The sequence below is a fragment of the Gammaproteobacteria bacterium genome (genome assembly GCA_017999615.1).
GTDB lineage: Bacteria > Pseudomonadota > Gammaproteobacteria > JAABTG01 > JAABTG01 > JAGNLM01.
This window is the reverse complement of record JAGNLM010000002.1, coordinates 109,289-166,959: the sequence shown is the minus strand read 5'-3', so window position 1 is coordinate 166,959 and position 57,671 is coordinate 109,289. Positions and strand designations below refer to the sequence as shown.

Below are 57,671 nucleotides of genomic sequence, written 5' to 3'. Positions count from 1 at the left end.
GTGGGGGGGGACCCCGAGCTCATGCTGGAGGACGGCATCCACCCTCGCGCCGAGGCCCAGCCGCGCCTGCTGGAGAACGTCTGGCCCCGGCTGGTGCCCGTGCTCGAGAGGTCCGGGATGCCGGTGGCGCCCCTCTCCGCGCAGCCGGCCACCGCCCCCTGACGGGTGACCCCGCGCGGGCGGCGGTCGGGGTCCCGTCAGCCTCTCGCCGCCCCGGCGTCCGTCGTCCGGGCCGGCCCGGGACTGGCGAGGAGCAGGCGGACCAGGTCCACCTGGCGCCGGGTGCCGGTCTTGCGGAACAGCCCCTGGAGGTGGATGCGCGCGGTCTTCTCGGCGATGCCGAGGGCCCGGGCGGCATCGGCCACGGTGGTGCCGCCCGCGAGCAGGACCGCGAGCCTGACCTCCCGCGGGGTCAGGTGGTAGAGCTGGCGGATGTGGGGGCCGTTGACCTCGCAGAGCGTCATCGGGTCGGAGATGAACACGGTAGCGACGGCCTCGTCGCGGCGCAGGACGGCCGGCCGCAGGTGTACGGGCACGGCGACCACCGAATAGGGCGTCTTGCCCGACGGGCGGGGCACGGAGATGACCCCCCCGCTCGCGCGCTGGGGGCCCGGGGCCGGCCCGATGGCGCTGCGGAGGAGGGCCTGGAGCGCTTCGTCGTCGGAATCGCGCAGGGCTCGCAGGCGCGAGCCGTTGCGCAAGAGGCCGTCCCCCTGGGTCAGGATCTCCCGTGCGGCGCCGTTCGTGTACACGATCTGGCCACGCGCCTCGAGCAGCACCACGCCCGTGGTCCCGTGCTCCACCGCGCGCAGGAGCATCGCGTTGCGGCGCTCGCCGCTCTCCAGCCGGTAGGCGACGAGGAAGGCCCGGCGCAGGAACGGCAGGACCGCCTCCAGGCTCTGCTCCTCGCCGCCCCGGAACGTCCCGTCGGTCCGCCGGCGAAGGGCGAGGAAGGCCTGCCGGTCGTCGTACTGCCACAGCTCGGTGACCGACAGGCGGGGATCGGGGGACGCCGAGCCGAGCGCCACGGAGACCCCGATGGGGCAGGCGTTCGGCTCGAGAAGGGGAGGCGGCAGGGGGACGTCCGTCCCGGTCGCCGGCACGGTCTCGACCTGCGTCCAGACCGGCTCCTCACCGGGCTCGGGGTCGCACTGGCCGATCCAGCCGCGCTCCAGGTCGCAGACGATGCAGCTGGTGTAGCGGTTCGCGAGCGGGTCGACGACGAAGAGGTCGGCCTCGACGCTGCCGGTGCTCCGGCACAGCGCCTCGAGGAACCGTCCCCAGATGACGTCGTCCAGCGCCGCGTCGCACAGGCACTGCAGAAGCAGCAAGACCTCGTCGCGCCCCTGAGGCACGTTTCCCCCCATCCGGTTCTTATTTTCTTCCCCCTGCGCCCTTGTGCCGGCTGCAGGGGCCGCCCGTCCGGCGATACGAATGTTGCGTAAGCCTAGCGCAGAGAAACCCCTGCGCCAATGGTGGGTAATACAAGATATTTACTGAAAACAATAAATTAAGCAGTTTGACCTAGGTGGGGTGTCTGCGAAGGGGCCACCGAGGCCGGGAACGGGCCCGTTTCCTCACACCAGAACCTCCACCGCCGCCGGGTGGCCGAGAAACGCCTGGGGACTCGCGCTGAGGCCGTAGGCGCCGGACTGGAAGACGACGACGAGGTCGCCGACCTCCGCCCGGGCCATCTCCGTCTTCTCGGCCAGGACGTCCAGCGGGGTGCAGAGGGGGCCGACGACGGTCGCGACCTCGCGCTCGCCGCCGTGCATCCGGGTGCCCACGGCGACGGGGTAGTTCTTGCGGATCACCTGGCCGAAGTTGCCGGAGGCGGCCAGGTGGTGGTGCAACCCGCCGTTGGTGACCAGGTAGAGCTGACCCCGGGAGACCTTGCGGTCCAGGACCTCGCACACGTACACGCCGGCCTCGCCCACGAGGTAGCGCCCGAGCTCGATCACCACCTCCGCGTGGGGCAGGCGCGAGAGCACCTCCGGCAGGCGCGCCCGCAGGTTCTCGGCCACCGGGCCCAGGTCGAGCGGGCGGTCGCCGGGGAAGTAGGGGATGCCGAAGCCGCCGCCGATGTTGAGCAGGCGCACCGGGCCCGGCGCGTGCGCCGCGAGGCGCAGGACGAGCTCGAAGGTGCGGGTCTGGGCCTCGACGATGGCCTCGGGGCGCAGGTTCTGGGAGCCGGAGAAGACGTGGAAGCCCTGGAAGTCCACCGCGAGCGACCGCATCCGGTCCAGCATCGCGGGCACCCGCTCCGCGTCCACCCCGAAGGCCTTCGGGCCGCCGCCCATCTTCATCCCCGAGGACTTCAGCTCGAAGTCCGGGTTGACGCGCACCGCCACCCGGGGGCGCACCCCGAAGCCGGCGCCGATGCGGGCGGCGCGCTCCATCTCGCCCTCGCTCTCGAGATTGATGGTGATCCCCGAGGCGACGGCCGCGGCGAGCTCCTGGTCGCTCTTGCCGGGACCGGCGAAGCTGATGTCCTCGGGGCTCATCCCGGTGTCCAGCGCGGTGCGCAGCTCGCCGAGCGAGGCCACGTCCAGCCCGTCCACGGCGCGGGCCAGGTGCTGGACCACCGCCGGCATGGGGTTCGCCTTGACCGCGTAGTGCAGGCTCACCTCCCCGGGCAGCAGGTCGCGCAGCAGGCGCACGCGCGCGCTCAGCAGCCGGCGGTCATAGGCGTAGAAGGGAGTCTGGCCGACGCGCCGGGCGAGGAGCGGCAGCGGCACGCCGCCGATCACCAGGCAGTCGTCGACCACCGGAAAGTGCCCGAGGGGGGCGTGGGTGGGGCGCTCGCTCATCTCTCCTCCCACAGGCTGCGCAGGCCCTCCACGAGGGCCCGACGGTCCACCTTGCCGTTGGGGTTGCGGGGCAGGGTGTCCAGGGTCACGACCTGCAGCGGGACCATGAAGTTCGGCAGCTCGCGCTTGCAGGCCGCGAGCAGGGCCTCCGGGTCGAAGGCGGGGTCGCGCGGCTTGACCACGGCGACGATCCCCTGGCCGAGCGTCGGGTGCGGCAGGCCGAGCGCCGCCGCCTCGGCGACGAGTCCGCTCCCGTAGAGGACCTCCTCGACCTCGGTGGGGCTCACGCGATAGCCGGAGGTCTTGATCATCTCGTCCCGCCGCCCGACGAAATAGAGGAAGCCGTCCTCGTCCGTTCGCACCGTGTCGCCCGACCAGACCGCCATCTCGGTGAGTGGCACCTCGGGGGGCCGGCCCGGTGCGGGCTTGAAGCGCTCGGCGGTGCGCTCGGGGTCGTTCCAGTACCCCATGGCCACCAGCGAGCCGCGGTGCACCAGCTCGCCCGGCTCCCCGGGGGCGCAGGGGGAGCCGTCCTCGCGCACCACGAGGATCTCGGCGTTGGGGATGGCGCGCCCCATGGACTCGGGGCGCCGGTCGAGCTCCTCGGGGGGGAGGTAGGTGGAGCGGAAGGCCTCGGTCAGACCGTACATCAGGAACACCCGCGTGCGGGGCAGGGACCGGCGCAGGCGCGCGGTGACCTGGGTCGGCATCGCGCCGCCCGAGTTGGTGAGGTAGCGCAGGCTCTCCACCGCCTCGGCGGGCCAGTCGAGCGGGGCGAGCTGCACCCAGAGGGGCGGCACCGCTGCGAGCCCGGTGATGCGGTCGCGCGCCACCGCCTTCACCACGTCGCGCGGGAGCAGGTAGTCCATGAGGGACACGCTCGCGCCTACGGAAAAGGCAGTGGTGAGCTGGCTGAAGCCGTAGTCGAAGCTGAAGGGGAGCACGGCGAGCAGCCGGTCCTCGGGGACGTTCTCCAGGTACTCGGCGACGCTGCGGGCCCCGGCGACCATGTTGCGGTGGGAGAGCACCACGCCCTTCGGGCGCCCGGTGCTGCCGGAGGTGTAGAGGATCGACACCATGTCCATGTCGATCCGCCGGTGGGGCCGCGTGCCCGGCTCGCCCCGCGCGAGGCCCTCCCAGGGGAGGACTTGCAGGTGCGCGAGGGGCCCCGCGGGAGCGCCGTCCACGAGCGCGACCGTGTGCAGATCGTGGCACTCGCGCAGGTCGTCGGCGAGGAGGGTCAGGCGGTCGCCGGAGGTGACCAGCACCCGGACGTTGCAGTCCTTCAGGATGTAGGCGACCTGGGCCGGTTTGAGCAGCGGGTTGACGGGCACCAGGACGCCGCCGGCCGCCGCGGCGCCGAAGAGCGCCACCACCGTCTCGGCGCGCTTGGGGAGGTAGACCGCCACGCGCTCGGACGGGCCGAGGCCGCGGGCGAGCAGGCCGGCGGCGAAGGCCTCGACCCTCGTCTGCAGTTCCCCGTAGGAGATCGTCTCCTGCCTCTGGCGCAGGGCGGCGGCCTCGGGGCGCCGCGTGGCCTGGTCCCGGATGAAGTGGTGCAGCAGCACGGTCAGCGGTCTCCCGTCAGGGTCGGCAGGCGGGCAGGGCTCACCGCGGCCAGGGGCGGCGCGGTGGCGTCCTTCGCCGAGAGCGTGGGGTGCTCGAGCGGCCAGGCGATGCCGATCGCGGGGTCGTTCCAGAAGATGGAGCCCTCGTGCTCGGGGGCGTAGAGCTCCGTGCACTTGTAGCAGAAGAGGGCGGTCTCGCCGGTGACGCAGAAGCCGTGGGCGAAGCCCGGGGGGATCCAGAGCTGGCGCCGGTTCTGCGCCGATAGCGCCGCCCCGACCCAGCGCCCGAAGGTGGGCGAGCCCACGCGCACGTCGACCGCCACATCGAACACCTCGCCCTCGAGGACGTGGACGAGCTTGCCCTGGGCGCGGGGGTGCTGATAGTGCAGGCCGCGCAGCACCCCGTGCCGGGAGTACGACACGTTGTCCTGCACGAAATCCCCGGGCAGGCCCGCCTCGGCGTAGCGGCTGCGGTTCCAGGTCTCCATGAAGAAGCCGCGCGCGTCACCGAAGACCTTCGGCTCCAGGATCAGCACGCCGGGCAGCGCGGTGTGTTCGACCTTCATCCTACAGACCCCCGCGGCGCAGCGTCTCCAGAAGGTAGTCGCCGTAGCCGCTCTTCGCGAGCGGGGCGGCGAGGGCCTCGAGCTGTGCGTCGTCGATGTAGCCCATGCGCCAGGCGATCTCCTCGGGGCAGGCGACCTTCAGGCCCTGGCGCTCCTCCAGCAGCTGCACGAACTGGCCTGCCTTGAGCAGCGACTCGTGGGTGCCGGTGTCGAGCCAGGCCGTGCCGCGGCCGAGCATCTCCACCCGCAGGCGGCCGCGGGACAGGTAGTGGGCGTTGACGTCGGTGATCTCGAGCTCGCCCCGGGGCGAGGGCGCGAGACCGCGCGCGATCTCCACGACCTCGTTGTCGTAGAAGTAGAGGCCGGTGACCGCGATGTTGGACGGCGCCACGCGCGGTTTCTCCACGATCTGACTCGGGCGCCCGCTCGCGTCGAAGGCGACGACGCCGTAGCGCTCGGGGTCCCGGACGTAGTAGCCGAACACGGTCGCCCCCCCGGGGTCCGCGGCTGCCTGCTGCAGGAGGGTCGCCATGCGGTGGCCGTAGAAGATGTTGTCGCCCAGCACCAGCGAGACGGTGTCCCGACCGATGAAGGGCGCGCCGATGAGGAAGGCCTCGGCGAGGCCCCCGGGGCGGGGCTGCTCGGCGTAGGTGAGGTCGAGCCCCCACCGGGCGCCGCTGCCCAGCAGCTCCCGGAAGCGCGGCAGGTCCTGGGGCGTCGAGATGACGAGGATCTCCCGGATCCCCGCCAGCATCAGCGTGGACAGGGGGTAGTAGACCATCGGCTTGTCGTAGACCGGGAGCAGCTGCTTGCTGACGACCTGGGTCAGGGGATAGAGCCGCGTGCCGCTGCCGCCGGCGAGGATGATGCCCTTCATCGTGTGCCCTCGGTTTCGATTGCCGCTACAGGAGGCCGAGCCGCTCGCGCTGATAGCTTCCGTCCTGCACGCGCCGCCACCACCGCGGGTTCTCCAGGTACCACCGCACGGTCTTGCGCAGGCCGGACTCGAACGATTCCGCAGGCGTCCAGCCCAGCTCGCGCGCGATCTTCGACGCGTCGATGGCATAGCGCTGGTCGTGCCCCGGCCGGTCGGTGACGAACGTGACCAGCCGCTCGTGGGGGCGGTGGGGGGAGTCGGGCAGGAGCTCGTCGAGGACCGCGCAGATCTGCCGCACGACCTCCAGGTTGGTCCGCTCGTTGTTGCCGCCCACGTTGTAGGTCTCGCCCGGGGTGCCGGCCGTCAGGACGCTGCGCAGGGCGCGCGCGTGGTCGCCCACGTAGAGCCAGTCGCGCACGTTGTCGCCCTTGCCGTAGACGGGCAGGGGCTTGCCCTCCAGCGCGTTCAGCGTGACCAGTGGGATCAGCTTCTCGGGGAACTGGAACGGGCCGTAGTTGTTGGAGCAGTTGCTGGTGACCACCGGCAGCCCGTAGGTGTGGAACCACGCCCGCACCAGGTGGTCCGACGACGCCTTGCTCGCGGAGTAGGGGGAATTGGGGGCGTAGGGGGTCTCCTCGGTGAACCGGCCGGTCGGCCCGAGCGAGCCGTAGACCTCGTCGGTGGAGACGTGGTGGAAGCGGAAGGCGGCGCGCCGCTCCGCCGGGAGCGTCCGCCAGTGGCGCAGGGCCTCCTGCAGCAGGGTGTAGGTGCCCCACACGTTGGTCTGCACGAACTCCGCCGGGCCGTCGATCGACCGGTCCACGTGGCTCTCGGCCGCGAGGTGCATCACCGCGCCCGGGCGATGGCGCTCGAAGAGTCCGCGCACCGCGGGCGCCTCGCAGATGTCCACCTGCTCGAACCGGTAGCGCGGGTGGCCCGCGACGACCTCGAGCGACTCCAGGTTGCCGGCGTAGGTGAGCTTGTCGACGTTGACCACCGTCCAGTCGGTCTCGGCGAGGAGCTGGCGCACGACCTCGGAGCCGATGAAACCGGCGCCGCCGGTGACGAGCAGGGTGAAGCCCTCGGGTGTCATATCCACTCCTTGCGGGACGGGGTCGCGGCCGGCCGCCGCTCCGGCCGGCGTGTCCTCCCCACCACACTACCGGCGCGCCGGCTCGTGTACAATGCGGTCGCTTTGCGCCTCGCCGCCGATAGCGGCCCCCCCGAAGACCCGCTTTAGAAGCGGCCGGACCCGCCGCTGTCCTGGCCAGAGCCCCGCCAGCCCCGGGGCCGGGGACACCACTCCCGAGTGCAGCCCATGTCCACCCTCAAGATCATCAACGTCGTCGGCGCGCGTCCGAACTTCATGAAGGTCGCGCCGCTCTGGGACGCCATGCGCGCCCAGCCGGGCATCGAGCCCCTGGTGCTGCACACCGGGCAGCACTACGACCACAAGATGTCCCAGCTCTTCTTCGACCACCTGGGTCTGCCGAAGCCGGACGTCTACCTCGGCGTCGGGTCCGGGGGCCACGGCGAGCAGACCGGCAAGGTCATGATCGCCTTCGAGCGGGAGATGCAGACGATCAAGCCCGACCTGGTGCTGGTGGTCGGTGACGTCAACTCGACCATCGCCTGCGGCCTCGTCGCGGTGAAGATGAACGTGAAGCTCGTGCACGTCGAGGCGGGGCTGCGCTCCTACGACCGGACCATGCCCGAGGAGGTCAACCGGGTCCTGACCGACCAGATCGCGGACTACCTCTTCACCACCGAGCGCTCGGCGCTGGAGAACCTGCGCCGCGAGGGGATCCCGGAGGAGCGGGTCTTCTTCGTCGGGAACGTGATGATCGACTCGCTCCTGAAGCACCGGGAGAAGGCGAGCCGCAGTCAGGTCCTCGAGGAGCTCGGCCTCAGCCCGCGGAACTACGTGTTGGTGACGCTGCACCGCCCCTCGAACGTGGACGACCGGGACACCCTTGCCGGGCTGCTCGAGGTCCTGGGGGCGCTCTCGGCGCGCATGCCGGTGGTGTTCCCCATCCATCCCCGCACCCGGGCGAAGCTCGCGGAGTTCCGGCTGGACCGGACGCTGCGGGGTTTCCGGGACCTGAAGCTAGTGGATCCGCTGGGTTACCTGGACTTTCTAAAGTGCATGGACAATGCTCGTGTGGTGGTGACCGACTCGGGCGGGATCCAGGAGGAGACCACCGCGCTCGGCGTGCCCTGCGTCACCGCCCGGGAGAACACCGAGCGTCCCATCACGGTGACCGAGGGCACCAACGTCCTCGCGGGTCAGAACCCGGAGCGGATCCTGGCCGAGGCCAACCGGGTGATCGACGGACAGGGCAGGGCGGGGCGGCGTCCGGAGCTGTGGGACGGCCGCGCCGCGGAACGGATCGTGAAGGTCCTCTGGGAGCTTGAGGGCCGGGCCGCCCCCGGGGCGTCCGGGGGCCGGGAGGCGAAGGGATCGCAGCGCCCGCCGGCGGGCGGGCAGCTCGGGCGCAAGCCCTGAGCTCGAAGTGGGTTGGGGGTCGCAATGCCGTACATCACTGCACGTATTCCGGACGAGCTGATCGCGGAACTCGACCGCACGGCGAACGAGCTGGGGCGGGCCCGCTCCGACCTCGTCCGCGAGGCTGTCGAGCGTTACCTGGAGTCGTTGAAGGAGATCCAGCTCGCCCTCGAGCGCCCCGAGCGCCTGGACGACCGGGTGGTGGACATCGACGTCATCAAGCGCCACCTGGCGGGGTGAGCGGCGCTAGCGGGCGACCGGGCGGGGCCGCCGGCCGCACGCCGCGGGCCCTCGTACCGGTCCTCTTCCTCCTCGTCCTGGCCCTGCCGGCGTGGGCGGGGCTTCCGGAGACCGTCGCCCGGGTCAAGCCGAGCATCCTCGGGATCGGGACGGTCCAGCTGACCCGCCGGCCCGCAGGTCAGTTCAACGGCACCGGCTTCGTGGTGGGGAACGGGCGCTACGCCGTGACCAACGCCCACGTCATCCCGCCTTCCATCGACCGGGAGCGCAAGGAGTTTCTCGCGGTGCTGACCGGCGCCGGCGAGCGCGAGGGGGTGCGGGAGGCGACCGTCATCGCGACCGACCCCGAGCACGACCTGGCGCTGCTCTCCTTCAAGGGCACGGCGCTGCCCACCCTGCGGCTCGGCGACTCCGATCGCGTGCGCGAGGGCGAGCGCTACGCCTTCACCGGCTTCCCCCTCGGCATCGTGCTGGGGATGCGCCCGGTGACGCACCAGGGCATCGTCTCGGCGGTCACGCCGATCGCCACCCCGCAGCTCAGCGCCCGGACGCTGGACCCCAAGATGGTCCAGCGCCTCACCGCGCCCTACGAGGTCTTTCAGCTCGACGCCACCGCCTACCCCGGCAACAGTGGCAGCCCCCTCTACCACCCCGACACCGGCGTCGTCATCGGCGTCATCAACAAGGTGTTCGTGAAGGAGAGCAAGGAGAACCTGCTGAAGGAGCCGAGTGGCATCACCTACGCCATCCCGGCGAAGTTCGCCGCCGCGCTGCTGCAAAAGGCCGGGCTGGGCGGCGAGTAGCCCGGGGAGGCGTCCCCGCTGTCCCCGCTACCGGGCGTCGGTCACCGCCCGGTAGGCCGCGAGGGCCTCCTCGCGGCTCTCCCGGAGGTCCACGGCGGGGAGGGGGTAGTCCTCGCCCAGACGCACGCCCGCCCCGGTCCGCACTGCGGGCGGGGCCTCCCAGGGTTGGTGCAGCCAGCGGTCCGGCAGCCGCGCGAGCTCGGGCAGCCAGCGCCGGACGTAGGCCCCCGAGGGGTCGAAGCGCTCGCCCTGGAGCACGGGGTTGAAGACGCGGAAGTAGGGTGCGGCGTCGGCCCCGCTCCCCGAGGCCCACTGCCAGCCGAGGGTGTTGTTGGCGAGATCCGCGTCGACCAGCGTGTCCCAGAACCAGCGGGCCCCCTCGAGCCAGGGGATGCGCAGGTTCTTCGCGAGGAACGAGGCGACCACCATGCGCACGCGGTTGTGCATCCAGCCGGTGGTCCAGAGCTCCCGCATCCCCGCGTCGATGAGTGGGACCCCGGTCTGCCCCCGCTGCCAGGCTGCGAGGAGGCGGTCGTAGCCGCGCCGCCACGGAAAGGTCTCGAAGCGGCGGTCGAGGGGGGCGTCGGTGGTGTGGGGAAAGTGGTAGAGGACGTGGTGCGCGAACTCCCGCCAGCCGAGCTGGCGCAGGAACGCCTCGGCGCCGGTCTCGCTGCCGGACCAGGGGCCGGGTGTCTCCCTGCCGAGCCCGGCCGGGGCCGGGGGCGGCTCGCCCCCTGTGCGCAGGGCCCAGGCGACCTGGCGGGGGCTCACCTCCCCGAAGTGCAGGTGCGGCGAGAGGCGGGAGGTGGCCGGCTCGGGCGGGTAGTCACGCCTGTCCTTGTAGCGGGTGACGGGGCCTTCGAGGAAGGCCTCCAGGCGGGCGAGGGCGCCGGCCTCGCCGGGCCGCCAGGCGGCGGCGAGCCCCGCGTCCCAGGGCTCGCGCGGCAGCAGCTCGAGGGCCGGGACCCCGTCCGAGACGACGGTCCCGGAGACGGGCGGCAGGGCCTGCGGCGCCGGCAGGGGCGGCTCCGGGCGCAGGACCTTCTGGGCGGCGCGCCAGAAGGGGGTGAACACCCGGTACGGGTCGCCGGCCGCCGTGCGCAGCGCGGCAGGCTCCACCAGCAGGGACCCCTGGGTGCTCTCCCAGGCAACACCCGCGCCGGCGAGCGCGCCCTCGACGGCGCGCTCCGTGGCGAGCTGCCCGGGCTCGTAGCGCCGGTTCCAGTAGACGGCCTGGGCGCCGGTCTCCCGGGCGAGCTCCGGCAGGCCTTGGGCGACCGGTCCCCGGCGCACGAGGAGGCGCGACCCGAGCCCCCGGAGCGCCTTGTCGAGCGCGGTCAGGCTGTGGTGCAGCCACCAGCGGCTCGCCGCCCCCGGGGCCCAGGGGACGGCTTCCCCCGGGGGGGCGAAGAAGACGGGGAGCACGCGGTCGTGCGCGGCCAGCGCCTTCGCGAGGGCGGGGTTGTCCGCCAGGCGCAGGTCGCCGTGCAGCCAGAGGATTGCGGTGGACATGGCCAGTCAGTCCGCGGTGAGGGGGGCGTCGCCGCTCAGGCGCCGCCGGCGTGGCCGGGCGGCGGTGTCTGCGTATACTTGGGCCGGGGTATTCTTCCACCGGTAAAGTCTCGAAGCGAGCGCGCTCCCGCCCGTGTCCCCGACCAGCTCGCACCCCGATGCCGTCCCCGGCGTCCCCTACTGGCGCCTCTCCAGCTTCTACCTCGTCTACTTCGCGAGCCTGGGCGCCCTCGTCCCCTACTGGGGGCTGTACCTGGCCTCGCTCGGCTACGGCCCCGGGGCGATCGGCGAGCTGACGGCCATCCTCACCGGGACCAAGGTGGTCGCGCCGAACGTCTGGGGCTGGGTCGCCGAGCGCCGCGGGGAGCCCATGGCGGTCGTGCGGCTGGCCTCGGCGCTGGCCGCGCTCAGTTTCGCTGGGGTCTTCCTCGGATCCGGCTACGCCTGGCTCGCCCTCGTGCTGACGGTGTTCAGCTTCTTCTGGAACGCCGTGCTGCCGCAGCTCGAGGCCATCACCTTCAGCCACCTGCGCGAAGGCGTGCACCGCTACACCCACATCCGCGTCTGGGGGTCGGTCGGCTTCGTCCTGTCCGTGGCCGGACTGGGCGGGGTGCTGGACCGCCACGGCGCAGGCATCCTGCCCGCCGTCGTGCTCGTCCTGATGGGCGGGATCTGGGTCAGCACCCTGCTGGTCCCCGAGCGCACGCTGGGCCACCTCCCGCTCACCCACGAGCCCATCGGCCGGGTGCTGCGCCGGCGTCCCGTCATCGCCCTGCTGACGGCCTGTTTCCTGGCCCAGATGAGCCACGGCCCCTACTACGCGTTCTTCTCGATCCATCTCGAGGCGCACGGCTACAGCCGTGCCGGCATCGGCGAGCTCTGGGCGATCGGCGTCACCGCGGAGGTGCTGCTCTTCGTCGTCATGCACCGGCTGCTCGCGCGCTTCCGCCTGCGCCCGATGTTCCTGGCCGCGCTCGCGCTCACCGCGGTGCGCTGGCTGCTCATCGGGCTCTGGCCGGAGCGGGTGGGGGTCCTGGTGGCCGCCCAGGTCCTGCACGCCGCCTCGTTCGGCGTGTTCCACGCGGTGGCGGTGCAGTTCGTGCACCGTTTCTTCGCGGGCCGCCACCACGGGCGCGGCCAGGCGCTCTACAGCAGCACGAGCTTCGGTGCTGGCGGTGCGCTCGGGGCCCTGCTCGCGGGCTACGCCTGGGACCCCTTCGGGCCGGAGGTGGTGTTCCTCGGGGCCGCAGTCATGGCCGCGGCGAGCTTCGGGATCGTGGCGCGCTGGCTCGAGGAGCCTGCGCCTATTCCGGTGCCCGCAGCCCGATGACGGTGGTGCCCGCGACGACCATGTCGCCCACGCAGACCTGGACCGGCTCCTCGACGAGGTGCAGGCCGTCGCGCCGCAGGACGTAGGTCGGGCACTCGGGGTGGAGCGGGACCAGCCGGATGGTGTTCCCGGAGAGCTGGACGGCCGCCTGGCGGCGTCCACTCAGGTAGCGGTCGAGGGTGAACTGGCTCGCCTGGGCGCGGGCCGCCCTCGGGCCGGAGAGCCAGCGCAGGTTCTCGGGGCTGTCGCGGTTGGGGAAGGCGAGCCCCGGTGGGCTCGGCTTGCGGCCGACCTCGGCCGTCTGCCCCTCCAGGAGCCCGAGCCACTGCTGGGTGTCGGCGAGCAGCACGCCCGCGTAGCCGCCCTCCGTCGCTCGAAAGGTGACCTCGCCCGCCGGGCCGCGGATGACCGACCCGTCGCGCAGCACCACTTCCTCCCCGGAGGCGAGCAGCCTGCCGTCGGCGGAGACCCCCACGGCGAGCGCACGCACGGCCACCCCGGTGTCCCGGACGTCCACCCGCAGCACCGCGTGGTCCGAGCGGGTGACCCAGCTGCCGTCCGCCAGCAGGTCGAACGTGTACCCGGAGACGACCTCGGCGACGGGGACGGCGGGCAGGCCGAGACCGCACACGAGGAGCTGCAGGTCGACCCGCCGACGCAGGTCCAGGAACATCGTCGAGGAGTCCTCCAGGCGCGGGGTGGCCCTCGTCTCGAGCTCGACCTCGCGCACGGCACTGTCGATCGCCCCCGGCGTGCCCACGACGAGGCCGCGCCCCGCGTGGGTCCACCCCTGGCGGTCGCTCGGGGAGAGCCGCCAGGCTGCCAGATAGAACGACGAGGGTTCCAGCACGGGCAGGCTGGCGACGGCCTCGGCGAGGTAGGAGGAGCCGGGAACGAAGCCCTCCAGCAGGATCACGGCGTTGGCGGCGACCGACTCGGGCCGGTCGTCGGGCCGCACCCGCACCAGCCGTCCGGCACGGGCCGCGGAGGCCACCGGCAGCGGTAGCCAGGCGCGCTCGGGCGGGACCACCCGGTAGCAGGGCTCCTCGCCGGGGATGCCCTTCAGGCGGAACCGGCCGGCCTCTTCCCAGGCGACCTCCGCCTCGTTCATGCAGACCCGGGTGCCGAGGCCGAACCAGCACTCGCCGGCCGGGGTCGCGCCCAGGATCCGGGCGGCCAGGTTGACCGTGGCGCCGAAGGCGTCGTCGTCGATCTCCTCCACGTCCCCGGTGTTGAGCGCGATGCGCACGCGCGGGTAGCCCTCGCTGCCGCTCGCCTCCAGGATCTCGGAGGCGGCACGCAGGGCGTCGGTCGCCGCCCCGAAGACGCAGAGGAACGAGTCTCCGATGTTCTTGGCGATGCGTCCGTGGTAGCGCGCCACGAGGGGACCGACCATCGCCTCGTGCTGCTCGAGCAGGCGCCGCAGGCCCTCGCGATCGGTGCCGGAGACCTGCGCCGTGTAGTCGGCGACGTCGGTGAAGAGGACGGTGCGGGTCGCGGTGGTCAAGGGGTCGGCCGGCTGCTCTCGGGGCGGGGGTCGGGCGCGCGAGTCGGGCGCGCAAGGATAGCGCCCCCTGGCCCACGCGGCACCGCAGGGGCGCGACTCCCTTAGCGGCCCGGCACGCAAATCCCGAAGCGCCCGCAGCTTAAAGGCACGTTCCGTGCCCGCCGCTATTGGGGGTTGCCACACAGCTGCAGGATTGTCCCGCCACGAGAGGGAGGGCGGACCGACTTGGACAAGCGCGCACACACCCGCATTCCGATCCATCTGGGCGCACGGATGCACCTGGGCACCCACGCACCCTGCCCCTGCACGGTGCGCGACTTCTGCGAGGGGGGGTTGTTCCTCGCCCTGGCCCCGGAGGACGCCGCGCGTCTGTTCCCGGCGGGCCGACCGCTGCCCCGGGACGCCAGCCTCACCGTCGAGCTCGAGTTGACCGGGGAGGGTGCCTCCCGGCCCTACCGGGTGAGCGGGACCGTCGCCCGGGTCATCGAGCAGGGCGTCGGGGTCTCCTTCGTCCCGCCCGACCCCCAGGTCCTCGCGGCGCTCCGCCGCCACGCCCGCGCGGCCCGCGACAGCCGCTCCGAATCGGGGCGGCGCGGCGCGCCGGGGGTGTCTGAGGGGGCCCGGAGGGTCGCGCTCGCCGGCCTGCGCGAGACGGTCTCCAGCGCCCTGGCGGGGCTCCTGGCGCCCTTCTTCCGCGACATCGACCAGGACCTGGTGGCCGCGGCCAGCAGGAGTACCAGCTTCATCAGCCAGGGCCGCTACTTCGACGCGAAGGGCGTGCTGAAGGCCTCCGCGGAGGGCATCCGGGGCGCCTTCGCCCGGGGGGTCCTGGCCGAGATCGACGTGATGGTCGAGGAGGCCGGGTCGTGCGGCGCGGGGGGCGGGCCCCAGGCGACGGGCGAGCTGTCGCTCATCGACCCGACCGATTTCGAGGACATGCTCGCCACCTCCGAGATTGCGACCCGCGTCGAGGAGCGCCTGGCGGGCCCGCTGGGTGAGCTGCAGCGCCGGCTCGCCGCGCTGAGCGGCCTGCCCACGGACGTCTCGGCCTGCCCCGTCGGCCCCTCGGTCTTCGCCGAGGCCTTCCGCTCCGGCGTCGCCGGTCTGGGGATCGACCGGCAGGCGATGCACGTGGTCTACCGCGCGTTCGAGCGCGGCCTCCTGCCGGGCCTCACGGACCTGTACGCGCGCGCGAACGCCCTGCTCGCGTGGCAGGGCGTCGAGCCCGCAGCGCCCGCGCCGCAGGTCATCGTCCGCCACCCGGTGAGCGAGCCGCGCAGACCGCGAGAGGCCGACGTGCTCGCCGACCTGGCCCGTTTCCTCGAACGGGAGCGGTTGCCGCACCCCGGGGCGGGTCCGGTGCCGGCCCCGGCGGCGGGCGGGGACCCGCGGCCCGCGCGGGCCGCGCCCTCCCCGGAGCCCGACCCGGAGCCCTCGGTGGCCCTCGGGGTGGCCCCCCCGGCCGAGGGCCGGCGGGCCGCGCCGGGCGGGGAGCGGGTCGCGCGAGGGGTGCAGTCCCTGCTGGCGTTGGCCCGCTGGTCCCGGGCCCTCGGCGAGCCCAGCGGGGCCCGCCCGGGTGCCGACGCCCTGCCCGGGGCATCGCAGGGAGAGGACGAGGTGGGGTCGCAGGCCGCGCAGCCCGAACCGGGCGAGGTCATCGAGGCCCTCTCGGCCCTGCAGGCCGAGGGCCTGGAGCTCGCCGAGGCGGCGGGCGAGAACGGGGTGCGGGGGCGGGTCCTGGAGCGGCTCGCCCGCGAGCACCCGGGGTCACCGGGCCTCAGGCTCGCCCCGGACCAGGAGGCGGCCTTCGACCTGGTGGCGGGGCTCCTGCGCTCCGTGCTGGAAGACGTGCTGCTCTACGGGGCCTCCAAGCGCCGGGTGGGGCGCCTCGCCGCGCCGCTGCACAAGCTGGCGCTGCTCGACGAGGGTTTTCTGCAGGACCCCGCGCACCCGGCGCGGCGGCTGGTCAACCGCATCGGCGAGCTCGACCCCGAGAGCGACTCCCCCGACGGGGAGGGGCCGGTGTGGGCCCGGGTCGACCCGCTCCTGGACCACGTCGCCCGGGACTTCGACCGGGACGTGGGGGTCTTCGCGGACGCGGCCCGGGCACTCGACTCGATCGTGGAGGAGCAGCGCGCCCGCTACCGCGCCCGGGTGGAGCAGGTGGTGCGGGTGAACGAGGGACAGCAGGCGGTGCTGCGCTCCCGGCGCGGTGCGGGCGAATCCGCGCGTACGCCGACCCCCGAGCTTGCCGAATGGGTCCGCCGGGCCCAGCGGCTGCGGGTCGGGGACCGGTTGGAGCTCGGCGCGGGCACGGCGCGCGCCGAGCGCGTCGAGCTGGTCTGGGTGGGCGAGGACCAGGGCGCGTTCGTGTTCGTCAACCGGCGGGGCGAGAAGGTGGCCACCCTGAGCCTGCAGGAGGTGGCCATGCAGCTGCGCCGCGGTACGGCGCGGGCGCTGCTCGAGCCCGCTGACCCGCTGGTCGACCGGGCCCTCGACGGGGTCATGGAGCGGGTCCACCGGGGTCTGGAGGACCAGGCCCGGCGCGACCCCTCCACGGGGGTGCTCAGCCCGCTCGCCTTCGAGTACGCCCTGGAGGCCGCGTCGCGCGACGCGGCGCTGCGCGAGGTGCCCTACACCCTGTGCTATCTCGACCTGGACCGCTTCCGGATCCTGCTGGACGTCCAGGGGCCCGCCGCGGGGGCGGCGTACCTGGCCGCCGTGGGGCCTGCGATCGCGGCCGCGGTGCCCACCTCGGCCACAGTGGGGCGGCTCGCGAGCGACATCTTCGCCGTGCTGCTGCCCCAGGCCGGGGTGGAGGCGGCAGAGGCCGTCGCCGAGTCCTGCCGCGTCGCCGTGCAGGCCCTGCGGGTCGACTGGGAGGGTGCGAAGCTCTCGCTCACCGCCAGCGTCGGCGTCGTGGGCCTCGGCAGCGACGGCCTGCACGCCCGCGACCTCCTCCAGGCCGCGCAGTCGGCCTGCCAGGCCGCAAAGGACGCCGGGCAGGACCGGGTGCGGGTCTTCGGGCTCGGGGACCAGGGGGTGCGCCGGCGCCAGGAGGTGCGCGCCGCACTCGCGCGGGTGAGCCAGAGCATCCAGCAGGGGCGTGCGTCCCTGCGTTGCCAGCCGATCGTGCCCCTCGGGGCCGACGCGGGGCGCCTGCCCTATCTCGAGGTGCTGCTCGGCCTGAAGGACGCCGCGGGAAACCTGATCCCCGCCGCCGAGCTAGTGGCCGCCGCGGAGCAGTACGAGCAGGCGGCCGCCCTCGACCGCCTGGTGATCCGGGAGACCCTGCGCTGGATGTCCGAGCGGGGGCCGGAGCTCGAGCGGCTCGGGGGCTGTGCCGTGAACCTCTCGCCCCGCTCCCTGGCCGACGAGGGGCTGGCGGCGTTCGTCATGGACGAGCTGATGCAGTCCCGGGTGCCGCCCGGAAAGCTCGTCTTCGAGGTGACCGAGACGGCCGCGGTGGCGGGGCTCTCCAACGCGCAGCAGTTCATGCGGTCGCTGAGCGACCTGGGCTGCCGGTTCTCGCTGGACGACTTCGGCGCGGGCCACGCCTCGTTCGCCTACCTGAAGGGCCTGCCGGTCGACTTCGTGAAGATCGACGGTCTGTTCGTGCACGACCTCGGCCAGAGCCCGCAGGACTTCGCCGTGGTCAAATCCATCCACGAGGTCGCCCACGCGATGGGCAAACAGACGGTCGCCGAGCACGTGCACTCGCCCGAGGTCGTCGAGCGGTTGAAGGTCATCGGGGTCGACTATGCCCAGGGCTACTGGCTCGGCGAGCCGCGGGCGCTGGAGCTGTACAGCGTCTTCGACCAGACGGGTATCTTCGAGCAGACGGTGCCCCTGGCCGGTGCCGCCGGGGACGTGCCGTCGCCCGAGGAAGTCACCCTGAGGCTCTCGAGCTAGGGCTCCGGGGGCGGCGGTGGGGGCCGGGGGACAGGAGTGACGGAGATGACGAGGGGAACTTCGATGGCTGGCGTCGACGAGCGCAAGATGACCGACCTGCCCCTCGAGCTGGGGAAGTACCGGGTGGTGGAACAGGCGGGCCAGGGGGCGACCGGCGTGGTCTACGTCGCCCACGACCCCCTCATCGACCGGCGGGTCGCCGTGAAGGTGTACCGCGTGGCGCAGACCGTCGGCGCCGACCGCCGGGAGGCGCGCAAGCTCTTCCAGAACGAGGCCCGTTCCGCCGGGGCCCTGGACCACCCGAACATCCTGCACGTCTACGAGGCGGGCGAGATCGACGACCAGCCCTACCTCGTCATGGAGTACGTCCCCGGCGGCGCCACCCTGCGCCGGCACTGCGACCCCAACGAGCGCCTGCCCGTGGAGCGGGTCGTGCGCCTCGTGGCGCAGGCGGCCCGGGCCCTCGACTACGCCCACCAGCGGGGCGTGACCCACCGGGACATCAAGCCGGCCAACCTGCTCCTCAGCCCGGAGGGCAACGTCAAGATCGGTGATTTCGGGATCGCCCTGCGTGCCCACATGAGCACGACCCAGGCGATCGGGACTTACGGCTCGCCCCGCTACCTGTCCCCGGAACAGGCCCGCGGCGAGCCTGCCACCCCCCGCTCGGACCTCTATTCGCTCGGCGTCGTCCTCTACGAGCTCCTCGCCGGGCGCCCGCCGTTCTCCGCCGGGAGTCTGAGCACCCTGCTCTACAAGGTGCTCTACGAGGCCCCGCCGCGCCTCGAGATGCTGCGCCCGGACTTGCCGGCAGCGCTCCCGGACCTGGTGGGCAAGGCGCTCGAAAAGGACCCCGCGCGGCGCTTCGCCTCGGGGCGGGAGATGGCGGACGCGCTCGAGGCGGTGTTCTCCTCCGCGGGCGAGGCGGTGGCCCCCCCGACCCCGGAGCAGCAGCTGAAGGCGCTGGTGGGCCTGCGGTTCTTCCGGGACTTCTCGGAATCCGAGGTGAAGGAGGTCCTGCGGGCCGGCACCTGGGGTACCTACCGCCCCGGGGAGACCATCGTGGAGGAAGGGGGGAGGGAGTACGCCTTCTACGTGCTCGTCTCCGGCGAGGCCGACGTGACCAAGGACGGCAAGGCCATCGGCAAACTGGAGAGCGGGGACTGCTTCGGGGAGATGGGCTACCTGGCCCGCTCCGCGCGCAGCGCCAGCGTCGTCGCCCGCACCGGCGCGGTGTGCCTCAAGGTGAGCGGCGCCGTCGCCGAGTGGGCTTCCCTGCCCTGTCAGCTGCGCATCGGCCGGGCGTTCCAGCAGACCCTGGTGGACCGCCTCGCGCGCACCAGCGAGGCCCTCGCGCGTCAGCTGCGTTAGGGCGCGTGCCAGCGCGGCGTCGCGCTGGTCAGTCCGTCCCGATCCGGGCTCATAATAAGCGGTCGGCGCGAACGTCGAGGGAGGAGCGATGACTGCGGACCCCGGGATCCTGATCGGCAAGGGCAGCGTGCCCGTCTACCTGCTGCCGCGCCTCGCGAACCGGCACGGGCTCGTGGCCGGCGCCACCGGCACGGGCAAGACCGTGACCCTGCAGGTCTTGACCGAGGGCTTCTCGCGCCAGGGCGTTCCGGTGTTCCTCGCCGACGTGAAGGGTGATCTCGCGGGGCTCAGCGAGCCTGGCGGCCAGAGCGCCAAGGTCCAGGAGCGGGTCAAGGCCCTCGGCCTGACCGACTACACGCCGGCGGGGGTGCCGGTCATCTTCTGGGACCTCTTCGGCGAGCAGGGGCACCCCGTGCGCACGACGGTCTCGGAGATGGGGCCGCTGCTCCTCTCGCGCCTCCTGGAGCTCAACGACACCCAGGAAGGTGTGCTCAACGTGGCGTTCCGGGTCGCCGACGACCAGGGGCTGCTGCTGCTCGACCTGAAGGACCTGCGGGCGATCCTGGGGTTCGTCGCGGACAACGCGGCGAGTCTGCGCGGCAAGTACGGGAACGTGAGCGCGACGAGCGTCGGGGCCATCCAGCGCCAGTTGCTGGTACTCGAGCAGCAGGGCGCCGAGCGCTTCTTCGGCGAGCCGGCCCTCGATCTCCGCGACCTGATGCGGGTGGACCACCGCGGCCAGGGCTACGTGAGTGTGCTCGCCTCCGACCGGCTGCTGCACAGCCCCCGGCTCTACAGTACCTTCCTCCTCTGGCTACTCTCGGAGCTCTTCGAGGACCTGCCCGAGGTGGGGGACCTGGACCGCCCCAAGCTGGTGTTCTTCTTCGACGAGGCGCACCTGCTCTTCGACGACGCCCCGAAGGCGCTGGTGGACAAGATCGAGCAGGTGGTGCGGCTCATCCGGTCCAAGGGCGTCGGGGTGTACTTTGTCACCCAGAGCCCGCTCGACATCCCCGACGAGGTCCTGGGGCAGCTCGGCAACCGCGTGCAGCACGCGCTGCGCGCCTTCACGCCGCGCGACCAGAAATCGGTGCGGGCGGCCGCCGAGACCTTCCGGCCGAACAAGTCCTTCGACACCGCCTCCGCCATCACCGAGCTCGCGGTGGGTGAGGCCCTCGTCTCGACGCTCGACGCCAGGGGCAGCCCGACCGTGGTCGAGCGGGCCCTCGTCATCCCGCCGGCCGCCCGGATCGGGCCGATCGCGCCCGAGGCGCGCAAACGGCTCATCGACACGAGCCCCGTCGTGGGGCTCTACGAGCGTACGGTCGACCGCGAGAGCGCCTACGAGAGGCTCCAGGCGAGCGCCGAGGCCGGCCTGATCGAGGAGGCCACCTCGCGCGGCGCAAAGGCAGGCGCGGGCCGTGAGCAGGCCCCGGTCGAGGCCTCCTCGGGCGGTGTCCTCGGGGGTGTCCTCGGCAGCGTGCTGGGCGGGTCGTCCGCGGGGCGCAGGAGCGGGCGCCAGGGGGTCGGCGAGGCCCTGGCCAAGAGCGTGGTGCGCAGCGTCGGGACCAGCGTGGGCCGGGAGATCGGCCGCCAGATCCTGCGCGGGGTGCTGGGCTCGATCTTCCGGGGGCGTTAGCGGCGGCGCACCGCCGCCGCGGCTCAAGGTCTTCGCGGGGGGTGCCGATAGGAGCGGTGGCGTTCTTCCGGCGCCACGGCTCCGTACATGGCATGACATCCACCTCGCGACCGCCCGGTGCACAGCCGCGCCAGGCGACGAACCGGGCGAGGGCCACCGACGCCGCCGGCGGCAGGCCCGCGGCGCGCGCGAGGACGGCCCGGCCGGGGCCTGCCGTGCCCCCCGCCGTCCTGGCCGACGTCCTGCCGGGAATCGGCACCGCCGCGCCGCCCGTCGAGGTCTCGCTCACCGCCCGGGCGGTCGCCGCCGAGGCCCGGTACCAGTCCATCTTCGAGAACGCCACCTGGGGGATCTTCCAGACCACCCCTGAGGGCCGTTACCTCGCCGCTAACCCTGCCCTGGCCCGGATCTACGCGTACGACTCGCCCGCCGACCTCGAGGCCGGCCTCGCGCAGGCACCCGAGCATTTCTACGTAGACCCCGGCCGACGCCGGGAGATCCTGGAGCACGTGGAGCGCCGGGGTGGCGTGACGGACTGCGAGTCCGAGGTGCGCCGCAGGGACGGTGCGCGGATCTGGGTCTCCGAGAGCGTCCGGGCCGTGCGCGACGCCGCGGGGCGACTCCTCTACTACGAGGGGTTCGTCGAGGACGTCACGGCCCGCCGGCTCGCCGAGGAGCGGCTGCGGGCGAGCGAGGAGCGCTACGCGCTCGCCGCCGAGGGCTCCAACGACGGGCTGTGGGACTGGGACCTGCTGGGCCGCCGGACCTACTTCTCCCCGCGCTGGAAGGCGATGCTGGGCTACGCCGAGGAGGACGTCGGCGACTCGCCCGAGGAGTGGCTCGACCGGGTGCACCCCGACGAGCACGGGCAGGTCGTGGCCACCCTGGCCTCCCACCTCGCGGGGGACTCGGCGCACTTCGAGTGCGAGTTCCGCATCCGCACGAAGGACGGCGCGTACCGCTGGATGCTGGCGCGCGGGCTCGCAGTGCGCAACGCCGCAGGGATGGCGTACCGCATGGCGGGCTCGCTGACCGACGTCACCGAGCGGCGCCTGGCCGAGGAGCGGCTGCAGTTCGACGCCTTCCACGACGCGCTGACGGGGCTGCCGAACCGGGCGCTGTTCCTGGACCGCCTGGACCGGGCGCTGCTCCAGGCGGCCCGTGACGCGACGCAGCGCATCGCGGTCCTTTTCATCGACCTCGACCGTTTCAAGCTGGTGAACGACAGTTTCGGGCACCCCATCGGCGACGAGTTGCTGCAGGAGACCTCCCACCGCCTGCAGTCCTGCGTGCGCCCGAGCGACACGGTGGCGCGCCTGGGGGGGGACGAGTTCGTCCTGCTGGTGGGGGGGCTGAAGCACGCCGACGACGCCATCTGCGTGGCCGAGCGCGTGCACTCCAGTCTCTCGGACCCGATGCTGGTCGCGGGGCGCGAGGTCCACGTGACGGCGAGCATCGGGGTGGTCATGAACGAGGGCCGCTACGCCAGCGCGGTCGACCTCCTGCGCGACGCCGACATCGCGATGTACCAGGCCAAGGCCCGGGGCCGCGCGGGGCACGCGCTGTTCCGCTCCGAGCTCCACGGGCGTGCCCGGGAGCTGCTGACCCTGGAGGGTGACCTGCGGCGCGCGCTGCGTGAGAAGCAGCTGCGCGTGTACTACCAGCCCATCGTGGACCTCGCTGCAGGCCGCCTGGTGGGTTTCGAGGCCCTGGTGCGCTGGATGCACCCCGTGCGCGGCCTGGTGTCGCCCGCCGACTTCATCCCCCTCGCCGAGGACACCGGCCTCATCGTCCCCATCGGCCGCTGGGTCCTGGAGGAGTCCCTGCGCCAGCTGGCCGAGTGGCGGGGAGGGCGCGCCGAGGCCTGCGACCTGTCGGTGAGCGTCAATCTCTCCCCGCGCCAGCTCTCCCAGCCCGACCTGGTGGAGGTGGTCGCGGATGCGCTCGCCCGCCACGGTGTCGAGCCGGAGCGGCTCAAGCTCGAGCTCACCGAGACGGCGCTGATGGAGAACGCGGACGTGGCCGCCGAGAAGCTCTCGGCTCTCAGGGCCCTCGGGGTGGCGCTCTCGCTCGACGACTTCGGCACCGGCTACTCCTCCCTCGGCCACCTCCATCGCTTCCCGTTCCAGGTGCTGAAGGTGGACCGGTCGTTCGTGAGGGACCTGGACGGTGCGGCGGGGAGCTCCGGGATCGTCCGTGCCATCCTGAGCCTCGCCCGCTCCCTGGAGATGACGACCGTCGCGGAAGGGGTGGAGACCGACCGGGAGGCCGCCGCGCTGCGCGAGCTGGGCTGCCCGTACGGGCAGGGGTACCTGTTCTCCCGCCCCGTCCCCGCCGAGCAGGCGGCCTGGCTCATCGGCCGGCGCCTGGCCTGAGGGGCGCTCGCAGGCGGGGCGGCGAGCGCCGCCGGGTCGCCCGGCGCGCGCAGGCCGCGGGTCAGGTCAGGCCCCCGAGGGGTCTCCGGCACCGGCCCCCAGACGGGCACGCTCGCGCAGTCGGGCCCGGATCTCCAGCGCCTCGGCCCGCGCCCCCTCCACGCTGTCCCCGAGCACGGTCAGGTGGCCCATCTTGCGCCCGGGACGCGCCTCGCGCTTGCCGTACAGGTGCAGCTTGACGCGCGGGTGGGCGAGCACCGCGCCCCAGTCCGGCTCGCCGCGGCGCCACAGGTCGCCCAGCAGGTTCACCATCACCGCGGGTGCGTGCAGGCGGGTGTCGCCGAGGGGCAGCCCGCAGAGGGCGCGGACCTGCTGCTCGAACTGGGAGGTGAGGCAGGCGTCGAGGGTGTAGTGCCCGCTGTTGTGCGGGCGGGGGGAGACGTCGCTCACCAACAGGCGGCCGTCCTCCAGCACGAAGAGCTCGACGCAGAGCACCCCCCGGTACTCGAGGGCCTCGGCCACCGCCGTGGCCACCGCCACGGCGTCGCGTGCCAGCTCGGGGGGGATCCGGGCGGGCACCGTGGTGAGCTCCAGGACGCAGTGGCGGTGCTCGTTCTCGGCCACCGGAAAAGTGGCCACCTGTGCGTCCGCGCCCCGCGCCACCACCACCGAGACCTCGCGGGCGAGCGGCACCTGATGCTCCAGCACGCAGGGCTCGCAGCCCATCGCGGCCAGGGCGTAGGCCGCCTCGTCGGGGCCCGAGACCCGGTACTGGTCCTTGCCTTCGTAGCCGAAGCGGCTGAGCTTCATGACCGCGGGGTAGAGGTCTCCGCCGGCGCCGGCGAGGTCCTGGGGGCCCCGCACGACGGTGCAGGGCACGGTGGCGACGCCGTGCCGGGCGAGGAACTCCCGCTGGCGCATCCGGTCCTGGAGCACCTCGACGCTCGCCACCGTCGGGGCGACCTGGCAGCGCTCGCCGAGCCGGCGCAGGGCCTCGGCGGGGACCTTCTCGAACTCGGCGGTTGCCGCGGCGCAGAGCCGCGCCAGCTGACGCAGCCCCTCGGGGTCGAGGTACCCGGCGCGCACGTGTCCGTCGGCGACGTTCCCCGCGGGACTCTCGGCTCCGGGGTCGAGCACCGTGACCCGGTACCCCATGCTCTGCGCCGCGAGGGTGAACAGGCGGCCGAGCTGCCCGCCGCCCACCATCCCCAGGGTGGCGCCGGGGGCAATCACGAGGGCGGCGGCACCCGCGCGGCCTCGACGGCCCGGGCGAGCCCTGCGCGGTACTCGCCCAGCCGCTCGGCGAGGGCGGGGTCGGTGACGGCCAGCATCGCGACGGCGAAGAGGGCCGCGTTGGCAGCGCCCGCCTCCCCGAGGGCGAAGGTCGCCACCGGGATGCCCTTCGGCATCTGCACGATGGAGAGGAGCGAGTCGAGGCCCTGCAGGTGGCGCGAGGGAACCGGGACGCCGAGCACGGGCAGGGTCGTCTTGGCGGCCAGCACCCCGGGCAGGTGTGCGGCGCCGCCGGCCCCCGCGATGATGCAGCGCAGGCCTCGGCCGGCCGCCTGCTCCGCGTAGGCGAAGGCCACGTCCGGCGAGCGGTGCGCGGAGATCACCCGGGCCTCCCAGGCCACCCCGAATTCCTCGAGCATGCGGGTGGCCGGCTGCATCACCCCCCAGTCGCTCTCGCTGCCCATCACCACGCCCACGACCGGATTCTCCACGGCGATTCCCCCCTGTCGGCCCGCCCCTATGGTAGCCGAACCGCCGGCTGGGGGGACCGCAGGCGTGGGCCGCCGGCGCGGAGCGGCGGTGCTATCCTGAAAATGGCCATGACCCCCTCCGCTTCACCCACCGGGCCGACCCCGCTGCCGAGCGCCCACGCCGCCGCGGTGCAAGAGTTCCTGCGCGGCCACGCCCCCTTCGACCGCATGGACCCGGACCACCTGGAGTTCGTGGTGGAGCGGCTGTCCTGGGTCCGTTACGCGGCGGGGGAGGTCGTGCTCGACTCCGGCCGGGGACCGCCCGAGTGGCTCCAGTTGGTGGGCGGCGGCGAGGTGGTGGCCGAGCCCCCCGTCGGGGGAGGACCCGGCGGCGCGGACAGCATCCCCCTCGGCGAAGGGAGCTGTTTCCCGCTGGCGGCGCTGCTCACCGCGCGCCCGGTCCTGTTCACCTACCGCGCGCTCGCCGAGACCACCTGCTACCTGTTACCCGCCGCCGATTTCCAGACGCTCCTCGAGCTGAGCCCCGTCTTCCAGGACTTCTGCACCCGGCGCCTCGCCGCGCTCCTCGAGCAGTCCCAGCGCGTCGTGCAGGCCCGCCAGGAGGAGACCGGGATGGCCGGGCGGTCCCTCGGCAGCCGGCTGGGGGACGTCCTGCGCCGGGAGCCAGTCGCCTGTGGCCCGGAGCTCCCGCTGCGCGAGGCGCTCCGGCGCATGCACGCGGAGGGCATCGGGGCCATGGTGGTGGTCACGCCGGAGGGCGTGCCGGCCGGGATCTTTACCCTGCGGGACCTGCTGCGGGTCAATGCCGAGGGCGGCGACCTGGACGCGCCCATCGGCGCGGTGATGAGCACGGCCGTCGTCAGCCTGCCGCCCGAGGCGGCCGCCCACGAAGCGGCGCTCGCCATGGCCCGGCACGGCATCCGCCACGTGCTGGTCGTGGCACCGGGTCGGCTGCTGGGGGTGGTCTCGGAGAAGGACCTCTTCTCGCTCCAGCAGGTGGGCGTCAAGGAGGTCGCCGAGTCCTTACGGCGCGCCGGGAGCTTCGAGGACCTGCGGCACGCCGCCCGGGCCGTGCGGCGCTTGGCGCGCACCATGCTGGCCCAGGGGCTGGCGCCCGATCCCCTGACCCGCCTGGTCTCCACCCTGAACGACCGTCTCACCGAGCGGGTCATCGAGCTCTCCGGCGCCGGCGATGCCCTCGCCGGCCTGCGCTGGTGCTGGCTCGCCCTCGGCAGCGAGGGCCGCTTCGAGCAGACGCTCGCGACCGACCAGGACAACGGCATCATCTTCGAGGTTCCGGCGGGCGGGGACACGGAGGAGATCCGCGGGCGGGTCCTGCCCCTCGCCGAGCGCATCAACGGGGAGCTCGACCGCTGTGGGTTCCCCCTCTGCAAGGGTGGGGTGATGGCGGGCAATCCCCGCTGGTGCCTCAGCCTGCCGGAGTGGCGCCGCCAGTTCGCCGAGTGGGTGTACCGCGGGAGCGCCGAGGACATCCTGCACGCGGCGATCTTCTTCGATTTCCGCAGCGCCTACGGCGATGCCTCGCTCGCGCGGGAGCTGCGCGACTGGCTCGGCCCCACGGTGGCCGCCAACCCGCGTTTCCTGCACTACCTCGCGGCGAACGCGCTCGAGAACCGCCCGCCGCTCGGCGTGGTCCGCGACTTCGTGGTGGCGGCCGGCGGAAGCCACCCGAACACCATCAACCTGAAGATGAACGGGGCCACGCCGTTCGTGGACGCGGCGCGCATCTACTCCCTCGCCGCGGCGCTCACCCCGACCAGCACCGTCGAGCGCCTGCGCGCGGCGGCGGGCGCGGGGCGGCTCCCCGCCGACGAGGTAGAGGCCTGGTGCCAGGCCTTCTCCTTCATCCAGCTGCTGCGCCTGCGCCGCCAGCACCTGGAGCTCGACGGCGCCGGGGACGCGGGAAACCGCATCGACCCGGAGCGCCTGAACGAGCTGGACCGCCGGATCCTCAAGGAGGCCTTCCGTCAGGCGCGCAAGCTCCAGACCAAGGTCGCGCTCGACTTCGGGCTCTACGGCCGGGTCTAGCCGCCGCGGGCCCGCCACGCCCGGCCTCGAGCACCGGGGATCAGCGGCCCCGTCCCTGTCCGGCCTCCAGGGCCGGGTCTGGCGCTCCTATCCCTTATGCCCTATACCGGAATTTTCCGGGATGCACCTAATATCAATCAATCCTGTCGGTGCAGGTCTTTCCACAACCTGTCAGGGGAGGTCCGAGATGCGCAACCGCTCCGTTTCCGAGGTGCTCGGCTCGTCCGAGCTTCATGCGCTGGTCCGCCAGCGCTGGATGGTGTCACTGACCCTCACCGCGGCGATCCTCCTCGTCTATTTCGGGTTCGTCCTCGTGCTGGCCTTCGCGAAGGGCTCGCTCGCGGCACGCATCGGCGAGCACCTGACCGTGGGCATCCCGGTCGGAGTCGGGGTCATCCTGTTCGCTTGGGTCCTCACGGGCCTCTACGTGTGGTGGGCGAACGGCCGCTACGACGCGGCGGTCGCCTCGTTGAAGAGCCAGCTCGAGGACTGAGCCATGGAAAAGTTCCAGACGACAGTCGGTGAGCCCAACGCGATCTCGATCGCGTTCTTCTTCGTCTTCGTCGCGGTCACCCTCTGGATCACCTGGTGGGCCGCGAAGCGCACGCGCACCGCACGCGAGTACTACGCGGCGGGGCGCAGCATCTCCGGCTTCCAGAACGGCCTCGCCCTCGCCGGCGACTACATGAGCGCGGCCTCCTTCCTCGGCATCGCGGGCCTGGTGTCCCTCAAGGGCTACGACGGTCTCATCTATTCCATCGGGTTCCTGGTGGGGTGGCCGATCATCCTGTTCCTGATCGCCGAGCCGCTGCGCAACCTGGGCAAGTACACCTTCGCGGACGTGGTGGCCTACCGCCTGCGGCAGAAGCCCATCCGGATCGCGGCCTCGGTGGGGGCGCTGACGACGGTCGCCTTCTACCTGATCGCCCAGATGGTGGGCGCCGGCAACCTGATCAAGCTGATGTTCGGCCTGCCCTACGAGCTCGCGGTCGTCGTGGTTGGCGGGGTCATGATCGCCTACGTGCTGTTCGGGGGCATGCTTGCCACGACCTGGGTGCAGATCATCAAGGCGGGGCTGCTCCTCGGCGGGGCGACCGTGCTGGTGGTGCTGACGCTCTCGCGCTACGGCTTCGACCCGGTCGCGCTGTTCGACGCCTCCGCCGTGCGCTACGGCGACAAGGTGCTCGCCCCGGGCGGGCTGGTGGCGAACCCCTGGGACGCGATCTCCCTCGGGCTTGCGCTCATGTTCGGGACGGCGGGCCTTCCGCACATCCTGATGCGCTTCTACACGGTCCCCGACGCCAAGGAGGCTCGCAAGAGCGTCTTCTACGCCACCGGGTTTATCGGCTACTTCTACATCCTCACCTTCATCATCGGCTTCGGCGCCATGACGGTGGTGGGGCAGGAGGCCATCTCCAGCATCGACAAGGGCGGCAACATGGCGGCGCCGCTGCTCGCCGAGGCGATCGGGGGCACGGTCTTCCTCGGCTTCATCGCCGCGGTGGCCTTCGCCACGATCCTGGCGGTGGTGGCGGGCCTCACGCTGGCGGGCGCCTCCACCCTGTCCCACGACCTCTACGTCAACGTGTTCCGCGACGGGCGGTCCTCCGAGGCGGAGGAGGTGCGCGTGGCGAAGGTCGCGACGCTGCTCCTCGGCGTGCTGGCCATCGTGCTCGGCATCGCCTTCAAGGGGCAGAACGTGGCCTTCATGGTCGGCCTCGCCTTCGCGGTGGCCGCCAGCGCCAACTTCCCGGCGCTGCTGCTCTCCATCATGTGGAAGGGGTTCACCACGGCGGGAGCGGTCGCGAGCATCGTCACCGGGACCGTCCTCGCGGTGGGGCTCATCGTCATCAGCCCGACGGTGTGGGTCGACCTGTTGAAGCACCCCCAGGCCCTCTTCGCCCTGAAGAACCCTGCCATCATCTCCATGACGGCGGCCTTCGCGGTGGGCGTGCTGGTCTCGCTCCTGCGGCGTGAGCCCTCCGCGGCCGCGCAGTATGAAAGCGAGAAGCTGCGGACCTACCTGGGGGTGGGAGCGGAGTAGAGGGAAATGGGGACATTCTGGTTTTTCCACCACCTCTAACGCTCTCCCGTCACCCGGGTACCCGGGCGAGGCGAGGGCACGGTGGTGATGGAAAAGCCAGAATGTCCCCGGGCTACGCTCGGTCGCTCTCCCCGCGCGATCTCGCGTAGGCCGCGGCCGGTGCGGTGCACGCGCAGGATCCGGAACGGGTAGGGCTCGCGGGCCTGGGTGTCGCGATAGCCGGTGAAATAGAGGTATTCCCCGTCGGCCGACCACACGGGGTCGAAGGCGGTCACCTCCTTGCCGGTGAGACGCAGGTTCTTGCCCCGCCCGAGGAAGCGGTCGTGCAGGAACAGGGCGGTGTTCGGCTCGTGCATCACCGCTTCGAACCGGGCCGTGCCGGGCACCGAGCCGGTGTAGGCGTAGAGGGTCCCGTCCCGGGGCGAGGGCACGTAGCGGTCGCTGCTCGTCACGCCCTCGATCCGGGCGCCGGTCAGCTCGGGCAGGGGGATGCGCTCCAGCACGTGCCCGTCGAGGGTGAAGCGCAGGAGCTGGCTCATGTCGTGAGCGACCAGCGAGCGGCCGTCGGGGGCCCAGGCGAGGCCCCAGAGGGAGGCGGGGTCCCGACCGCGCTCCAGGGGCACCGGGACGGCACGCCCGCCGGCGGGATCCAGGAGCCGGACCTCGTTGCCCCCCGAGGCCAGGTGAAACAGGAAGGCGAGCCGCTCGTCGTCGGGGCTCCACGCGAGGTCCCCCACCACCCCCGGTGTCTCCTCACCCACCCAGACTCGCTCGGGCCCCTGCGCGAGCGGCCGGGTCACCACCGTGTCGGGCCCACCGTCGGGGACCCGCCCCGAGACGCGGCAGAAGGCGAGGCGCGTCCCGTCGGGGGACAGGGCCGGGCAGCCGCCCCGGGCGACGGGCCGCTCGGGGGCGCCGGCGTCGAGCAGCCAGACCTGGCCCTCCCGCTCGAAGGCGACCCGCTCGCGCCGGGAGCTGGCGCGGTCATCGGCAGTGGCGGCGCCGGCAGTGGCGGCGCCGGGGGCGACGGCCATCAGGGTGGTGAGGGCGAGGAGCAGGGGGGCAACGATAGAATGGGCCACGGGGTCTCCGGAGGTTGCGGCGAACGGGCGAGGCGGCGCCAGTCTGGGCCGGCGCCGACCCGTCACAGTTTCGGCCTTTGCGGCGCGGGACTGAAGCGGCTCAAGGGGCGCCCCGGGGCGCCGAGAACCGCAGATACGCCACCGTCGGCCGCCGGTCGCGCGGCCTGCCTGCGAGGGGATTGAGCCATGCCGTCCGCCCGTCACCGCTCCCGCAGCGCCGCCACGCGCGCGCTCTGCCTTGCGCTCTCTCTGGCCGCGGTCTCCGCCCCCGTCGGCGGCGCCGAGCCCCTCGCCCCGGGACCGCTGGCGGTGCGGCTGGTGACGGTCGGGGAGGACGGCAAGCCGACGCCGGTCGCCCACGCGTACTTCAGCCTGGGCGGGCGCCGCGCGTCGACCGATGCGGCGGGTGTGGCGACCGTGGACGGGCTTCCGGCCGGGCGGCATGACCTGAGTGTGCGCCACCCCCGGTTCGAGGCGGTGACCCGGACGGTGGAGGTGCCGCCGGGGCCGCGGACGGCGCTGGAAGTCCAGCTCGCCCCCGTCGCCCGGGTCTACTGGGGCGGACGGGTGCTGGCCGAGGGGCTCGACCGCCCGCTCGCCGGCGTCACCGTCTCCCTGCGTCCGCTGCAGGTGCGGGCCGCGGTCGCCGGACCCTCGACGGCCGTGTCGGATTGGGAGGGCACCTTCGAGCTCGCGGCCCTCGCGCCCGGGCGCTACGAGCTCCTGGCCGAGGCCCCCGGCTTCGTGGCCGTCACGCGGCAGGTCGAGGTGCGCCAGGACGCCCCCCTGGAGCTGCGGCTCGCCCCGGAGGCGACGCCCGCACGGCTCGAGGTCGCCGCCGCCGACGCGGTGACCGGCAAGGCCCTGGCGGGGGCCACGGTGCGGGTGGCCGAGACCCTTTCCACCGGCCTGGTGGCGGAGGGCCGCACCGGCGCGGACGGTCTCGCCCGCTTCGACGCCCTGCGCGTGGGCCAGGCGAACCTCGTGGGGGCCGACGACCGTGTCGCCGTCTCCCGGCGCCCGGTCACGGTTCGGGTCGAAGCTCCGGGGTACGAAGGGGCCACCGTTCCCGGGAGCCTCGGCGAGGGGGCCGGGCCGCTGCGGGTCGCCCTGAACCCCGTCGAGCCCCAGCGTGAGGTCGAGCCCAACGACGCCCTGGCCACGGCCCAGGAGGTCCGTCCCGGCGCACCGGTCACCCTCACGGTGGCGCGAAACGGCGACCACGACTTCTTCCGTTTCCGTCTCTCCCACCCCAGCCGCCTCGCGGTCACGGTGGCCCCGGAGGGCCCGCTCGCGACCCACCTGCGCCTGCGCGACGGCGAGGGCAAGCTCCTGCAGGAGCACGGTGCCCACGCCGCACAGGAGAACCGCATGGAGCGCTGGGTCGGTGCCGGGACCTTCTACGTCGAGCTCTCTCAGTGGGGCGACAACGCCTCCGACCCCGAGAAGACCCTGACCCTCACCGTGTCCCGGGAGGAAGCCGTGGACCCGCGGGAGCCGAACGACACCGTGGACGCGGCGGTGCCGGCCCGCCTCGGCGAAGAGCTCTCGGGGCTCGTCTGGCCCGTGGGGGACCGCGACGTGTACCGCCTGGACCTGCCCCGGCCCGGCCAGGTGCGGGTGCGCGACCGCCCGGTCCCCTTCGAGCGCCACGCCCGCCTGCGCAACGGCGACGGCGCGCTCCTGGTCGAACAGGGGGCACACAGCGACAAGCCGCTCGATTTCTCCGCCGACGTGCCCGCCGGTACGTACTTCGTCGAGATCGGGGAGTGGGGCGAGAACAGTGCCTCCCTCATCCCCTACCGGCTGCGGGCCGACTTCCTGCCGGACGACGGCGTCGACGACCCGGCTCCCGCACCCGGCAAGATGGCCTCGGCCCGCACCCTGCCCCTGGGGGGCGCGGTCGGCGCGACCCTGCTCCCGCGGGGCGACGTGGACCTCTACACGGTGGCTCTGCCGAGCGCGGGGACCCTGCGGCTGGAGAGCGACGGGCACCTGGAGCGCCACGTCCAGGTCTTCGACCGGACCGGGGCGTTGCTGGTGGAGCAGGGGGCACCCGCCGAGAAACCCAACGCGCTCGGCCGGAGCGTCGAGGGCCCCGAGACCCTGTACGTGGCGATCCGGGAGTGGGGCAACAACGCCGCCTCGGCCTCGGCCTACGGCCTGCGGGCCTGGTTCGAGCCGGCCGACGAGCTCGACGCGGCCCAGCGCAACGACCGCTTCGACAGCGCGGTGCCGCTGCTGCCGGGCGAGACCGTGCGGGGCACCTACCTGCCCCTGGGCGACCGGGACGTCTTCGCCGTCGACGTGGACTTCCCCGGCCACCTGCGGGTCAAGGCGCAATCCGGGCAGGAGACGCACCTGCGGGTCTTCGACGCCTCCCGGGCGCTCCTCCAGGAGGTCGGCGCCCACGCCGGCAAGCCGGCCGAGCTGCGCCCCCAGGTCAACGCCGGCCGCTACTACGTGATGGTCGGGGAGTGGGGCGAGAACGGGTCCTCCCCGGAGCCCTACGAGCTCACCGTGGGCCTGGAGCGCGCCGAGCCGGCCGAGCGCTGGCCGCTCGCCGCGGACCCGGCGCGCCGGCTCGCGGACGGCGAGGCCCAGGCCTACACCATCGACCATATCGGGGACCGGGACCGCTTCCTCTTCGACATGCCGGCGGCCGGCACCGTGACCCTCTCGGTGGCCGGCCCGATGGAGGTTCACGTCCGGGTCTACGACGACCGCACCGGGGCGATGCTGTTCGAGCAGGGTGTGCACGCGCCGGCCCGCTGGTCGCGCCCGGTCGAGGTCCAGGGCCCCACCCGGCTGCGGGTGGAGCTCTCCGAGTGGGGCGAGAACGGCAAGTCCGACCAGCCCCACTTCGTGATGGCCGACACCCGCGGCCGGGCGATCCAGGCCGCCGCGGTCGGGGCTGCCGCCAACGCCGCGAGCCCCCAGACGGTGGCCTTCCAGCGCACCCCGCTCGAATACGCCGCGGCGCCGGCCTCCTGCGAGGTCGACCTGGGGGGCGAGGCGAAGGCCGTGGTGCGCCTGGACGGTGAGAAGCCCGCCCAGGCGCGGTTCCCGCGCCAGGGCCTCTACCGCGTCGAGGCGCGCTGCACCGGCAGCGAGGGCCAGCGCTCGCGCCAGGCCTTCTGGGTCCAGGCCACCGGGGCCCGGGATCGGGAGGGGATCGCGCTCTTCCTGAACGCCCCCGGCGAGGGACAGGTGCTCGACAGGCCGGCGGAGGCCAGCGTCATCGCCATCAGCTACAGCGGCCGTCCGGTGAGCCGGGTGGAGTTCCGCGTGGACGGGACGCCGGCGGGCACCGACTACACGGCCCCCTACCAGGCCGACGTGCCCTGGGCGCGTCTGGGTCCGGGGCCCCACGAGATCAAGGTCACCGCCTTCGACGCGGCCGGGGCGAAGGCCGAGCTGACGCGTAACTTCCAGCTCTCGGAGTACTTCGGGCTCTCGCCCCCTGACGGGGCCGTGCTCTCCGGGGAAGACGTCCGGGTCGCCTGGAGCTCCTTCGGCTTCGGGGAGACCCGGGTCCGGTTCCGCAAGGCCGGGACCGAGCCCTGGACCGAGGTAGTCGGCGAGAGCGGGCGCGCACGCACCGTCGCGCTGACCGGGCTCGAGGCCGGTGTACCCCACGAGTTCCAGCCCCTCGGGGGCAAGGAGCCCGGACCCGTGCGCACGGTCACCCGGGTCAAGGGCCTCGCCTTCGGCAAGTCCCGCTACGGCGCCAACATCCGCCGCGATTACGACCAGCGCGTGGGGGTGAGCGTGCGCAACAACGGCGACGCGCCCCTCAGCGTGCGGCTCGAGTGCGGCAAGCCCCACGACCCGCTGATGCTGGTCGGCTTCGTGGGCGACGGCTCGGAGGACCGCCCCTTTACCCTCGGTCCCGGGGAGGTGCGGGAGTTCATGCTGGGGATCAGCGCCCAGGACGTGGACACGGCGGACCACGTCGTGCCGATCCGCATCGTCTCCACCGAGGGCCTCTCCGACGAGGCCGAGGTCGCGGTGCACGTGCAGCTGCCCCACGTGGAGCTGGCTTGGCAGGACGTGGGTCCGGCCAGGGTCGGGCCGGGGCGGGTGTTCCGGCTGCAGAACCTGGGCGACGCGGTCACCGACCTGGCGGTGACGGCCGCCGACCCCCACGCGGTCACCCTTTCGCCCACGGTGCGCCACGGCCTGCTCCCCGAGCGCGGGTCGATGGACTTCACCGTAACCCCGCGGTTCTACGAGGGCTTCACGGGAGTCTCGACCCGGCTCGTGGCGCGCGGCCTGGACCGCGCCTTCGAGCACGCCTACGAGTTCAAGCTGGGAGCCGGCGAGAGCGCCCGGGAGGTCTGGCTCTTCCCCGGGCGGGACCCGGCGGATGCGGCGGCCCGGAGCGGCGAGGCGGAGCTGGTGCGCCGGGCCCGCGAGGCGGAGCGCCTGGACGCGGCCACGGTGGACTGGGGCAGGCGCCAGGGCGGCGAGGACCTGGATGGGGATGGGCGGCTCGACCGCTGGACCCAGCGGGTCGGCGACGTGGAGTGGGTCGGCGACGACAGCGACGCCGACGGCGAGGTCGACTTCGCGCACGCGGACGTGGGCGCGGACGGGATCTTCGAGTACTCGGCCTACCGCGAGGGCGAGCGCTGGCGCGCGACCAACCTGGTGGAGGCCTGGCTGGAGATGGGCTTCTCGCTCCCGTACGGGCGCAGCGAGTACAAGCAGCACGACGCCGACGTGCTGGTGAACGGGGTGGTGGTGGGGCGCCTGCGCGACGTCATCCCGGAAGGCAACTACACCTTCCGCATCCCGCCGTCTGCGCTGCGCTTCGACGACTCGGGGCTTCCGGGCGACAACCGCGTCGGGATCCGCTCCAAGCACCTGCGGGGCGGGCACTACGTGGTGAACAGCGATTTCCGTTTCAAGTTCCGCCTGACCGCGACCCCGATGTGGACGGTGGCGAAGTCCGAGGACGAGGCCCGCAAGTCGGTGGCGGCCATCGGCGGCGTCACCAGCGTCGCCCCCGACCTGAGCGTGTCGTCCTCCGACCTCAAGGTCCACGCCCCGGCCGAGCCCAAGGCGGGTGACGAGGTCGCGGTCGAGGTCGCCCTGCGCAACCTCGGGTCGGTGTCCCCGGGGACGGCCGAGGTGGCGCTCTTCCGCAGCCAGGGCGGCGGGGCGCGCGAGGAGATCGCGAGGGTTCCGGCCGGGGCGGTGCCGCTGCACGGCAGCGTCCTGGTGCGCATCCCCTGGCAGGCCCGGGGCGGGCAGAACACCCTGACCGTGGTCGCCGACCCGGACGACGCCCTGAAAGACCTCGACCGGGCCAACAACGAGGCGGTGTTCTTCATGCAGGTGGCGGGGGACAACACCCCGCCCACCCTGAAGGTCGCCAGGCCGAAGGCCGGGGAAGAGCTGAAGGACCCTCTCGTGACCCTCGAGCTTGAGGTGGGTGACGACGCGGGGCCCGTGATGCCGGCGGTGTCCGTCGACGGCGGTCTCTGGCAGAAGCTCCCGCCCGCGACCGGCCGCGTGACCGCCGACCTGCTGCTCCAGCCGGGGGACCACCGGGTCGACCTGCGGGTGACCGACGCGAGCGGCAACGTGGCGAGCGAGAAGCTGGCCTTGAAGGTGATCGCCGCGGCGCCCGAGGCGCGCATCGTATCCCCCGCACCGGGGGCGGAGGTGAGCGGCTCCAGCGTCCCGGTGGAGGTCGCGGGGCCGGCGGACCTGGCCCTCGTGGGGGCCCGCACCGCCGGGGGTCCCTGGCGCAAGGCGACCCTGGTGGGCAATGGGGGGCGGGTGGAGCTGCCCCTGCGCTTTGGCCCCCAGACGATCGAGGTGCTGGTGGCCAATCAGCGCGGAGTGGTGCGGGTGTTGACGGTCGACGTCCGCCGCACCACGCAGCCCACGGAGGCCGAGAAGCGCCAGGCCAACCTCGTGGCCGACCAGGGCCTGCTCTGGCCGGTGAACCGCCCGGAACTCGAGGTGGACCTCTTCAAGGCGCCGAGCGCGCTGCTCTCGCGGCTCGCGCTGCCGCCCGGGGACCTGGCGCAGCGGCTGCGCGACGACGCGCGGCGCCGTCAGGCCTCCGGCGACTACGCCGGCGCCCTGGTGAAGTACCGGGAGAGCCTGAACCTCGCCCCGAACCCCCAGGTCCGGGACCGGGTGAAGAAGCTGGAGAGCTACCTGCGGGTCGACGCGGGCGGGGTGCCCGCTCCCGCGCCGAAGCGCGCGGGTGGACAGGAGAAAGCGCGATGAGCGTGACACGGCAGGGTTTCGGGCGTCGGGTGCGGGCCGCCCTCGTGGCGGGGCCGCTGTTGGCTCTGGCGGGCTTGCCGGCCCTGGCGGCCGGGGAGGCGGGTGTGGACGAGCGCTTCAGGCAGGCCGAGCAGGCCTTGCACGAGGGCCGGGTCGCGGACGGGCAGCGGGTCCTCGAGGGGATCCTGAAGGCCGACCCCCGCAACCGGGACGCCGCCAACCTGCTCGGCAACCTGGCCCTCGCGCAGGGCCGGGCGGAAGAGGCGGGCCGTTACTACGACCAGGCCCTGGAGGCGGACCCCCTGTTCGCCGAGACCTACAACAACCTGGGTGTCCTCGCCCTGCAGCGCGGGCAGGTGGACCAGGCGATGACGATGTTCCAGACCGCGGTCCGCATCGACCCGGCGCGGGCCGAGGCCTGGTACAACCTGGGGCGGCTCTTCCTGGCTGCCGGCAAGGTCGTCGAGGCGGAGCGGCACCTGCGCCGGGCCGCGGAGGCCGACCCCGCCCACGTCATGGCCCGTCAGCGGCTGGCCGTGCTCCTGCTCGGGCAGAAGCGGGGCGACGAGGCGGTGCCCCTGCTGGAGCAGGCCGTGCAGGCGGCTCCCGAGGACCCCGCGGTGCTCTTCCTGTTGGCCACGGTGCGCGACGATCGGGGCGAGACCGAAAAGGCCCGGGACCTCTATCTGAAGGCCCGGGCCGCCGGGAGCACGAACCCGCGCCTGCCGGTCTACCTGGCCGAGGCGTACCTGAAGCTGAGGCAGCCGAAGGAGGCCGAGCGGGAGTTGCGCGCGGTGCTGGCGGACCCGAAGGCCGACCCCAAGCTTCGCGAGGCCGCCGAGGCCCTTTCGAAGAGGGCCGCGCCGTGAACCGCGTTGCCCCGATGCCCCCTGTCTCCCGGGCGCGGGCCGGCCGCGCCCGGTGGCTTCTCTGCGTGGCGCTCGCCTGGGTGCTCGCCGGGGCATTGGCCCTTCCGGCCGCCGCGCAGGAGAAGCCACCCGGAAAGGGCACCCCGTCCCTGATCGAGAAGCTCCGGCTGCAGCAGCAGGCCGAGCTCGAGAAGCTGAAGGAGAAGTACCACGCCCAGGTGCGGGCCAACCCCAAGCTGGTGAAGCCCGACGGCTCGATCGACACCTCCCACCCCGACTACCAGGCCACCCTGGACGGCTACAAGGAGGAGAAGTCGAAAATCCAGTTGAAGTACAAGGAGAAGGATCCCCGCGCGGGGGAACTGGCGGCGCTGGAAGCGAAGTACGGCAAGGGCAGCATCGACATCTCCGGCAGCGCCCCCAAGGAGGTGCGGGCGGACGTGGATATCAGCGCCAAGACGCCCGAGATCGCCGACAAGATCGCCGCCGAGTGGAAGAAGGCGCACGGCGAGGAGAACGTCACCTACGACCCCGAGCTCGGGATCTGGATCGACAAGAGTACCGACACCACGCTGTGGGCGCCGCCGACGCCGGAGCAACTCGAGAAACGCAAGGACTACCACGACGCCTTCTCCACGCCGGGAGGCAAGAAGGCGACCGGGGTGAAGAGCGACGAGTCGGTGCGCGACCCCGAGGGCTTCGTCCTCGACAACGAGAAGAAATTCATCCACGCCGCGGGCGACCTCAAGAAGGGCAAGGACCCCGGCGGCGACGCGGCCCAGCAGCTCGCCCGGGACATGGCGCTCAAGACCGCGGGCAAGAGCGTCAGCAAGTCGGCGGAGGCGACCGGGCAGGACTCCCCGGTAGCACACGAGGCCGACAAGCTGCGCAACTACCAGGACGAGTTCGAGACCGGGATCACCGCCCTCGGTGCGAGCCCCGAGCAGCAGAAGAGTGACGTCCAGAAGTGGTTGGGCAAGGCCGACCAGCAGCTCCAGAACTCCAAGGAAGCCGCCGTGCCCATGGGGCAGAAGGTGCGCGCGATCCGCGAGGAGGTGGCGAAGACGACGGAGCGCAAGCCCGACCAGGCGCCCGACCCGACGGGCACGGCGGACCGGATCCGGGACCGCAACGCGCTGGTGGAGAAGGAGAACGAGAAGGCCAGGGCCGAGAACGACGCGGAGCGCGCGAAGGCCGGTCTGTCTCCGGCGCCGCCGCGCGACGACGAGGCGGTCGGGACCGGGCCGCGGGCGCCGAAGAAGCCGGAGGCCGTCACCTCGACCAGTTCCGGCAGCGCTGCCAACGCGAGCTGGGTGAAGACCCAGACCACCGAGGGCGACAAGCGCACCGACAGCTTCTCGAGCACCACCGTCGGCCGCGACGGGTCGGTGGACAGGACCGACAGGACCACCACCCGCGACAAGACCCCCGGGGGCGGTAAGACCAGCGAGGAGACCACCACCAAGAGCCACGTGGGGGCGGACGGGTCGACTCGCCAGGCCACCCAGACCACCAGCAGCTACACCGGCGAGGGGAAGGCGAAGCCCGGTGCCGGCGGGCGTGCGGACGGGACTGCGCAGAAGCCGGGCGGAGGGGTGGACGGGGGCCCCGGTGGTTCGGGGACGAAGCCTGCCGGCGGGGACGACGACGGCGGCAGCGGCGGCAACGTTGGTGCCGGCGGGGACGGCAAGAAGGTGACCGTTACCACCACCAAGGGTACCGAGCACGAGACGACCCCAGAGAAGAAGGGGTGGCTCACCAACACGCCGGGCTCCTCGAAGACGACCACCACGGAGGGCACGTCCCGCACCGAGACCGGGAAGGACGGCAGCCAGACGGGCCGGACCCACACCAAGACCGAGAGTACCGAGGTCGGCACCGACGGCACCGTCACCGACACGAAGTCGACCACCATCGGGACCACCCGCACCGGCAAGGACGGGGAGGAAGGCCCGGGGCGGACCTTTACCGACGAGACCAAGAAGACCACCGGCAAGTGGGGGACCACCACCACCCAGACCGAGACCACCACCGAGACCGACGGCAAGGGCGCCAAGACCACCACCACGGACACCACGACCAGCGGGCCGCTCTCCTCGGGGCGCAGCAAGGAGTGGGGCTACGAGAAGGACCTCAGCGGCAAGAAGGGCGAGGGCCAGGGCGAGGAAAAGAAGGGCGAGGACAGCCCGGTCAAGGGCAGCATCAAGATCGCGGGTGGTGATCTCTTCGAGCCCAAGGACGACGAGAAGGCGGCGTCGTCCACCTCGGGCGCCACCACCGTGGGAGGCGTCGAGCTCGAGGGTGAGCACAAGGTCCAGGTCGGCCAGACGGGGGCCAAGGGCAGCTGGGAGGTCACTGCAGACAACGACGGGTTGAAGGGCAAGGCCGAGGCCTCGGCCGAGGCGAACATCATCAAGATCACGACGACCGGCTCGGCCGAGAGGGACCTGGGCGGCGGTAAGGCGGCGGGGAAGGTCACCGCCACGGCCAAGGTGGGGGCCGAGGCGAAGGGGCAGGTCGAGGGCGTCATCAGCACCGAGAAGGTGGCCGTCTCGGCGGAGGCCGAGGTCTTCGTGGGCGGCAAGGCGGAGGTCGAGGCCGAGGCATCGCTCTCGGCGCTCGGACTCAAGGCGACCGCCAGGGGACAGGCGGAGGTGAGCTACGGGGCGGGCGGCAAGGCGGCCGTCGACGCTGAGCTCTCGTGGACCAAGATCAGGCTGGGCGGCAAGCTGGCCGCCACCCTCGGGCTCGGCACCGGCGGCTCCGCCTCGGTGGAGATCGACGCGACGGTGCTCATCACCGGCGTGGACCTCGACGAGGTCGGCCAGCAGCAGGCCGCGGCGGAAGGGATCATCAGCGTGGTTCGGGACCTCAAGTCCGGGCGCCTGGTGCTCCCGCCCGGGACGACCTTCGCCGACATCCGCAAGGCGCTCCAGGAGCAGGCCGCCTGGCTCGCCAAGCACCCCCAGAAGGACTCCAAGGGCAAGCCGGTCACGCTGGCCGAGGCGCTCGCGAAGACGCTGAAGCTCGGTCAGGGCAAGGGCGGCGGCTCCTTCGTGACCGCCAAGCACAGCCAGAAGGACTGGTACTGCACCAACCGCCCCCAGATCGAGGCGCCGGTGCAGCTCCCGCCCATCCTGCAACGGAAGTAGCTGCAGGGCGGGCGGGGCCTTGCGGGGGCCCTGCGGGGGCCCCGCGGGCGGTCACCGCATCTTCAGGGCGAAGAGAGCGGTGCCCCGCTGCCCGGTGACGAGGAGCCCGCCGTCGGGCAGCGCGAGGGCGGCGTAGGGGGTCAGGCCGGCGTCGCCCGGGGCGTAGTGGGCCTCTTCGCGCACCTGGCCTGCCCCGTCCGTGCGCAACAGGTACAGGAAGTCCCTGCCGCCCTGGGCCCGTCCCCGCCCCACCACCCGCAGGCCGTCGCCCGCGTCCGCCATCACGGCGACGCCCTCGAGCTCCCCGGTGTCCCAGGTCCGCGTCCAGCGGGGTTCCCCCCGGGCATCGGTGCGCGTGAGCCACAGCGCCGGGGCGCGCCGCCCGGAGACGGACGCCCGGCCGGTGAGGGCGAGGTCGCCGTTCGCCAGTACGGTCAGGGCCGCGGCCTTCTGGGTCCCCGGCCCTCCGAAGGACCGCTCCCAGGTCACCCGGCCCTCCCGGTCCAGGCCGACCAGGTAGGCGTCGATGAAGTCCTCGTCGCGACGCTCGGTCCAGCCGGCGGCGACGAACCCGCCCTCGCCGGTGGCCGCGATGGCCTGGAGTCCCGCAGTCCCGGCCCCGGGCAGCGACTCCTCGCGCAGCGGGCGGCCTTCGCCGTCCAGCTTCACGAGATACGCGGCCCCCGCGGGCGCCCGGACACGGGGCACCAGCTCGCCGGCCGGCGAGAGGGCGACGTCGACCCCGCGCTCGGTCGAGCCGACCACTAGGTAACCGTCGTCTGCCGCCGCCAACCCGGCGGCTCGCTCGTAGCGCCCTTCCTGTCCCCGGCGCCGGCGCCAGCGCTCGGTGCCCCCTTCCTCGAGGGCGACCAGGTCCAGGTCGCTGGCGAGCCGGTCGTCCACCTTGGCGTCCCCCGCCAGCAGGTATCCGCCTCCGGGCAGTGCCGCCACCGCCGCGCAGGCGTCCTCCCAGGGCTGCTCCCGGCGTGTCTCCCACGCGGTCTCGCCGGCGGGGCCGAGGGCCAGGGCGTAGACGTCGGTCGCGTTCAGGTCCAGGAACCCGACCTCCCCCGCGACCAGGACCCCGCCGCCGGGGCGGGTCAGGAGGGCCGTGCCCCGCGTGACGGCGGCGTCGGGGACCTCGCGCACGACCTCCCAGGCGATGTCGCCGGGCCCGAGGGCTCGGCCGGGGAGGGCGGGAGTGGGGGTGCGGTGGAGGAGACCTGCATCCCCCGGTGCCCCGGCCGGGGTCGCCGCCCCGGGGGCGGCCTCGCGTTCACCGCTCGCCGCGCCCTGCCCGACGGGGACGGCCGGTGCCGGCTCGGTGCGGGAGAGCCAGGCCCCGATGGCGGCGGCGAGGAGTCCCGGCGCCAGGACCATGAGCGTCAGCCCGAACGCCGGGGTGCCGCGCACCCCCGGCCCCTCGACATCCGGCGGGAGCATGGCCCGTCGCTCGATGGGCTCGTCGAGCTCGCGCACGCCCGCAGCCCGCAGCCCTTCGATCACGCGCTCGAACCCGCGCATCGCCAGGTTGCCCATCGCATCGGTGGCCCACAGGAAAACCCGGCGGCCGTCGCGCAGTTCCAGGGCGAGTCCGCCGGTCTCGGAGCTGCCCAGGATCAGGGCCTGGCCGGCCCCGCGGCCCTTGCCGAAGAGCGCCGCCACCCACAGGGCGCGTACGAGCCAGCGGGGCGCGCGCAGGGTCGCCGGCCGGAAGGACCGGACCTCGGTGAACGGGAGTTCCAGGGCCGGGCCGATGCCGGACACCCGGAGTCCGCCCGGGAGGACCTCGATGGCGTAGGCCGAGTAGCGGGCCCCGAACCAGAGGGCGAGCAGCCCGAGCGCCGCCAGGGGCCAGAGCACCAGGGGGAAGCCCCAGGTATCGCGCAGCGCCTGGACGGACCCGCCGACGATGAAGAACGGCAGGGAGAAGAACATCCCGAACAGGAGGATGCCCACCAGGTCGCCCAGCACGACCCGCCAACGGGAGAAGACGATGGCGCCGGGCGGGCGCCGGGGCCAGGGCAGGAGGACGTAGAGGGCGAGGCCGGCGGCCAGCACCCAGGGCACCCAGGGGCGGAGCCGGAACACCATCTCGGCGGGCGCGTCGTAACCGCTCAGGCCACGGCCGAGCTGGAAGTCGTCGTCGGACAGGGAGCGGGGCCAGGCGGCGAGGAAGCGCGGCGGTGCCTCGCCCGCGAGGGTGAGGAACCTCTCCTCGGAGGGCTTCGTGCGCCCCGAGAGCTCGTCCAGGGGGGACTCGTCCAGGCGGAAGAAGAGACTCACCGGCCCGTGACCGCGCCCGCGTTCGTGCTCCAGCGCCCGGTCCCGCCACTCGGGGGGCACGGTCCCCCGGGCCGAGGCGTCCAGCACGGTGGGGAAGAAGGCACTCCAGGCCGGTCCCGTCACCTCGAGGGTCCGGTTCCGGGTGAGCTCCTGGACGAAGGACTCCGGCGTCAGGGCCCGCATGCGGCGGGATTCCTCCACCAGCGCCCCGGCCGTCCCCCCGTGACGCTCCTGGCGTTTCGCGAAGTCCACCGCCTCCAGCCTCACCAGCGGTGCCAGGTCCGCGAGGAACCAGAGCCAGGCCCCGGTCGCGACCGCCGCAGCGAGCAGCACCCTGCGCCACCACTCCGTCATCTGCCTGCCCTCACCGTCGTGCCCTACCTGCAGGTCGGGGCGACACCGACCGCCCGGTGTCCATGCTAACTCCGCTCGCCCCTGTTGGCGGCAGGGGTGAAGGGCGCCATCATCGCCTCTCTTTGCGGGTGATGCCCTGCACCGGCCTCGGGGTGACTCTGGTGCTCAAGGCGGCGCGGCGTGGGCCGCTGAATCCGGGGCCCAGGGCGTGCGTCGCGCCGGGCCTGCTGAGAAGGGAGACTCCGATGAAAGAAGTCTGCAACCGGTTCACCTTGACGCTCCTCGGCTTGCTTGCCGTGGGGCCAGCGCTCGGGGTGGAGCCCCTGGCCGAGCCCGCCGCGCCGGCGGACCCGGCGGCGGTCCCGCCCGCCGCGGCCGGCCCGGTGGCTGCGCCCGCGACGGCCCCCGCACCGGTGCCCGGAGGCGCGGCACAGGCCGCAGGCGAGGCGCCGGCGCCCCAGGACCCGAACGCGCTGGCGAAGTCGCTCTTCGAGCAGATCCGCCAGGCCGACACCTACGACCTGACCACCATCGAGCGGCTCTACCTCGAGGTCATGGAGAAGTGTCCGGAGACCGAGCAGGCCCAGGAGTCCTACTGGAGGATGTCCAATCTCTACCTGCAGGCCTACGATGCGCCGAAGTACCCGGAGGCGCGGGCACTGCTCGAGCGTTTCCTGGCGCGCTACCCCGATTCCGAGGGGGTGCCCTTGATCAAGCGCCGGCTGGTCTTCATCTACGAGGAGATGAAGGACTGGCCGAAGGCCGTGGAGTTGTATGGCGAGCTCTTCGCCGGACCGGAGGTCGCCCCGGAGGTCCTGGAGGAGTATGGCTTCTCGTACGCCCAGGCCCTGAAGAACGTGGGCCGCACGGCGGACGCGAAGGTCTGGTACAAACGCTTCCTGGACGCGATGAAGGGCCAGGATGACTTCCGGAGTCGGGTGGCGGAGGCGGACCTGAAGGAGCTCGAGGGGGCGCGAGGGGAGGCGCCGCCGGCGGCCGAGGCCGCGGTGGCCCCGACGCCCGAGGCCGTGCCTGCCGCCACTGCGCCCGCCGCAGCGGCCCCGGCCGCAACGACGGCTGCCGCGGCCACGGCCGGCTCCGCTGCCCCCGCCCCCGGGGATGGCGCCAGTCGGGAGCAGGCCACCCGCCTGCAGCGTGACGGGGAAGGGCTGCAAGGCGCGGGTGACTATCCGGGTGCCCTGCAGGCCTACCGTCAGAGCCAGGCCCTGCACCCCGACCCCCAGGTCGCCGCCCGCGTGAAGAAGCTCGAGGCCTATCTCAAGACCCGGGGCATCGACGTGCCCCCCGCGCCGTGACCGGTGCCTGCCGTACCATCCCGAGGGGAATTGCCATGCGCCACCTGAATACCGCTCTCGCGCTCACCCTGGCCCTTGCCGGGACCTGCCCCGCCGCCTGGGCCGCCGGCGCTGCCGACGCCCTCGAAGGCACTGGGGCGCCTGCCGCCGCCGGGGCCCCTCCGGGTGCAGTGGGTCCGGCGGGAGCCGCACTGGCCGGGAAGGCCGCCGCCTCCGGTGCCGATGCCCTCGAAGGTGGGCCGGCGACCGACGAGCCGGCGGTGCGCTGCGAGGGCAAGGGTCCCTGCATCGAGGCGGGGACCCAGCTCCCCCTGCGCGTGCTGCCGCGTCCCCTGTCGAACCTCTACAAGGAGCGCGCGGAGAACCCCGCCGGTATCGCCCAGGCCAACGTGAAGGCCTTCCATCCGCTCTACGTGTACGCCCGCGAGGGGGTGGACGTGAGTGACCCTGCCAACCCGAAGGGCTGGTACCAGGTGGGTGCCTCGAGCACCGGGCCCCAGGGCTGGATGCGGGCCGCCGACGTCCTCGAGTGGCGCCAGGCGCTGCTCGTCTCCTACACGCACCCGGGCGGGGTGCAGGACGGCCGCAAGCCCGTGCTGATGTTCCGCGACCTGCCGTCCTTGAAACGGGTGGTGGGTGCCGGCGACCGCGCCGCCCAGGCGGACGCGCTCTACCAGAAGGTCGCGGCGAAGGACGCGCCAGAGGACCTGGTCAGCGTGGAGCCCCGGCGCTTCGTCGACATCACGCGGAACTTCTACATCCTGCCGATCGTGCGCTTCGACAGCGTGACCCTCGACGGTGACGACGCACGCTACCTGCAGTTGGCGGCAGCGGTGCCGGGCGCGCGCGGCGCCGACACGCTGAAGAACGCGGAGTACGTGGAGCAGGCGGGCACGGCCCGCGACGCCGCGCAGGGCGTCGCCCTGCAGGACCTGAAGCTCGACGTGGTGTTCGTGATGGACACTACGCGCAGCACCCAGCCCTACATCGACTCCACCCGCTCGGCGGTCTCGGCGATGGTCAAGCGGCTCGACAACCCCGAGATCAAGGGCCGGGTCCGCTTCGGGCTCGTGGGTTACCGGGACGCCCAGGCCAAGGTGCCCAACATCGAGTACACCGCCCGCAACTTCACCCCCTCCCTGGTCGACGCCGCGGCGCTCGTGAAGCTCCTGGACAACGAGGTGAAGGCGACCACGGTCGGCAGCCTCGACTACGCCGAGGAGATGTTTGCCGGCGTCGATCAGGCGCTGCGCTCGGCCTGGGAGCCGGGGGCGCTGCGCTTCGTCGTGCTGGTGGGCGACGCGAGCTCGCACCCGAAGGGGCACCCGCAGAACACCACCTCCAAGGACGAGAAGGACCTGCGCCTGGAGGCCGACGACGCCCAGGTGCACCTGCTCGCCATCCACCTGCGCGACGAGCGCGCGGCCGAGGACCACGGGGTGGCCGAGCAGCAGTTCGCCCACCTGTCGCGGATCCGCGGCGGCACCGAGTCCGCGCTGGTCCCGGTGGACGCCTTCCGTCAGGAGGACTTCCAGAAGGCGGTCGAGAGCGTCACGGGGACGCTGCTGGACCGGCTCGCGCGGGCGGTGGCGGCGAAGCCCGGTGAGGAGCTCCTCACGCAGCCCGCCGCAGCGGCCGCAGCCGCCGGGGCCCCCGCAGCCCAGGCCTCCGGGGCGGCCCAGGGAGCTGCCGGCGAGTCCGGCGCCCGGACCGAGCAGCTCTGGGAGGCGGCGCTCGTGGAATACGTGGGCAAGGCCGCCGAGCCGCCGAAGGACGTCATCGCCTGGGCGCTCGACCGCGACCTGGTGAACCCCGCGGACCGCTCGCTCGAGGTGCGCGTCCTGGTCACCCGCCAGCAGCTGAGCAGCCTGGTGCAGGCCCTCGACCACGTGGTCCAGGCCTTCATGCGGGCCGAGGTGACGCAGATGCAGTTCTTCGACGCCCTGCAGGCGGTCTCGGGCCAGACGTTGAAGCGCCCCGAGGACATCGGCCGCTCGGCGAAGCTGGTCGAGTCCGGGCTGCTGCCGGCGTTCATCCAGAGCCTGCCCTACAAGAGCGACGTCCTCTCGCTGGACGACGAGCGCTACGCCAGCATGACCGCGGAGCAGCGCTCGGCGCTCGAGTGGAACCTGCTCGGCAAGCTGCAGCAGTACCGCACCATCAACGAGCAGGTGGACGCCTGGGTGCGGCTCGCCGAGGGCGACCCGGAGAGCGAGAAGGTCTACCCCCTGCACCTCGACTACATGCCCTGAGTCACTCGTGACCGCCGGCGCGGTTCCCTGACCCGGGGAGCCGCGTCGGCGGCAGCACCCGCCACGGGGCCACCATGACCGAACCAAACCGCCGTTCCCGTCGTTCCGCCCTGCTGCGGGTGGCCGCAGCCTTCGCCGCCGCCTGGCTTCTGGGGGCACCCGGTGCGGGGGCCGAAGAGTCCTATCGCGTGGAATCGACGCAGGGACGGGTCGAGCGGGCCACCGGCCCGCAGGGCCTGCTGGGCCTGGCGGGCGAGGGCAAGGTGACGGTGCGGGCCCTGATGGGCTGGGGCCGACTGCCCCGGGACCTGACGGACGCCCTGATGGCCCAACGGGCGAAGGGCGTCGACCTGCTCGGGGCCGACGCCAACGCGTTGGCCGCGCGGGCGCAGGAGGCCCGCAAGGCCGGGGACGCCACGGCGCCGGCCCTGGGACGGCTCGCCGAGCTGCTCCGCCAGCACGAGTACCTGGAGTGGGCACCCCTCGACAGCGGGGCGGCGGTCACCCCCGGCATGCTGCTGCGCACGGCCCCCGGTGCCTCCGCGCGCCTGGTGGACGCGGGCGGGCGGTCCCTGGAAATCGGCGGGAATGCCACCCTGGTGGTGCCGCCCGGGCTGCCCGGGGCTCCAACGCCGCCGCTGGCGGCTGGGCGTGCACCCGCTCCGGCGGCGCCCGCTGCCCGGGAGGCGAGCCCCGAGTGCGCCGCCGCCCTCGCGGCACTGGACGCCCCGGCCGCGCCCGGGCCCGACGCTCCCCGCACGGGCTACCTGGGGGACCTCCAGGTCGACCTCCCGGCGGGCTGGCTGCCGATCCCCGAGTCGGACCGCCAGGTGGTCGCCGGGTACTTTCTCGGGGACATCAAGGCGAAGAACGCCGTGACTCTGGGGCTGTCGGTCGCACCGGTCCCGGAGCCCGAGATGGTGAAACAGATCGGCAAGGACCTGAAGGCCGAGCTGCGGGGACCGACGGCCGTGACGATCGGCGGCAAGGCGGCGAACCGTTACGAGCTGACCACGAGCCAGGGCGGCGAGCCCTACTGGTTGATGTTCCACATGTTCCAGGAGCCGCGCGCGGACGGCACTTACCTCGTGGTCGTCGCCGGCGGCGCCGGGAGCACCGGGCGCGAAGGGGAGCCCGTCGTGCGCAAGATCCTGGAGGGTGCGCGCGCCGGCGAGCCACCCTATCGCCTGGTCCGCCGGGTGGGCGGGCCGGGCGAGGGAGACGGGCAGCTCAAGTACGCCGAGGGCATCGGTGTCGACTCTTCTGGAAATCTCTTCGTCCTCGATGCCCACGCCCATCGGGTGCAGGTCTTCGACGCCGAGGGGCGGTTTGTGCGCAAGTGGGGCGAGCGCGGCCGCGAGCTGCAGCACCTGTCGATGCCCCAGGACCTTGCGGTGGGGCGGGACGGCAGCGTCTGGGTGTTCGACGAGAAACGGGTGAAGCACTACTCGCCGCAGGGGCAGTTCCTCGGCGTGTGGGGCGACGGCCGGCCCCCGGGCGAGCTGAACGAGCTGTTCGACGCGGACAAGCTCCATCTCGCTCCCGACGGGTCGCTGTACGTCGTCGACCGCAAGGGCCTGAGGCGTGTCTCGCCCGAGGGCAGCCGCCTCGCGGCGTGGCCGGCGATCCCGGGGCGGGTCGCGGTGGACCCCCGCGGGTTCATCAGCTGGATCGACCGGGACAAGGGGCGCGTGCATCGGCACGGCCCCGACGGCGGGCCGCTGGGCGACTGGTCCGTCGTGGGTGTGACGGCCGTGCCCCTGTCCGAGAAGACCGTGGACGGCTTCACCCCGGAATCGATCACCGCCGACGGGGACGGCAATCTCTACGTGGGCGACAACGACGGCGTGGTGCGCAAATACGACCCGTCCGGGCGCTTCCTCGTCCAGGTCGGCCCGCTGCTGTTCGGCGGCGAGGACGGGGCGGGCGGTCCGGCGCGCCTTCGGCACGTCACCGACCTGACCGTCGACGCGAGCGGTCAGCTCTACGTTTCTGATCGCTACCAGGACATGGTCTTCGTGCTGGCGCCCTCGGCCGAGCAGCGGCCCCGCTGCGCCACCGGTCCCGCGGCCGGGCAACCCGGCGGGGCCCCGGCCGCCCGCACGCCAGCCGCGACAGCCGCGACAGCCGCGACAGCCGCGACACCCGCGACACCCGCGCCACCCGTCCAGCCGCCGCCAGCCGCCGAGCCGGCGGTGCCGGCGCCTCAACCCGTCGCGGTCGGGCCTGCAGTGGTCGACGGCGCGCCGCCGGACGATGCGCCTCCGAAGGCCCGCGCACCCCTTCGCCTGGAGCCCCTCGCACGTCAGGCGCTCGACACGACGGCAGGGCCGGCGACCGCCCGCCACGGCAACCTCGCCGTCCAGTTCCCTGCCGGTAGCCTGAGCAAGCCCGCGGAGATCGTGATTTCGCGGGTTGCCGACCCGCCCCCGGCACCCTACGGTGCGCTGAAGCCCGTCGCGGCACTCGACGTCGCGGTGACCGGCCAGAGCCGATTTCGCCAGCCGGTGACCCTGGAGCTGAGCTACGCGGACCTTGCGATCCCGGCCGGGGTCCCGGGCGCGAGCGCGCTGCAGGTGGCCTGGTGGAACGAGGACTACGGGCAGTGGGTCGTTCTCCCGGCGCACGTCGACGCCGCCCGGCGCGTGGTGACCGTTCAGACCCGGCACCTCACCGCATTCGGTTGGTTCATGAAGACGCTCGGCTACGGTGTCATCACGCTGGGCGATTTCGAGGTGGCGTACGACCGTGAGCTATTCACGCCACCGAAGGAGAACACGGCGGAGGCCTGGGCAAGCAAGGTCATCTATACGGGCGACGGAAACCTCGCCAGGCTCTTTCCCAGCGGTCTGCCCAGCTACCTCTCGGACCCCAAGCTGCCGGTGTTCCTGCGCGACCTCGGCGCCTACCTGAACCATGCCTATGCCCGCTACCGGGAGTCGGGCTTCAAGATGCCCGCGCCGCCCATCCAGGTGCTGGTGGAGAATACGCTTGGTGAGCAGGACTTCCGTGACAAGGCCTCGGGGCTGATCCACGTGGGGGCGAGCAGCACGGGGCACAGTCTGTTGCGCCGCGTGGCCGCCCACGAGCTCTTCCACGCGGTGCAGAACGAGTACTACTGGGACATCGGAGGAATGACGTTCGCGGACTGGTGGTGCGACGCCACGGCGGACTACGCCAGCGACGTCGTGGTCTGGAAGGAGTCCCGTCCGAGCCGCACCGTGAAACCGAAGTTCTTCAGCGCCGACATCACCGCGACGGCCGACGAGCACGCCTACCAGGCCGCGCACTTCGTCGACTTCCTCTTGGGCCGTTCCGGCGACCCGGGCAAGCAGCTCAAGGCGATGTGGGAGTCCGTGGCGAACGCCGATTGGTGGAACCTCCACGACGTGCTCTATCCCCTGTCCGAGTACCTTCAGGGCGCCCACCGCAAGGGGCTGAACCCGCACTTCCACGAGTTCGTGGCGCACACGCTGTTCCACCCGGACAGCGGTATGCCAGCGAACGACAACGGCTCGGTGCCGGCGGAGGCGATGACGGCCTGGGCGCTCCTGCGCGAGTCCGAGTCTGAGACCGGGAAACTGACGATGAGCCTCAAGGCGGGGCACCGTGCCAAGGCCTGGGGTCTGCAGGTCCAGGTCCCCGCCGGGAAGACCCGGTCCGTGCCGCTGCGCCTTGAAGGTCCGCTTGACGGATACAAACGCGCCAGCGTGCACGTCCTGTCCGGTGATCGCCGCGCGGACAGCGCCCTTGCTCCGGTGGCGACGTTCAGCGACCAGAATCGCATCGTGACCGTCACGGTGCGTCCGAAGGACGGCATCTACGTGCTGGTCGCCAATGCAGACGACGCCAAGGGGGGCGACTACACGCTCACCATCGGTGCGGCGCCCCTCGCGCTGCGCATGCCCATAGTGGTATTCACCCTGGCAGGGGACGAGGTCGCCATTCAGGCCGGCCTTCCGCCCCTGAGGATGCCGAAGCGGCCGGTGTTCGTCTGGGAGTTCAGCGACACGGAGCAGGTGCAGCGTACCGAGGTGCCCCGGGTGACGCGCCGGTACGAGGCGCGCGACAGCGGGCTCGTGCGCGTGCTGCTCTACGACGGCGAGACCCGCGAACTGGTGAGCGTGGGAATGACCACGGTGGTCGTTGCGGTTCCAGGTCCCGAGCCCGGTGCCCGGGACGGTGTCCGCACGCAGATGCAGGAGATGTCCCGCACGCTGGAGTCCCAGATGTCGGCGACTCTCGCCTCGCTTCCCGGTGCGACCCTCGACGAGAAGTACCAGGCGATGGCGCAGCGCCAGGCGGGCCAGCCGGCGCCGACGGAGGAGGAGCGCCTGCGCGCGCTCGAGGTCTTCAGCGCCATGGCGAACGCCCCGGCAGACGCGGCGGCCGTCCTCGCCGGAATGCGCCGCCTCCTGCTTGACCCACCCCAGCGACTGCCCGCCGCCCATGCGCCTTGAGGTGCGCGCCACGCCCGACGCGCAGGCCCGTTCTCCCCTGGTCGAGATGAGGGGGCTCACGCGCGAGCGCGAGCACGGCGGGACGGGCTTCCGGCTGCGCGTTCCCCGGTTCGAGGTGCATCCGGGGGAGTTCGTCGCCCTGGTCGGGGACAGCGGCTCGGGCAAGAGCACGCTGCTCGACATGCTCGCTCTGGTGCTGCGCCCGAGCGCCGCGGAGAGCTTCCGCGTCCGCCTCGGGAACGAGGTCACCGACGTGATGGCGCTCTGGCAGCAGGGGCGCGAGGGCCGCCTCGCCCGGTTGCGCCGGGAGCGGCTCGGCTACGTGCTGCAGACTGGCGGTCTCCTGCCCTTCCTCACGGTGCGGGGCAATCTCGCCCTGCCCCTGAAGATGAACGGCCGCTACCGGGAGGATGCCGCGATCGCCGGCGCGGCGGAGCGCATGGGGATCGGCCGGCTCCTCGACCGGCACCCCCACCGGCTCTCCGGAGGCGAGCGGCAGCGGGTCGCCGTGCTCCGCGCCCTGCTGCACCGCCCCGCCCTGGTGCTGGCGGACGAGCCCACCGCGGCGGTGGACAAGTCCCGGGCCCGCGCGGTGGTGGCGGACTTCCGGTCGGTCGCCCAGGTGCTCGGGACTGCCATCGTGATGGTCACCCACGACCTGGACCTGGTGCGGGACGTCGCCGACCGTACCTACCGGTGCACCCTGGGTGCCATCTCCCCGAGCCTGGTCGAATCGGTGTGCGGGCCCGCATGAGCACGCGCGTCGTCCGGCTGGTCCCGGGGCTCGCGATGGCGGACCTGCGCCACGAGTGGATCCTGACCCTCTGCCTGGTGATCGCCGTGGCGGCGGTGGTGGCCCCGCTGCTCATCCTCCAGGGCCTCAAGCACGGCACGGTGGCCACCCTGCGCGACCGCCTGGTGCAGGACCCGGTGTACCGGGAGGTCCGCCCGACTCAGACCCGCGAGTACGCACCGCAGTGGCTCGAGCGCCTGGGGACGGAGCGGGGGGTCGGCTTCCTGTTGCCGACCATCCTGCCGGCGTCGTCCATCCTCGGCGTCCTGCACCCGCGCACGGGCAAGCTGCAGACCCTGGACCTGATCCCTACGGCACCCGGCGACCCGCTCCTGCTGGAGAACGGGGGGGTCATCCCCGGGGAGGGCGAGGCCGTGCTGACCGCCGCCGCGGCGGCCCAGCTCGGGGCCGGTGCCGGCGATGGGCTCGAGGTCCGGGCGACCCGCACGCGCGGCGGCGTGGCCGAGCAAGGAGCGGCGTCGCTGCGGGTGGCCGCTGTGCTCGACCCCCGCGGCGGGACGCTCCCGCGCGTCTATGCCCCGCTCGGTTTCGTGCTCGACGTGGAGGCCTACAAGGAGGGACAGGCGATTGCGGCCCGCGGCTGGGCCGGCGAGGTGCCGCGCCCGGCACCCACCTACGACGGCGTCCTGGTGCTGCTGGAGGCGGCGCTCGACCCCGTCGCCCGCTCGGGCCTCGTGGTCAACACCGGCCTCGGGTTCGTGGAGGACCTCGACGCCGCGGCCGTGCGTGGGCGTTTCGGCTGGGACCTGCCCGCCGGGTGGCAGGCGTACCGGCTCACGGCCCCCGGGGGCGCGGTCGGCGCGTCCACCCTGGAGGCCCTGCGGCGCAAGCTCCGGGGGCTGGGGGCTATCCTGCTCCCGGAGGTGGAGACCCGCGAGCTCGGACTCCAGGGGCTGCCGGCCCCGGCGGTGGGGCTCTCGCTCACGCCGGAGCAGGCGGGCCGCCTCGGGGTCCCCGCGCCGCCCTGGGGGGGGCTGGAGGCGACCGGCGACGGGGCCCGTCTGCGCCAGGCCTGGCTGCCCCCGGAGAGCGCCGGTGGGGGGGGCGCGGGACTCGAGCTCGCCGCACACGGGGTCGCGGAGCTGCGCTTCCCGGTGCGGGTCGCCGGAACCGGGCCGGCCACCGGCCGGGCCTACCTGCCTGCGGAGCTCCTCGGCGTGCTGCGCACCGGCCTGCAACGGCCCATCGCATTCGACGGCGAGGGCTTCACGGCGGCCCGCGGCGGCTACCGCGGGTTCCGGCTGTACGCCCGGGCCATCGACGACGTCCCCGAGCTGGTGCGGCGGCTGGGGTCGGAAGGGGTGGAGGTCTCCGCCCGGGTTGACGACATCCGCCGGATCCAGGTCCTGGACCGCGGGCTCGCGCGCCTCTTCTGGCTGGTGGCGAGCCTCGGGGTGGCCGGTGGGGCGGCCGTCCTGGTGGCGAGCCTCTACGCCGCGGTGCAGCGCAAGCGCCGCGACCTGGCGATCCTGCGCCTCGTGGGACTGACGCGCCCCGACGTCTTCTTCTTCCCCGTCTACCAGGGCAGCGCGCTCGCCGCCATGGGCCTCGTCCTCGCGCTCGCCGCCTATGGGGTGCTCGCAAGCCTCATCAACCACGCCTTCGCCGCGGACCTGGACCTCGGTCAGCGGATCTGCTCGCTGCCCGCCGGGACCCTGTACGGCGCCGCGGCTGCGGTGCTGGCGGTGGCCGCGGCGAGCTCCGTGCTCGCGGCCTGGGAGGCGACCCGGATCGACCCTGCGGAGGCCATTCGTGAAGAATAGAAACCGGGCCGCCTGGCTGGCCCTTTCCCTTCTCTGTGCACCGGCGCTCGGCGCCCCGGCGGGGGCGCCGGCGGAGACCCCCTGGAACCCGAAGCCGCTCGAGGGCGATCAGGTGTTGCCCATGCCGGGGGGCGCGGAGGCCGTGTTCCGGGCCGTAGCGGTGCCGGGCAAGGGCTTCTGGGCCGACCCGGCCCGCGTGGTGCAGGTGGGCGACGCGGGCGGTGGACCCTTCGAAGGGCTGCAGCGCACCCAGGTGAGTGGCTCGTTCCCGGCCGAGGGGGGTGAGCGCTGGCTCGCCTACCTCGGCAAGTACGAGCTCACCAAGGGACAGTTCGCGGCGGTGATGGGGCTCGACCGTCTGGCGGAGCTCTCGGGCGACCCCGCGGACCGCCAGTTGCCATCCCTCCAGGGCCAGGAGCGGGAGGAGGCCCTGAAGATGCCCCTCGCCTACGTCGGCCACCGGGCCCTGCAGGAGTTCCTGCACCGCTACAACCAGTGGCTCTTCGACCCCGCTCACCCGGAGCGCGTGGCGGGGATCCCGCGGGTGGCGGGTGTCCCGGGGTTCGTGCGCCTGCCCACCGAGGCGGAGTGGGAGTACGCCGCACGGGGCGGGCAGCCGGCCCTTGCCGCCGGCACCTTCGACCAGCGCCTGCCGTTCGCGCCGGGCGAGCTGAACGAGCACGCGTGGACGCTCGGCAATGCCAAGCACAAGGTCCGTCCCGTCGGCCTGCGCAAACCGAACGCCCTCGGCCTGCACGACCTGTACGGCAACGTGCAGGAGGTGGTGAGCGGGGTGTTCCTGCCCGAGATCTGGCAGGGCAAGCCCGGGGGCGTGCCGGTGCGCGGGGCGAGCGTGTCGACCCCGGACCGGGACGTGCGCTCCTCCAACCGCGCGGAGCTCGACGCCTGGGCGTGGAACCCGGACACGAAGGCGATGGAGGAGCGGCGCAGCTTCAACACCGGGACCCGGCTTGCCATCGGGTCCAACGTGGTGGTGAGCTCGGAGGTCCGCCGGTCCCTGGAGCAGGAGTACGCCGACTACAAGAAATCGGTGCGCTCCAGCATGCCGGTGGGCCGCACGCTCGACAACGCCGTCGCCCAGGCGGCGAGCCAGCTCGGCACTGCCGACCCGATCCTGCAGCGGCTTGCCGCCCAGAACCCGCAGCTGGCCGAGCCCCTGGCCCAGCTCCAGCACTACGTGGACAATGCCCGCCAGCAGCTCGAGGTGGCCCAGCGGGAGGGGGCACGCAGCGTCGCCCAGGACGCGGCCCGCAACGGGGTGAACCTGAGCGCGCACCTGACCCGCCTGGCGAAGATGGGCGAGGGCCTGGAGAGCGCCCGCAAGCTCGCCCAGATGTCGACCCGCTACCAGGAGCAGGTGGACGCCATCCAGAAGACCATGCGCGAGCTCAAGGTGTCCGCAGACCAGCAGTTCCAGGCCTACGGGGAGAAGGTCGCGGCCCTTGGCGGTTACGGTGAGGCCTACTACGAGGCGGCCCTCAAGGCCCTTCAGGCCAAACCGCTACTGCCGAGGGAGGCGAAGACGACGGAGCTGCTGGCCGCGCACGTGCGCGATTTCAACGCGCAGCGGCGGGTCGAGCCCGAGCGCTGGCGGGCCGACTTCGAGCAGGCCTTCCAGGGCTTCGCCGATTGATGCGGCGGGAACCCCGTTCCGAACGATGGTCAAAGGCCGAGAGAGCGCGTGCAGCCGCAGCGCGGCTCGAGCAAGCAACAGGAGCGAATCGATGATCAGCCGGAGTGTTTCCGCAGTCCTGGTGGCCGCCCTGCTGAGCGGCTGCGTGGCAACGAACGGGACCGAGCGCCCGGATTCGTCGTCCGGTGACGACCAGACGGCGACGCGGGTCCAGGGCTCGCTCCTCGGCGCGCTGGTGGGCGGCCTCATCGGGGCCGCCGCGGGCGACAAGAAGGGCGCGCTCATCGGCGCGGCGCTGGGTGCCGGGGTCGGCTACCTCGCGGGCAACGAGATCGCGAAGCGCAAGGCCAACTACGCCCGGGAGGAGGACTTCCTGGAGGCGGAGATCGCCCAGGCCGAGGCGCTCAACCAGGAGGCGGTCGCCTACAACGAGAAGCTGCGGGGACAAATCAGCAGCCTCGACACCCAGTCCAAGCAGCTCGCCACGCGCTACCGCTCGGGCCAGGCGACCCGGGACCAGCTGCTGGCCCAGCGCAACACCGTTCAGGCCAAGATGCAGAAGAGCCGCGACCTGGAAGAGGGGCTGCGCAAAGAGCACGAGATCAAGGTGGCCGTCGCCAAGGAGGAGCGGGGACAGCGCGGCGGGGACGACCCGTACGTGAAGTCCCTCGAGAAACAGGTGAAGGAGCTGCAGACGAACATCGACAACCTGCACCGCGGCTCCGCCCAGCTCGCGCGCATCGACGAAAGGCTCTCCGTATGAGCCGGCGGGTCCGCCTGGCGGCCGCCGGGGTGCTCGTCGCCGCCCTGGGCGGTGGCTGTGCCACCGACAACCCGCGGGAGGGCGGGTTCCTCGGCGGCCTGGGGGGGCTCGCGAGCGGGAAGTACGAGGATCGCGTGCGCACCCGCCAGGACAGCCTGGAGAGCCTGAAGGCGGCGCGGACCGACATCGAGAACGAGAAGACGGGACTCGAGACCCGCAAGGGCGAGTCCGAACGCCGCCTGAAGGCCGAGCAGCAGAAGATCTCCCGCCTGCAGACCGAGACCCGCAAGCTCTCCGACAAGGTCAAGACGCTCAAGGCCGATGACGCCGCGGAGCAGACCCAGATCACGGAACTGCAGCGGCAAACGCGGGAGCTGGAGGGCAAGGTGAAGCAGGCGGCCAAGGCGAGCAGCGCCGACGCGCTCGAGGGCGACGGCAGCGGCCCGCAGGACGTTCGCCGCTCCCAGCTCGAGGCCCAGCGCCGGCAGCTGGAGGAGGAGTACCGGCTGCTCACCGACATGTACCTGAAGCTCGGCAGCTGAGGCCTTGCGCGCCTGGGCTGCGGCCTTGCTGCTGGCGCCCGCGGTCGGTCTCGCCGGCGGGCCTCCCCTCGACGAGATCCGCCAGGCCTTCGTGCGCCACGGGCTCCACGCCCCCGATGGGGCGGCCCTCGAGGGCCTGGTGGCCTCCGGCCTCGCCGAGGGGCTGCGGCGCATCGACCCCCACGCGCGCTGGTTCCCTGCAGCGGACTACGCCCGGGAGCAGGCGGATGACGCCGGGGTCGGGGTCGGGGCGGCGCTCGCCCGGTGGGGTGAGCGCCTCGTGCTCGCGCCCTACGGTGAGGGGGCACTCGCTCGGCAGGGGGTGACCGCGCCCGTCGCTCTCGCGTCCATCGACGGCAAACCGGTAGCGGCGCTTTCGCTCCGCGAGGCGGCGGGACGGCTCGCGGGGGCCCCGGGGAGCACCGTGCGCCTCGCCCTGGCCGCGGGCGAAGGGGGGGTGGTGCGCGAGCTGACGGTGCCCCGGGAGCCCTACCGGGCCCTCTCGGTGGAGTCGGCGGAGGAGGTCGGTCACCCCGTCATCCGGGTGCGCGGGTTCGTCACCCGGGAGACCCGGACCCTGCTCGCGCTGGCGGTGCAGGGACTGCCCGGTGGGCGGGGTCCCCTGGTCCTGGACCTGCGCGACTGCCCCGGGGGGGACCTCTTCGAGGCGCTCGACAGCGCGGGACTGTTCCTGCCCGAGGGCACGCCCCTCGGCGAGACCCGGGACCGGGGGGGGCGGCGCCAGGTGTACGCGGCGCCCGGGGGCACCAAGGTCCGGGGTGGGTCCGTCGTGCTCTGGGTCGGACCCGGCACGGCCAGCGCCGGCGAGGTCTTCGCCGGGGTGCTGCGCCATCACGGAGCCGCCCGCCTCGTGGGCGAGCGGACGTTCGGTAAGTGCAGCTCCCAGACCGATCTCCGGCTCTCGGACGGCTCGGTCCTGCGCCTCACCAATCGCGAGGTGGTCCTGCCCGGGGGCGAGAGCTGCAGCGGCGCGGGTCTCGAGCCCGACTCGCCCGTGGGCCGGGAGGGGTTGCTGGACGGGGCGGCACTCCTGCGCCTTTCGGGAAAATGGGGACATTCTGGTTTTTCCACCACCTCTAACGCTCCCCCATGACCCGGGTACCCGGGCCAGGCGAGGGCACGGGGGTGATGGGAAAAATGGGGACATTCTGGTTTTTCCACCACCTCTAACGCTCCCCCATGACCCGGGTACCCGGGCCAGGCGAGGGCACGGGGGTGATGGGAAAAATGGGGACATTCTGGTTTTTCCACCACCTCTAAC

At 73.0% G+C, this 57,671-nt stretch carries 36 protein-coding genes (1 of these 36 cut by a window edge); 24 read left to right on the top strand and 12 right to left on the bottom strand.

Features of this window, described 5'->3' with window-relative positions:
* Positions 1-162, top strand: partial view of an arylesterase gene (locus tag KA217_03870; protein MBP7711589.1) — the end only. 615 nt of this gene lie to the left of the window's left edge; 162 of the gene's 777 nt are visible here — the last part of the coding sequence; the start codon falls outside the window, past its left edge; its stop codon occupies positions 160-162.
* Positions 163-197: 35 nt separating this feature from the next.
* Here KA217_03870 and KA217_03865 read toward each other — a convergent pair whose 3' ends face one another.
* The 6 genes from KA217_03865 to rfbB all read right to left on the bottom strand — a co-directional run bounded on the left by KA217_03865 (position 198) and on the right by rfbB (position 6,914).
* A complete protein-coding gene (locus KA217_03865; protein MBP7711588.1) occupies positions 198-1,355 on the bottom strand; it encodes a helix-turn-helix transcriptional regulator in 1,158 nt (385 codons plus the stop codon).
* Positions 1,356-1,577: 222 nt separating this feature from the next.
* Positions 1,578-2,810 carry a pyridoxal-dependent decarboxylase, exosortase A system-associated gene (locus KA217_03860; GenBank protein MBP7711587.1) on the bottom strand — a complete coding sequence of 411 codons (1,233 nt, stop codon included), beginning with the start codon at positions 2,808-2,810 and terminating at the stop codon, positions 1,578-1,580.
* Positions 2,807-4,384 (bottom strand): acyl-CoA ligase (AMP-forming), exosortase A system-associated, encoded by a 1,578-nt coding sequence (locus tag KA217_03855; protein ID MBP7711586.1) that lies wholly within the window; start codon positions 4,382-4,384, stop codon positions 2,807-2,809. The genes KA217_03860 and KA217_03855 overlap by 4 nt, the downstream gene beginning before the upstream one ends.
* The gene (rfbC, locus tag KA217_03850; GenBank protein MBP7711585.1) at positions 4,381-4,944 is read right to left on the bottom strand and encodes a dTDP-4-dehydrorhamnose 3,5-epimerase; all 564 of its coding nucleotides are present in this window, start codon (positions 4,942-4,944) and stop codon (positions 4,381-4,383) included. The genes KA217_03855 and rfbC overlap by 4 nt, the downstream gene beginning before the upstream one ends.
* A gap of 1 nt (position 4,945) precedes the next feature.
* Positions 4,946-5,821, bottom strand: coding sequence for a glucose-1-phosphate thymidylyltransferase RfbA (gene rfbA, locus KA217_03845; GenBank protein ID MBP7711584.1), 876 nt, complete (start codon positions 5,819-5,821; stop codon positions 4,946-4,948).
* 25 nt (positions 5,822-5,846) lie between these two features.
* Positions 5,847-6,914 carry a dTDP-glucose 4,6-dehydratase gene (gene rfbB / locus KA217_03840; GenBank protein ID MBP7711583.1) on the bottom strand — a complete coding sequence of 356 codons (1,068 nt, stop codon included), beginning with the start codon at positions 6,912-6,914 and terminating at the stop codon, positions 5,847-5,849.
* A gap of 225 nt (positions 6,915-7,139) precedes the next feature.
* Here rfbB and wecB point away from each other — a divergent pair, with 225 nt between their 5' ends.
* From wecB to KA217_03825, 3 genes are read left to right on the top strand one after another with little or no spacing between them, the layout of a single operon-like run.
* Positions 7,140-8,327, top strand: a complete 1,188-nt coding sequence (wecB, locus tag KA217_03835; protein MBP7711582.1) for a UDP-N-acetylglucosamine 2-epimerase (non-hydrolyzing) — start codon at positions 7,140-7,142, stop codon at positions 8,325-8,327.
* Positions 8,328-8,351: 24 nt separating this feature from the next.
* A complete protein-coding gene (locus KA217_03830) occupies positions 8,352-8,567 on the top strand; it encodes a ribbon-helix-helix protein, CopG family (GenBank protein ID MBP7711581.1) in 216 nt (71 codons plus the stop codon).
* On the top strand, positions 8,564-9,370 hold the full coding sequence (locus tag KA217_03825; protein MBP7711580.1) for a trypsin-like peptidase domain-containing protein: 807 nt from the start codon (positions 8,564-8,566) through the stop codon (positions 9,368-9,370). Before KA217_03830 ends, KA217_03825 begins: the two co-directional genes overlap by 4 nt.
* Positions 9,371-9,397: 27 nt before the next feature.
* On the opposite strand, the gene KA217_03820 is transcribed toward KA217_03825, so the two are convergent.
* Positions 9,398-10,882 carry a deoxyribodipyrimidine photo-lyase gene (locus tag KA217_03820; GenBank protein MBP7711579.1) on the bottom strand — a complete coding sequence of 495 codons (1,485 nt, stop codon included), beginning with the start codon at positions 10,880-10,882 and terminating at the stop codon, positions 9,398-9,400.
* 133 nt (positions 10,883-11,015) lie between these two features.
* On the opposite strand from KA217_03820, the gene KA217_03815 reads away from it, so the two are divergent.
* Positions 11,016-12,212, top strand: coding sequence for an MFS transporter (locus KA217_03815; GenBank protein MBP7711578.1), 1,197 nt, complete (start codon positions 11,016-11,018; stop codon positions 12,210-12,212).
* Here KA217_03815 and KA217_03810 read toward each other — a convergent pair.
* Positions 12,187-13,719 carry an adenylate/guanylate cyclase domain-containing protein gene (locus KA217_03810; GenBank protein MBP7711577.1) on the bottom strand — a complete coding sequence of 511 codons (1,533 nt, stop codon included), beginning with the start codon at positions 13,717-13,719 and terminating at the stop codon, positions 12,187-12,189. The genes KA217_03815 and KA217_03810 overlap by 26 nt on opposite strands.
* Positions 13,720-13,944: 225 nt before the next feature.
* On the opposite strand from KA217_03810, the gene KA217_03805 reads away from it, so the two are divergent.
* From KA217_03805 to KA217_03790, 4 genes are all read left to right on the top strand, one after another.
* Positions 13,945-17,631, top strand: a complete 3,687-nt coding sequence (locus tag KA217_03805; protein ID MBP7711576.1) for a DUF1631 family protein — start codon at positions 13,945-13,947, stop codon at positions 17,629-17,631.
* A 45-nt stretch (positions 17,632-17,676) separates the two neighbouring features.
* Positions 17,677-19,002 carry a protein kinase gene (locus tag KA217_03800; GenBank protein MBP7711575.1) on the top strand — a complete coding sequence of 442 codons (1,326 nt, stop codon included), beginning with the start codon at positions 17,677-17,679 and terminating at the stop codon, positions 19,000-19,002.
* An 88-nt stretch (positions 19,003-19,090) separates the two neighbouring features.
* Positions 19,091-20,641, top strand: coding sequence for a DUF853 family protein (locus KA217_03795; GenBank protein MBP7711574.1), 1,551 nt, complete (start codon positions 19,091-19,093; stop codon positions 20,639-20,641).
* A 215-nt stretch (positions 20,642-20,856) separates the two neighbouring features.
* A complete protein-coding gene (locus KA217_03790) occupies positions 20,857-23,016 on the top strand; it encodes an EAL domain-containing protein (GenBank protein ID MBP7711573.1) in 2,160 nt (719 codons plus the stop codon).
* A gap of 66 nt (positions 23,017-23,082) precedes the next feature.
* On the opposite strand, the gene KA217_03785 is transcribed toward KA217_03790, so the two are convergent.
* Together KA217_03785 and purE are read right to left on the bottom strand one after the other, a co-directional pair.
* Positions 23,083-24,222 carry a 5-(carboxyamino)imidazole ribonucleotide synthase gene (locus KA217_03785; protein ID MBP7711572.1) on the bottom strand — a complete coding sequence of 380 codons (1,140 nt, stop codon included), beginning with the start codon at positions 24,220-24,222 and terminating at the stop codon, positions 23,083-23,085.
* A 23-nt stretch (positions 24,223-24,245) separates the two neighbouring features.
* Complete coding sequence (gene purE / locus KA217_03780; GenBank protein MBP7711571.1) at positions 24,246-24,713, bottom strand: 5-(carboxyamino)imidazole ribonucleotide mutase; 468 nt, start codon at positions 24,711-24,713, stop codon at positions 24,246-24,248.
* Between the two features lie 135 nt (positions 24,714-24,848).
* Here purE and KA217_03775 point away from each other — a divergent pair, with 135 nt between their 5' ends.
* The 3 genes from KA217_03775 (at position 24,849) to actP (ending at position 28,833) form a co-directional block, all read left to right on the top strand.
* Positions 24,849-26,789 (top strand): CBS domain-containing protein, encoded by a 1,941-nt coding sequence (locus KA217_03775; GenBank protein ID MBP7711570.1) that lies wholly within the window; start codon positions 24,849-24,851, stop codon positions 26,787-26,789.
* A 187-nt stretch (positions 26,790-26,976) separates the two neighbouring features.
* Positions 26,977-27,282 carry a DUF485 domain-containing protein gene (locus KA217_03770; protein MBP7711569.1) on the top strand — a complete coding sequence of 102 codons (306 nt, stop codon included), beginning with the start codon at positions 26,977-26,979 and terminating at the stop codon, positions 27,280-27,282.
* Between the two features lie 3 nt (positions 27,283-27,285).
* Positions 27,286-28,833: a cation/acetate symporter ActP gene (gene actP, locus KA217_03765; GenBank protein MBP7711568.1), complete on the top strand. Its 1,548-nt coding sequence runs from the start codon at positions 27,286-27,288 to the stop codon at positions 28,831-28,833.
* Between the two features lie 35 nt (positions 28,834-28,868).
* Here actP and KA217_03760 read toward each other — a convergent pair whose 3' ends face one another.
* Positions 28,869-30,377: a PD40 domain-containing protein gene (locus tag KA217_03760; GenBank protein ID MBP7711567.1), complete on the bottom strand. Its 1,509-nt coding sequence runs from the start codon at positions 30,375-30,377 to the stop codon at positions 28,869-28,871.
* On the opposite strand from KA217_03760, the gene KA217_03755 reads away from it, so the two are divergent.
* Genes KA217_03755 through KA217_03745 form a run of 3 tightly spaced genes read left to right on the top strand, consistent with a single transcriptional unit; the run spans position 30,333 to position 40,185 of the window.
* Entirely contained in the window at positions 30,333-36,164 is a 5,832-nt protein-coding gene (locus KA217_03755) for a carboxypeptidase regulatory-like domain-containing protein (protein MBP7711566.1), read from the top strand. The genes KA217_03760 and KA217_03755 overlap by 45 nt on opposite strands.
* Positions 36,161-37,033, top strand: coding sequence for a tetratricopeptide repeat protein (locus tag KA217_03750; protein MBP7711565.1), 873 nt, complete (start codon positions 36,161-36,163; stop codon positions 37,031-37,033). Before KA217_03755 ends, KA217_03750 begins: the two co-directional genes overlap by 4 nt.
* Positions 37,030-40,185 carry a hypothetical protein gene (locus tag KA217_03745; GenBank protein ID MBP7711564.1) on the top strand — a complete coding sequence of 1,052 codons (3,156 nt, stop codon included), beginning with the start codon at positions 37,030-37,032 and terminating at the stop codon, positions 40,183-40,185. The genes KA217_03750 and KA217_03745 overlap by 4 nt, the downstream gene beginning before the upstream one ends.
* Before the next feature lie 51 nt (positions 40,186-40,236).
* Here KA217_03745 and KA217_03740 read toward each other — a convergent pair whose 3' ends face one another.
* On the bottom strand, positions 40,237-42,825 hold the full coding sequence (locus tag KA217_03740; GenBank protein MBP7711563.1) for a hypothetical protein: 2,589 nt from the start codon (positions 42,823-42,825) through the stop codon (positions 40,237-40,239).
* A 245-nt stretch (positions 42,826-43,070) separates the two neighbouring features.
* Here KA217_03740 and KA217_03735 point away from each other — a divergent pair, with 245 nt between their 5' ends.
* The 9 genes from KA217_03735 (at position 43,071) to KA217_03695 (ending at position 57,503) form a co-directional block, all read left to right on the top strand.
* Entirely contained in the window at positions 43,071-44,141 is a 1,071-nt protein-coding gene (locus KA217_03735) for a tetratricopeptide repeat protein (GenBank protein MBP7711562.1), read from the top strand.
* Positions 44,142-44,176: 35 nt separating this feature from the next.
* A complete protein-coding gene (locus KA217_03730; protein ID MBP7711561.1) occupies positions 44,177-46,393 on the top strand; it encodes a VWA domain-containing protein in 2,217 nt (738 codons plus the stop codon).
* Between the two features lie 74 nt (positions 46,394-46,467).
* Complete coding sequence (locus KA217_03725) at positions 46,468-50,853, top strand: NHL repeat-containing protein (protein MBP7711560.1); 4,386 nt, start codon at positions 46,468-46,470, stop codon at positions 50,851-50,853.
* Entirely contained in the window at positions 50,843-51,607 is a 765-nt protein-coding gene (locus tag KA217_03720; GenBank protein MBP7711559.1) for an ABC transporter ATP-binding protein, read from the top strand. Before KA217_03725 ends, KA217_03720 begins: the two co-directional genes overlap by 11 nt.
* Positions 51,604-53,430, top strand: coding sequence for an FtsX-like permease family protein (locus KA217_03715; GenBank protein MBP7711558.1), 1,827 nt, complete (start codon positions 51,604-51,606; stop codon positions 53,428-53,430). Before KA217_03720 ends, KA217_03715 begins: the two co-directional genes overlap by 4 nt.
* A gap of 121 nt (positions 53,431-53,551) precedes the next feature.
* Positions 53,552-55,084, top strand: coding sequence for an SUMF1/EgtB/PvdO family nonheme iron enzyme (locus tag KA217_03710; protein ID MBP7711557.1), 1,533 nt, complete (start codon positions 53,552-53,554; stop codon positions 55,082-55,084).
* Positions 55,085-55,175: 91 nt separating this feature from the next.
* On the top strand, positions 55,176-55,847 hold the full coding sequence (locus KA217_03705; protein ID MBP7711556.1) for a glycine zipper 2TM domain-containing protein: 672 nt from the start codon (positions 55,176-55,178) through the stop codon (positions 55,845-55,847).
* Positions 55,844-56,389, top strand: a complete 546-nt coding sequence (locus KA217_03700; GenBank protein MBP7711555.1) for a hypothetical protein — start codon at positions 55,844-55,846, stop codon at positions 56,387-56,389. The genes KA217_03705 and KA217_03700 overlap by 4 nt, the downstream gene beginning before the upstream one ends.
* Before the next feature lie 4 nt (positions 56,390-56,393).
* The gene (locus KA217_03695) at positions 56,394-57,503 is read left to right on the top strand and encodes a carboxyl-terminal protease (protein ID MBP7711554.1); all 1,110 of its coding nucleotides are present in this window, start codon (positions 56,394-56,396) and stop codon (positions 57,501-57,503) included.
* Positions 57,504-57,671 lie beyond the last annotated feature (168 nt).

Bases quoted from the DNA above. Each gene is read 5' to 3' on its own strand.
- KA217_03860 (MBP7711587.1), bottom strand. From the start codon at position 2,810: ATGAGCGAGCGCCCCACCCACGCCCCCCTCGGGCACTTTCCGGTGGTC.
- rfbC (MBP7711585.1), bottom strand. From the start codon at position 4,944: ATGAAGGTCGAACACACCGCGCTGCCCGGCGTGCTGATCCTGGAGCCG.
- rfbA (MBP7711584.1), bottom strand. From the start codon at position 5,821: ATGAAGGGCATCATCCTCGCCGGCGGCAGCGGCACGCGGCTCTATCCC.
- rfbB (MBP7711583.1), bottom strand. From the start codon at position 6,914: ATGACACCCGAGGGCTTCACCCTGCTCGTCACCGGCGGCGCCGGTTTC.
- wecB (MBP7711582.1), top strand. From the start codon at position 7,140: ATGTCCACCCTCAAGATCATCAACGTCGTCGGCGCGCGTCCGAACTTC.
- KA217_03830 (MBP7711581.1), top strand. From the start codon at position 8,352: ATGCCGTACATCACTGCACGTATTCCGGACGAGCTGATCGCGGAACTC.
- KA217_03820 (MBP7711579.1), bottom strand. From the start codon at position 10,882: ATGTCCACCGCAATCCTCTGGCTGCACGGCGACCTGCGCCTGGCGGAC.
- KA217_03800 (MBP7711575.1), top strand. From the start codon at position 17,677: ATGACGAGGGGAACTTCGATGGCTGGCGTCGACGAGCGCAAGATGACC.
- KA217_03795 (MBP7711574.1), top strand. From the start codon at position 19,091: ATGACTGCGGACCCCGGGATCCTGATCGGCAAGGGCAGCGTGCCCGTC.
- KA217_03785 (MBP7711572.1), bottom strand. From the start codon at position 24,222: ATGGTGGGCGGCGGGCAGCTCGGCCGCCTGTTCACCCTCGCGGCGCAG.
- purE (MBP7711571.1), bottom strand. From the start codon at position 24,713: ATGGGCAGCGAGAGCGACTGGGGGGTGATGCAGCCGGCCACCCGCATG.
- KA217_03775 (MBP7711570.1), top strand. From the start codon at position 24,849: ATGACCCCCTCCGCTTCACCCACCGGGCCGACCCCGCTGCCGAGCGCC.
- KA217_03770 (MBP7711569.1), top strand. From the start codon at position 26,977: ATGCGCAACCGCTCCGTTTCCGAGGTGCTCGGCTCGTCCGAGCTTCAT.
- actP (MBP7711568.1), top strand. From the start codon at position 27,286: ATGGAAAAGTTCCAGACGACAGTCGGTGAGCCCAACGCGATCTCGATC.
- KA217_03750 (MBP7711565.1), top strand. From the start codon at position 36,161: ATGAGCGTGACACGGCAGGGTTTCGGGCGTCGGGTGCGGGCCGCCCTC.
- KA217_03740 (MBP7711563.1), bottom strand. From the start codon at position 42,825: ATGACGGAGTGGTGGCGCAGGGTGCTGCTCGCTGCGGCGGTCGCGACC.
- KA217_03735 (MBP7711562.1), top strand. From the start codon at position 43,071: ATGAAAGAAGTCTGCAACCGGTTCACCTTGACGCTCCTCGGCTTGCTT.
- KA217_03730 (MBP7711561.1), top strand. From the start codon at position 44,177: ATGCGCCACCTGAATACCGCTCTCGCGCTCACCCTGGCCCTTGCCGGG.
- KA217_03725 (MBP7711560.1), top strand. From the start codon at position 46,468: ATGACCGAACCAAACCGCCGTTCCCGTCGTTCCGCCCTGCTGCGGGTG.
- KA217_03720 (MBP7711559.1), top strand. From the start codon at position 50,843: ATGCGCCTTGAGGTGCGCGCCACGCCCGACGCGCAGGCCCGTTCTCCC.
- KA217_03715 (MBP7711558.1), top strand. From the start codon at position 51,604: ATGAGCACGCGCGTCGTCCGGCTGGTCCCGGGGCTCGCGATGGCGGAC.
- KA217_03710 (MBP7711557.1), top strand. From the start codon at position 53,552: ATGCCGGGGGGCGCGGAGGCCGTGTTCCGGGCCGTAGCGGTGCCGGGC.
- KA217_03705 (MBP7711556.1), top strand. From the start codon at position 55,176: ATGATCAGCCGGAGTGTTTCCGCAGTCCTGGTGGCCGCCCTGCTGAGC.
- KA217_03700 (MBP7711555.1), top strand. From the start codon at position 55,844: ATGAGCCGGCGGGTCCGCCTGGCGGCCGCCGGGGTGCTCGTCGCCGCC.